We start from the raw sequence: 45,671 nt of genomic DNA on the forward strand, positions 1-45,671 counted from the left end.
GGTACGGCGTGCCGCAGTCGCGCACACCGTGGACACCGGATGAGCCGCCCGGGCCCGATCCGCCCGGCCCCGAGCTGCTGCAGCGGGAACGAAGCGGTGCTGAACACGTGCCCCTCGGCACAACGGACGACGGTGCGCTCCATCGAACCCATCAAGTCCCTTCCCCGACAAGTGGTGGACGAGACAGCCACATTAGGGGATCCCCACCCCCGCTCCGCGGAGGGCACTCCGGAGGCCGGCGCAGAGAAGGGCGCTTCGCCTGACATGCGGAATGGGGTACAGTGTGCAACGATGCGGCACTGATCATCAGGGCGGCATGTTCGCGGATGTAGTTTAATGGTAGAACATGAGCTTCCCAAGCTTATAGCGCGGGTTCGATTCCCGTCATCCGCTCCACGACAAAGCCCCAGGTCAGCGACCTGGGGCTTGTTTGTTGGTTACCGAGTCTCGCTACCCGCACGCCCTTCGGCCCGGCGAGATGGGGCACGCGGAGGGCACGAACCCCGCATCGTCTCGTCGGAGGTCCCGCACGAGCCCTCTGCCCTGCATCTACGCCGCCATTACTGCCGCTGCAGCCCGGGGGGGCTGTCGGGTGATTCCGGTACAGGGACCCCCGGCTCAGAGCCTGTCCCGGTTCGACCTCGATCAGCCCCGATTGCGGATGAGCTGTTACCGGATCGTCCTGGCCGAGGGACAGCACGACGACCTGGTCCAGTACCTGCACCGGGAGGGTCAACCGGCTCACCAAGGACCTCGACGTCGCCACCGAGACCCGGAGCCGAGGAAGCGGCGCGTCCCGAGGCACTCGGCGTGCGCGAGCCGGATGCGCCGGATACGTGGCGTGCGCCGAGCGATTCTCCTCCGCCCCGTGTCGTGTCCGCACGTGACGCCATGAACCGCCGCATTCGCGTGGGCGCGCCTCGCTGCTGCCGACCGCACTGCTGGGCGTGAGTGGCTGCGAGGGCGGCGAGTCGACGCCCGTGCGCAACGCCACCACGACATGCTCTCGTACAGCCTCGGCCGCTGCGACCCGCTGGTGATTCCCCCCGAGACCCAACCCGCCTCCGCCGCACGCCTGATGGCCGCCGCGTGCGCCCCGGGCAATCTCCACACCACGGACACCCTCATGTCCGACGAGGACGCCACCGGTCGCCGCCTGCGGGAGGCCCGAGCCGGTGAGGACGTCTGGGAGACGGACGGCGGAGCCTCCTCGCGGCCCCGGCCCCATCCCCGCCCCGTCGTCGGGGCGCGCATGATCTACCTGCCGCGGAACATGCGGAGGTGACGGCTGCCGTCCTCGCGACGCTGCTGGTGCCCTGTCTCGGGAAGTTCCCCGACTGCCGCACCCCGCCCTCGGGTCAGCGACCCGGGTTTCTGTCGTCCTCCAGACCTCTCCACGCCGCGAACGAGTATCTGTGCCGGCGGGACGAGAATGCGATGGGTGACGCAGCCAGGCTTTTTGACATCCAGAAATAGTGGCGCCATTGAACCGGGAAAGACCGAGTCCGCATGCTAGTCTCGATTTCAGTTGCAGTTGTGGTTCCCGAAACTTCAAGTACCACCAGTCAAGCCCATCGGCCACTGGCATGCTTTTCGTATCCGGTCTCTCCGGCGGGGTAATCATCACGGCGACACGGCTTCCGCGCAGTGCGGCTGCCGATGAGCCCCCCAGAAAGAGATATGACATGAGCAGTGGCACCGTGAAGTGGTTCAACGCAGAAAAGGGCTTCGGCTTCATCGCACAGGACGGCGGTGGCCCCGACGTGTTCGCCCACTACTCGAACATCGCCGCCCAGGGCTTCCGCGAGCTGCAGGAAGGCCAGAAGGTCACCTTCGACATCGCGCAGGGCCAGAAGGGCCCGACGGCCGAGAACATCGTTCCCGCCTGACGCTGACGCGCACGACGTGGCTGGGGCCCGCATCCCTCGGGGTGCGGGCCCCAGCCGCATTCTTCTCCCCGCCCACTCGGCTTTCATACCCGTTCGAAGCCGTCTTGGAATTCTCCGTGTCATTCGATCGTCGGGGAATTCATGGATGCGCACCGCGTCGAGGGGCCCGCATGAAACAGCACGGCACGACGTACCGTTTCCCCGGACATCCGCGACGACAACGGCGGACCGAGGCCGGGTGGATTCACGCCGGTCCCGTCGATCCCCCCACGCTCCCCGCCGTGACGACTTTCGCCGGTCGCGACATGCCGTGACGTTCGCCCGCCGCGCTCGGCGCCGACGGCGGGGGCCCGGCGCGGGACTTCCGCCCCCGTCATGCACTCCGGATCCCAGCCCCAGCGGCCAGAGCCCTCGTACCCGGGGCCGGCACTCCTCTCTCCCACCCAGGAGCCGCATGTGACATCGACTCAGGCACAGCTCCACCCCGCGCACACCGCCGCCGGCAGCCCGCCCGCGCACCAGACCGACGAGGCAGATCCGCATGTCTGGGCCGACATGACCGTCGAGGTGGCTCTGGCGGTCATGAGCGGCGCACGCACCGGACGCCTCATCGTCCGGGACGACGACGGCCGGCCCACCGGCCTCGTCACCCGGGCCCAGCTCAACGGCTTCCGCGCCACCTCTGCCTACACCGACCGGGTGCAACTGCGTGACCTGCGCCCCGCGGGCTCTCCGTCCCGTCCTTGACGACGCGGGCCGAGGCCGAGCACAGCCACCCGCCCCCCCGCCGTACCGGTCGATCCCGTCCCCCCTTTCTTCTGCGAGGTCCTATGCGCTGCGTCATCGCCCGCTTCCCGTTCGAGCTGACGAAGAACGGTGTCCTGGAGACGATGAAGGACATCAGGCCCGAACCCGTCACCGGCGAGTTCGTGATCATCGGGCGCCGTGAGTACCCCGCCATGCAGGTCGGCGCCGTCATCACCCGCCAGGACCGCCGCGACTTCAGCGCCCGCGAGGTCGTCCGTGCCATGACCCGGCTCGGCTTCACCTGCCGTACCCGCTCCGCGGCCGCGGACGGCCCGGTCCAACAGGCGTCCGCCCTGCTCGGCCCGTCCACGGCGTTCTGACCCTGCGGCGGGCGCACATCCCGCACGAGACGCGGGAACCGACTGCGTTCCCGTCAGCCGTGATGCGGGCACGCCCGCATCACGGCTCGGCTCCGTGGTACCGGCGGTCCGGATGGGGGCATTCCCCTCGGTGAAGGCGTCGGGTCCCCGACGCACACCGGAAGGCCGGGCGGAGAGCATCCGTGCCCGAGCGGACGCGGCACCGCGAGGAGTGTGCCTGCGTGTGGCTCAGCGTGCGGACCACCACCGGATCACGGTGTCTCCGCGGGCCTCCGGCGTCCGGACTCCTGCTCCCGGCACCACCGACGACGTCTGGGATATCGGCGCAGCCCAGCTCGTCACTCCTTCCGGTATCAGAGGCCGCCCCTCCGTCACCTCCCCTCCACCAACCCCGTTACGCCGGGGCACGCATTGAGCCAGGCCCACGATCGACGGGCCTCAGCAGACAGGTGACGGAAATGCGAACCGAAGCCGCCCAGCGGGTCGAGCTGGTCTTCTCCCTCTTCGACGCCAATGGCAACGGAGTCATCGACTCCAACGACTTCGACCTCATGACCAACCGGGTTCTGAAGGCGGCGGCGGACTCGGACGACGCCGCCAAGGACGCCGTCCGGGCCGCTTTCCGCCGGTACTGGACGACGCTGGCCACCGAACTGGACGCCGACGGCGACGGTGTGATCACGGTCGACGAGTTCCGTCCGTTCGTGGTCGACTCCACCCGCTTCGGTCCCACCGTCACCGAGTTCGCCGAGGCTCTCGCCGCGCTCGGCGACCCCGACGGGGACGGGCTGATCGAGCGCCCGCTGTTCGTGTCGCTGATGACGGCAATCGGCTTCGAGGAGAAGAACATCCACGCGCTCTTCGACGCCTTCGGGCCGGACGCCGAGGACCGCGTTCCGGTGGCGACCTGGGCCACCGGCATCAAGGACTACTACGCGCCGGACATGGCCGGAATCCCGGGCGACCGGCTCGTGTCCGCCACGGCCGTCTGAGACGGCCCGCCCACAACGGTCCCGGGGCGGTGCAGCCCGCCCCGGGACGCCATTGCACACCGCAGGAGGGGAACAGGGTGAAGCCGGTCATCGGACTCGCCGTCGGCCGAGGCACGGGGGCAGAGCTCGCCGACGTCTTCGAGCAGGCTCTGAACAAGATCGTGAGCCTGTACGGGACCGGGGTCGAGGTCGTACGGTCCCCGCGCACGTACCACTCGTACGTCTCGCTCAAGGCCGAGGAGGGGGACGTCGGGAAGATCGCCCGGCTCACCGACGAGGACGCCGTCCACTACGAGCGGTTCTGCCGCGAGCAGGCGCGACTCGGCACCGCCGCCGTCTTCCGTACGGCGATCAACGCCCAGTCGCTCTACCTCGTGCGGCAGCGCCTGCAGGCGGTCAAGGTCGAGAGGATCGCCGCCGGGGACGCCTCCGTGCTGCTGGTTCGGGACCAGGCACAGGGTTTCTACACCGGAGAGAACCGGCACGAGCCCGGGGCGGTCACCCGCACCATGACCTTCAGCCGGGAGATCACCGAGAAGATCCTCCGGTTCGCGGTCGACCGCGCCCGGGAGGAGTGGCCCGGGGACGGGCCCGAGCAGGTGGTGATGGCGTACAAGTTCCATCTCCTGGACGGGTCCCTCGACGACTGGGTGGCGGCGTTCCGGGACCGGCACGGTGTCGACGCGCGGCTGTTCCAGCCCGACACCGTGAACCGCAACATGATCACGCACGGCCTCGCGGACCGTACCGTCATCGTCGCGGGCAACGAGTGGGCCGACATCATGCACGTCGTGCTGCTCGACCGGTTCGTGTCCGAGCGCCAGGAGAACCGCTGCACCGAGAACGTCTACCTGCACCCGGAACTGAACGGCCTGGTCGAGTACCAGACGGTCCACGGCTCCGCCGACGACCTGGAAGGCGCCGACACCGTCAACCCCACCGCGACCGTACGGGCCGCCGCGCTGATCGCGGAGCGGCACGGCGGCTGCCAGGGCGCGGTCGCCGCCGTGGAGTCGGCTCTGGCCACCGTGCTCGACCGGGGCATCCGAACGCCGGACCTCGGTGGCCGGCACTCCACCGGGGACACGGTCACCGCCCTGCTGGACGCGCTCGAATCGCGGCTCCGCCCGTGACCGCCACGAGTGCGAGCGGTACGGCACTGATCGTCGTCGACCTGCAGAACGACTTCTGCGCCGGCCCGGTCGCCACTGCCCGCTTCCCCGGCGACCCCGCCCGCCTGGAGCGGGTGGCGGCCCACACCGAGCAGGCCGTCGCAGCCGCCCGGACGCACGGTGTCGAGGTCGTGTTCGTCCGCTTCCTCGGCGACGTCCACCTGCAACGGGCGAGCTGGCGGCACCGCGACGCCGCCCAGGGCAAGCACCCGAAGTGCCTCGACGGCAGTTGGGGCGCGGAATTCCACCGGGTGGCGCCGGCCCCGGGCGAGGCGGTGTTCACCAAGCACGCCTGCTTCGACGCGTTCCTTGCCGACGGGTTCGAGAGGCACCTTGTCCAGGGCGGGGCCGGGCACCTCGTCTTCACCGGGCTCTTCGCCGACGTCTGTGTGGACTCCACTGCCCGCACCGCCTTCCAGAAGGGCTATCACGTCACCGTGTTGCGGGACTGCACCACGGCGCTCCACCTGACCGACGAGGCGGCCCTGGGGTTCATGAGCCGGTTCTACGGAGCCCGCGTCACCACCCACGACCGGGTCGCCGAGTGGACCCGCGGTCCGGGAGAGGAGGACGACGCGTGGGCACGGGAGTCGAGTCCGGCGTCGGTCTGACCGCGCTGATGGTCGCGGCGGCCCGGGCGATCGAATCCCACCGCCCCGACGCCCTGGCCACGGACCGGTACGCCGAACACTTCGTACGCGCGGCCCGTGCCTCCACGCACTGGCCGGTCCACCCCCGGCAGGTCCAGGGCGGGGAGGCCGACCCCCTCTGGGGGCGGCTCGGCCGCTACTTCGGTCTGCGCACCCGGGTCCTGGACGATCACCTCCTCGCCTCTGCCCGGGCCGGTGCCCGCCAGGTCGTCCTGCTCGGGGCCGGCCTGGACAGCCGGGCGTTCCGACTGGACTGGCCGCCCGGGTGCACCGTCTTCGAACTCGACCGGCCCGACGTCCTCACCTTCAAGCAGGACGTCCTCGACCGGCGGGGCGCCACACCGGCGACCCGCCGGGTCCCCGTGGCGGTCGACCTGCGCGAGGACTGGGCCGCGGCCCTGCTCGCGGCGGGTCTCCGCCCGGCGGAACCCACGGCCTGGCTGGCCGAGGGCCTGCTCCTCTACCTGCCGTCCACCGCCGAGCGGTCCCTCGTCGACACCGTCGACCGGCTCAGCGCCGACGGGAGCACGCTGGCCTACGAGGCCAAACTCGGCCTGGAGCCGGACGCCGTCCGCTCCAACCCCGTCTACACGGCCGCCCGCGTCCGCATCGGCGTCGACCTGCTCGCCCTGTTCGACGCCGAGCCCCGGCCGGACACCCCCGCCGATCTCGCCGGGCGCGGCTGGACCAGCACGATCCACACCCCGTTCGACTTCACCCGCCGCCACGGCCGCGGCCCGCTCCCCGAGCCGAACGACGCCCTCGCCGCCAACCGCTGGGTCATCGCCCGAAAGCCCTGCGGTGAGGTGTGGCCCGGCCCCGGTGTGCCTCAGCCGTGCCCTTCTGGGCGCTGAACGGCAAGACCGTGCGGCTCGCCTCGCCCGGAACGGCGATCACGTCACGCCGAAAGGCCGTATTCAGGACGAGGCAATATTTACCATCGCCGATGGAGATTCTCGCCGACGTCACAGAAAGAGTTTCTTCCGGCGTCGAGTGGGGGTGAATTCGGAGCGCGCACAGGCAGCAGCGGCATGCTACCGTCGAATCAGTTGCAGTTTTGGTACCCGATACTTCGAACGCTCCGCCAGCCGCATGCCGCACGGAAGCGTTTTGGATTCCGGTCATATTCCGGGCAGGGAATCATCGCGGCGACACGGTGTCCGTAAGGTGCGGACTCCGCTGCACTGCCCGAAGGAGATATGACATGGCTGCTGGCACCGTGAAGTGGTTCAACGCGGAAAAGGGATTCGGCTTCATCGAGCAGGACGGTGGCGGCCCCGACGTGTTCGCCCACTACTCGAACATCGCCACCCAGGGCTTCCGCGAACTCCAGGAGGGGCAGAAGGTCTCCTTCGACATCGCGCAGGGCCAGAAGGGCCCGACGGCCGAGAACATCGTTCCCGCCTGACGCTGACGCGCAATGCGTAGCCGGGGCCCGCATCCTTCGGGATGCGGGCCCCGGCCGCATGTATGCGCAGTCGCCTGATTCCTTCACCCATTCGGCCGTTCCAGCGATTTCCGGCACCGTTCATCACTGCCGGAATTCCCGCTGCGCACCGCATCGGGGAAGTCCCTGAAAGACCCCCCGAGAGGGCCGACCGGCGGATGCCGGTCGGCCCTCTCACGCGTCGACGGACGCTGTTCCGCGCGCCAGTTCAGTGATCGGAGTACGTGACGTCGCCCATCGTCCAGGCGCTGATGTCCGCGATCGAGACGCGGTACATCCCGCCCGTCTCGGGGATCCCCACCGTGCCCTGCAGGATCCGGGCCATGTGAAAGTGCAGGTGGGTGGGCGGCTCGTGGCCGCCCGCGGCGGCGAAGACCGCGGAGAACTCGGCCAGGCGGTCGGAGTCCGCCAGGACCTCCGAGACCCTCTGCCGCCACACCGCCTCGGGAGCCAGCCGGCCCGTGATGACAGCGCCCCCGGTGACGACGGTCAGGGACATCTGGTTGCTCTGCCCGGACTCGACCAGCCTGGCAACGTCAACAAGCAACTCGTCAATCTTCGACATGCGAGCGATCCTACGAGTCACCTCCACCTGTCCGCCGGTCGTCCTCCTGAGTGATGAACGGTCGGGCGCGCCGGCGCAGGGGGCCACCGCGCCCAGGGGACCGCTGGGCGCTCCTGCCCGACCCCGATTGTCTCCTCGCCACGAACCCGAAAATCTACTGCGGCCGCGATAGACATCAGCGTGTAGGTGGGCTATGTTTTTTCTCGTAACCCAGGGAGACAAGAGGGCCTGGCAGACACGAACTGCCGGCAGCAGTACAGGTAGTCGCAGTGAGCAGGACAGTGCGGCGGCGGAGTTTCGAAGCCAGGGCTTTGCAGGACGGCGACGGGACTGGCGGCCGGACTGGGCGGCCCGCAGTGATCAGGGGCCTCCGAGAGCGGGATCGCGGTCATGGCTGAAGCGATACCCGTGAGAGCAGTAGGCGGTACCCCGGGTGAAGGCGTCGGGCTGCGGGCGCGCGCACCAGGGCATGGCAACAGCGGCGTTCCCTCGGGTCGCCGAGCAGTACGCATCACCAGCGGTACGCAGGAGCAGTATCCGTGCATCCGCAGGACAAGAAGTCGATGATCAAAGGGAATGGAGGAACACGGCGCCATCAGGATCGCCCGGGCGGCAGGAGTCTCGCGTCCGGGTACCGCAGGACATCGATAGCGAGGTGGTCTTCGGTCAGGCAACCGCGATCCCCGCACCCCCGGCAGCGACCAGGCCGGGTGGGCGGACACAGAAGGCCGGCGCTTCATCAGGGCCGGCAGGTGGTGTAGTAGTTCCTTCAGGGCCCTGGTGCCAGTACTGGCACCAGGGCCCCTCTATGCGTTTCACGGAGAGGTGCAAATGACAGCAGATGACTCGTACGACCGTCTCGACGACGACGACTACCCTGCCTACACCATGGGCAGAGCTGCCGAGATGATCGGCGCCACCCAGGGCTTTCTCCGCGCCATCGGGGAAGCCCGCCTGATCACACCGCTGCGCTCCGAGGGCGGCCACCGTCGCTACTCCCGCTACCAGCTCCGCATCGCCGCCCGCGCCCGCGAACTCGTCGACCAGGGCACTCCGATCGAGGCCGCCTGCCGCATCATCATCCTCGAGGACCAGCTCGAAGAAGCGCGCCGCATCAACGCCGAGTACCGCCGTGCCGCCGAATCCGGCACGCCCCCCGAGAAGGCCTGAAGCACGTGCGACCGAGCCGGCACCGGTCGGCTCCGTACCGGCGCCGTCCGCGTCGGAGGTCCGGAGGGTGACGCGGTAGCTGCCACCTCGCGTACCGGACCCGGCCGTTGCCGGTGCTTCGCTCGGTGCGGCCTTCGCGCTCTTCTCGTCCGCCGCCGCTGCCGGGACGGCTTCCTCCCATCCGGACACGAGTCCGCCGACCGACAGGCCGGGCGGATCGGCAGGGGGGCGATGGGGTCCAATGGCCCCCTGTTCTGCCCTTCCGGTCTCTGGCGGCGCCGGGGCGCCGCGCCGAGGATCAGAGGTAAGGCAATCGCCTGACAGGCGCGGAGATCCGGAGGCGAGGAGGCGAGAACGATGGACGAGCTCGGGCGAGTGGAGTGGTTCGCCATCGGCGTCACAGGCATGGCGCTGGCCGCGGTCGCCCATGCGGCGGCCGGTGCGGCACACATCGCCAGAGAGACGCTGCGGGCCCCGACCGGCGGCAATCCCGGATCGGACGGTTCGGACTTCCAGGCGGACAGCGGCCCCGGCGGCTGGATCCTGCTCAGCGCCCTGATCCTGGCGAGCGGAGCCGTCTACCACTTCGTGTCCGGTGTCAGGACGGTCGTCAAGGAGGTCGTGCACGTGGCGGCTCGTTGACCGGGTGAGGACGAAGGCCCAGACCGTTTCGACCTGGGCCTTCGTCGTCGTCCCGGCCCCTCGTCCAGCCCCTGCCGCTGCGCCAGGTGGCCCGGCCCTCCCGGCCTGGACCCCTCGCGCTCAGTTCAGGTGGTGCGTGTCGTTGAGGGACTGCAGCGTCGCGGTGCCGTCCTCCGTGTACGTCACCGTCGACAGAGAGGCCGCCGCGACCTCCATGCGGAACAGGGTGTGCGGTGGCGCCTGGAGGGCGAGGCGGATCAGGGTTCTGACCGGGACGACGTGGGAGACGACGAGGACCGTGGCACCGGCGTACCGGGCCAGGAGACCGTCCCGTACGGCGGCGACCCGGCGGGTGACCTGCTGCATGGTCTCGCCTGCGCCCGAGGGGGGAGCCTCGGGCGAGGCGAACCACGCGCTCAGGTCGTCCGGGTAGCGTTCGCGGACCTCGGCGAAGGTGAGGCCCTCCCAGGCGCCGAAGTCCGCCTCCCGCAGGTCCGGGTCGACCTGGACGCGCAGGCCGAGGCGCGCGGCCACGGGCTGCGCGGTCTCCTGGCAGCGCCGCATCGGTGACGTGACGACCGCCTCGACGCCGCCGCGGTGGGCGAGGGCGTCGGCCACCGCGTCGGCCTGGCGGCGTCCGGCGGGTGAGAGTCCCGGATTGGACCCTCCGCTGCCGGAGAGCCGCCGCTGCGGGGTGAGCAGGGTCTCGCCGTGCCGCAGCAGTACGAGTGTCGTCACGTCGCTCACTTCGCGGTCTGCGCGAAGTGATCCCGTACGCAGTCGGTCTGCTTCTCCATGATGTCGATGATGCCCTCGACCACCTTCAGGTCGGCGTCCTCGGCGATCTCCAGGATCCGCGACCAGTCGAAGAAGCAGCGCGCCGGGTCGTTCGTGATGGGGAACACCCGGATGGTGGCCTCGTAGCTGGCGACTCCGCTGGTCGGGGCGACGGCGCGGTAGGACTGGGTCTTGTTGATCTCGTCGCGGGCGGCGATCTCCTGCTGGACGACCTTGCCGCTGAGCGTGAGCCTGAAGTCGTAGCGGGCCGGCACGGTCTCGACCGAGCCGCCCTCCACCCAGCTGACGTCCCGGTGGACGTCCAGGTCGCCCGGGGACACGATCTCCAGGATCTGCATGGCGTCGCGGATGGTCGCCCACACGGTGTCCGGGTCGGCGTCGATGATGGTGGAGTGGTACATGGTGTGCTTGCGCTGGATCTTGGTCGGCATGGCGCGTTCCTTCTCGGGCTCGGTCTAGGACTCGTTCTTGGCGATGAGGTGGTTTCCGAGGACCAGGTAGTCGATCTCGGTGCCCATGAAGCAGTTCAGGGCGTCGACGGGGCTGCAGACGATGGGTTCGCCGGCGACGTTGAACGAGGTGTTGATCAGGCACGGGGTGCCGGTGAGTTCGATGAACCTGCGCAGCAGCGCCGTGAGCCGCGGCGTTCCCTCGTCCGTCAGGGTCTGGATGCGGGAGGTGCCGTCCACGTGTACGGCGCCGGGGATGCGGTCCTTGTACGCGTCGCGCACCGGGAAGACGAACGTCATGTGCGGGGAGCTGGTCTTGCGCCCCATGTCGAAGATCTCCGGCGCCTGCTCCTCCAGGACGAGCGGGGCGAACGGACGGAACGGCTCGCGGTGCTTGACCCGGGTGTTGATGATGTCCTTGATGTCGTCGAAGCCCGGGTTGGCGAGGATGCTGCGGTGTCCGAGGGCGCGCGGCCCGTGCTCGACGCGGCCTTCGAACCAGCCGATGACGACCTTCTCCGTCAGGAGCTTCGCCACCTGCTCGACGACCTCGTCGTCGTCCAGGCGTGAGACGGTGACACGGCCGGCGAAGCCCTCCAGGGCCTCCTCGATCGCGGCCTCGTCGTAGGCCGGACCCAGGTAGGGGGTGACGGGCGCGGAGGCGGCGAGGATGTCCGACGGGGTCGTGCCGGGGTCGTCGAGCCAGGCGTGGGCCGCGGCGCCGATGGTGATGCCGGTGTCGGAGGCACCGAAGCTGACCTGCATGTCCTCGAAGCGGGAGCCCTCGAACAGCGGGGTGTTGTTGAGGCAGTTGAGGGCGACGCCGCCCTCGAACAGCAGCCGGTCGAGGTCCGTCCTCTTCTCCAGGTGCCGGACCTGGTGCGCGGTGGCCACGTTCAGCATCTGCTGCGCCGCCGCGGCGACGCGAGAGGTGTACTCCAGGGTGTCCTCGAAGGGCCCGAAGTACTCCTCGAACAGGGCGTCGTGACTGTGCAGGTCGTCGGTCCGGAGCGGCTTGGTGAAGGAGTAGCGGCCGTCGTCGTGCAGCGTCAGCAGGTCGTCGAGGAACGGGTTCGGAGTCGGCGGCTCGGCGTATCCGGCCAGGCCCATCACCTTGTACTCGTCGTTGTTCGGGACGAAGCCGAGGAAGCGGGTGATGCAGGAGAACAGGGTGCCCATGGAGTACTGGGCGCCGGTGACGCTGTCGTCGAAGACGGTGACCCTGCCGTCGCGGATCTCGCCCGTCAGGGTCGAGAAGCGCTCGGCGCGGCCGTCGCTGACGAGGAACGCGGCGTCCTTCATGCCGGCGAGGTAGTAGCCGGTCGTGGCGTGCGCCAGGTGGTGCGGGACGAAGCGGACCTTGGCCGGGTCGGGGCGGTGTCCCGTACGGGCCTCGAAGTCCGCCAGCATCGCCTCGTGGCTGACGACCTGGTCGAACAGGTCGGCCATGTCGCCCATGAGACGCGTCTTCGCGTCCTCCGCCAGCGGCGAGGTGCGGATGCCGTCCCGGATCTCGTCCAACACCTGGGGAGTCCAGTTCCAGGGGAACGCGAAGAGGTCGACGTCGTCGAACGTGATCCCGGCCTCCTTGAGGCACCAGTCGATCGCGTTCGCGGGGAAGTCGGTGGTCTTCTTCTCCCGGTTGAGGCGTTCCTCCTCGACGGCGGCGACCAGGCGGCCGTCGATCAGGACCGCGGCGGCGGCGTCGTGGCCCAAGAGGTAATGCTTGTTGATGCCGGTCGCGCCGAGGCGTTCGGAGAAGAACTCCGACACCCGGCTGAAACCATTACATCCAAGAACAATCACGTCATTCTTTCCTGTTCTGGGGCTACCGGAGCTACCGGAGCTACCGGAGCTACTTGACGGTCAGCAGGTCGCGGAGCCGCTGCCCGGCCGCCGGGGCCTGGCACAGGCCCGCGCCCGTGAATCCGGCCGCGTACAGGAAGCGGCGGGTGGGACGGGTGGGGTCCTCGCCGATGAGGGCGGTGTTGTCGGGGCTGGCGTCGAAGTCACCGGACCACGCGCGGTGCAGGCCGATGCCGTCCAGGGCGGGGAACACGGTGCCGAGATGGCCGGCGATGCGGCCGAGCCAGTCCTCCCGCGCCTCGCCGTCCTTGGGCGCTCCCATGGCGAGCAGGATGCGGTCCTTCCACGAGCGGATCCGCAGACCGGACGCGGCGTGCATCGTCATGGGGAGCTCGGGGTGCGGAGCGGGCGGGACGTCGGTGAAGAGCATCTCCATCACGCGGGGCGCCAGCGGCAGGTCGACCGACGCCATGGCCGCCACCTCGCCGGACCAGGGCCCGGCCGTGCACACGATGCTGTCCGCCTTGATGCTGCCCCGCGGGGTGTGGACGGTGTTGTCGTCGCCGATGCCGGTGACGGGCGTGTGGGTGAACAGCCGGGCACCGTGGTTACGGGCCCCGGCCGCGTAACCACGGACGATGTCGAGGCCGTCCACGTGGTACGCCTCGGGATTCCAGGCGGCGGCGAGCACGGCGCGCTCGCTGATCAGCGGGTTGAGCTCGGCCGCCTCGCGGGCGCCGATCAGGTCGACCCGGACGCCGGCGGCCCGCTGGGCCGGCTGCTCGGCCTCGAACGCGGCGATCTGCTGTTCGTCGGTGAACAGCGCCATGAACCCCAGCCGCCTCAGGCCGAGCGACGCCCCGGTGTGGCGGGCGAAGTCGTGATAGGCCTCCAGGCTGCGCACGGCGCGCTGCCCCGTGGCGGGATTGCCGGGGAAGTACGTGCGGACCATGCCGGCGGTGTGCGCGGACGCTCCGCCGCCGAGTCCGCCCCGTTCCAACAGGACGGTGTCCAGGCCGGCTTCGGCGAGGTGGTAGGCGGCGGAGGTTCCGATCACTCCCCCGCCGATGACGACGGCGTCGGCCCGGTCGGGCAGAACGCTCGGGGTGCTCGGGGTGTTCGGGGTGTCCAGCGTGCTCGGGGTGCTCGGGGTGCTCGGGGTGCTCACCGGGCGACGCTCTGCTGGCGCAGGTGGTCACCGGTCTCCCACGGGTACAGCTGGAGGTTCCAGCCGCCGAGGCAGTTGATGTAGAGGGCCATCTGGCTGGTGACGGCGTAGAAGTCGTCACGGTCGAGGTCGTCCAGGACGGCGAGGAAGCGCTGGGTGAACGCCCACAGCTTCTCCAGGCCGCAGTAGCCCAGGAACTCGGCGGGGACACCGACCAGGAGCCGGGTCATGTGGACGAGCGACTCCATGGACATGCCCTGGACGGCGGCCCGGACGAGCCCGCCGTACGCGGCGTAACCCAGCGGCCGCGTCTCGCCGTTGACGAACAGCAGGGTGGGCAGGACGGTCCCGAAGTTGCCCGCCCGGGAGGGGATGATGCCCTGGTGGAGCTCGTCCAGCTCGACCGGCGGCGCGAGCCAGATCTTCTCGGTCTCGGTGTGGATGTCCGCGATCAGGCGGTCGGCCTCCACGTGGGTCGCGTGGAGCATCGGAATGCGGTGGCCGCCCGGCTCGCCCGCGCGGCGGACCTCGGCGGTGATCTGCTTCTTCGTCGAGTAGACGGCGTCCCAGATCGCGGCTCCGGCCTCAAGGAGGGCGGGCATGTCCGCCGCACGGATCCGGCCGACCGGGGTGGCGGGCATCGGCTCGGTCAGCGTGCCGTACTTGATGCCCAGGTGCTGCAGACCGGAGAGGAACACGGTGCCGTCGGGGGCCTCGCGCCGGTCCGGGATACGGGTGTCATGGGGCGTGTGCAGCAGAGCCGGGATCGGCGACACGTGGTAGAGGTGCTCGCCCGCGATGAGCGCGTGCCCCTGGAGGCTCCGGTAGGGCAGCGACTCCCAGAGCGCGTCGGCGAGCGCCGGATTGCGGCCGTCAAGGTCGGCGGTGACCGTGATGCCCAGGTCCGGCCAGGAGATCTCTATCTGACGGCCAGGCAGCTTCTCGGACAAGGCTTTCCCCGTTCGTTGGTTCGGCTTGTCCGTGGAGTACATCGCCAACTGGCTTGTTTCAGTCAGGCGTTGAAAACATGAAACTCCGAGCCGCCTGAGGTGCGTGGTTCGTGTGTTTCTACGGAACCGCAGCTCAGGCGCGCGAACGACGGGTGAACGGCGACGACTGAAGGGCAGCCGGACTCAGACGAAGAGGAACGCGGTTGCGGTGGCCGCGCCCAGCGAAGCGCCGGCGATCGTCTGCGCCACCGTGTGATAGGTCAGCGCGACCCGGGACCAGCACACGGCGACCGTGAGCACGTAGGCGAGCAGCCACCACGGCGAGTGCACCGCGGCGAGCAGCGCCACCACCGCCGAGGCGACGGCGGAGTCCACCGAGATCTTCCAGACGGTGTTCACCGCGAGCAGCCCGACGGTCATCACCCACAGGGCGAGCATCGCGACGAGGATGGCCGTGGGGGCCCCGCCGAGGAGCATGACCAGCGACCCGGTGCCGATGGAGCCGAGGATGACGAAGAAGATCGGTGCCCGCTGGGTGCGGTCGACCACATGGCGGTCGCCCCAGGTGCCCCGCTTGCGCTCCCATTCGATGTAGCCGGCCGGGATCAGCCCGGCGCACAGGGCGCCGAGCAGACCCCACAGCAGGCCGGTCCAGTGCCCGGCCGCGGCCAGGCCGATGCCGAGCATGCCCACGAGCAGGACGTTGCGGGGCTGCAGGACGTCGGTGACGACACGGGCCACGGTGGTGGTGGTGCTGGTGGCGCTGGTGCTGGCGCCGGTGCTGGTTCGCCGGGCACTGCCGGCGCTCTCGGTGCGGTTCACGCGCTGTACTCCGGGCAGGACCGCAGGACGACGCGGGCCCGCTGTTCGGGGACGGACTTGTACGCGGCGGCCACCCGTACCAGCCAGGCGACCTCGCCGTCCTGGTCGGTGGCGTGCTTGGCCTCGAAGGCGGCGGCCTTCCCGGCGGTGGCGCCCTCGGCCTTGGCGAGCAGGGCCGCCTTGATCCAGTACGCGTCGGCGAGCGACTCCCGCCCCGCGGCGGCGTCCTTGGCGGCGGTCAGCAGGCTGTCGGGCACGTAGTGACGCAGCTTCTCGACGGCGTCCGCGATGTCGGCCGCCCAGCGGTCGACGCGCAGGTCCGCGGGGGTGTCGAACCGGGTCAGCTCCCGGGCGAGCGAGGCCGGCGGGGCAAAGGGCTGGTCGGGGAAGGCCGTCATCAGCTCGCGCCACAGCGGATGCAGGTTCATCTGGGCCCGCCACAGCCGGGCCCGCCGCCAGCCCTTGCTGAAGGCGGGGATGGAGGCGCCGAGCGCGAAGAAGGCGAAGAGCACCAGCTGGGCGGCCTCGGTGGCCTCGTCGAAGGCCAGCGCGAAGCCCGGGCTTGGCCGGTCCACCACGCTGATCCAGAGGAACAGGGTCCGGCTGAGGGTGTAGCCGACGCCGATGAACATCGCGAAGGTCATCATGCCGAGGCCCACCCGGAGGTGGAGCAGCTTGGCGTCGGCCGTGGCCAGCGCCCACTGGTAGGCGCAGACGGCGGACGCGGCCCCCAAGTACAGGTAGAAGACGCTCATGTAGAGCGTGGCGCCCCACTGCCCGGCGTGTTCGGCCACGAACCGGTCCGCGGGGTGCGAGCGGTCCACCACCGTGAAGAAGAGCACGGTGAGCAGGACGAGGGTGACCACGGAGGCCTTGGTGGCCACCTGCTGGACGAGCCGTGCGAACCGGACGTGGCGGGGGATCGCCCCGCCCTCCGGGAAGTGACCGTAGATGGCGACGATGTAGCTGAGGATCGCCAGGATGGCGATGGTGGCCGTGTAGTGCTTGATCAGCACCGCGAGGTCCACGACGGGGCTGTTGTTGAGGCCTATTCGGACCACGCGGGTCTTGGTCCACAGGGCGACGGCGAAGCCCGCGTAGCAGCCCCACAGGGCGCGGCGGCGCTTGTCCTCCTCGTCGCCCCAGAGTGCGGCCGGCATGCGCCACAGGGCGACGGCGGTCATCAGGCCGGCGATGAGGTAGCCGGCGAGGTCGAGGGCGGTCACGTGAGTTCCTCGGGGGGTCTTCTGCGGGCAGGGGTGGGGGGATCGGCTGCGGCACCGGGCGCGCTGCGTGCGGCGCAGCGAGCGGCGCTACGGACGGCGTTACGAGCGGCGGAAGAACATGTCGCGGAAGAACGTGTCGCGGAAGAACGAGCGGCGCCGGTGGGCCACGGGCCGGGAGAGCGAGTTGGCCAGCCGTCCGACCATGTCGTCGCTGGTCACGTCTCTCGCCATGCGCGGGATGAGGGAGGCTCCGAACTCGGCGATCCGCTCGTCGTGCGTGTCGTACTGGGCGCGGGCCTGGACCGTGTCGGAGGAGAGCACCCGCGTGATGAGCGAGGTGTCGAACACCGGCAGCAGCTTCCGCAGCTGGTCCGCGTCCAGGCTGGTGCCGTGGTCGAACCACTCGTGGCACAGCTCGTGCAGGATCACGTGCTGGGTCTGGTACGGGGTGGGGCGCCGCCGGTAGAGCACGTAGCTGGTGGTGCCGGACTTCAGGCGCAGGCCGCAGGCCGCGTTGACGCGCGCCAGCCGTTCGGGGAGTTCCTGGAGGACGATGGTCCGGCCGCGGGCCGCCTCCATGTTCGCCACCAGGCCCTCGATGGTGAACGGGGCCGGTATGGGAAGGTCAGCCAGCCCGGCTTCACACTCTTTACGCAGTTCGCGCAGGGACATGGGGGCCTCTTGATCGTCGGCACGCGTGCGTGACATGCGCTCGGCGAGTCTAGCCAACGCCGAACGCGCGCACGGAGCCACGTACCGACCCACGTACCGACCCACGTACCGACCCACGTACCGACCCGCGCACGGACCCGCGCACGGACCCGCGCACGGACCCACGTACCGACCCGCGCACGGACCCGCGTACGCCACGGCCTACCTCCCGGCTCCCCCGGCTCCCCCAGCCCCGTCCGTCCCGTCCTCGGGCTGCTGCTTGGCCTTGGTGTCCGCCAGCAGCGAGAGCGCGAACTCCAGCAGCTCCGCCGGCAGCCCGTCGTCGTCGACGCCCCGGCCCGCCACGCCGCTGATCTCGCCGGTGCGCCGCTTGGCGAGGAACTGGAGCCCGGCGACCACGTCGCCGACGACCTCCGACTCCTCCTTGAAGAACCGCCAGTCCACGCCGAAGCCCAGCCCGAGCGCCTTGAGGATCTCCTCGGAGGGCTGGGTGACCTTCCCGGCCAGGATGTTCGAGAAGTAGCTGTGGGAGAGGGAGCCGCCGCGCTCCTTGACCAGCTCGGAGAAGGTCCGCCCGGACACCTTCTGGCCCGGGAAGGTCTTCTCCAGCATGTACTCGACCTTCTGCTGCAACGACTGCAGCTCAGGTACGTGCTCTTCGCCGATGTCCATCCCGTTACCCACGTTCGCATCATGCACCGGCGCAAGTGCCGGGCTTGCGTAAACACTCTACGTCACTGTTAACTGCAAAAAACACGGTCCGGGGACCACAGGGGAGTCCCCGGGCCGTGTTCCACACCCGTGCGTGTCGGCCGTGCGTGCCGACTTAAGGGTGTAGCCCTTCGCGACGGGGGATGCGCGAAGGGCTACCCGTGCAGTATGCCAGCCACCCACCTGCCCCTCCATGGCAGACGGCCTGGAGTTTGTCACCTTCCCCCTTGCTAAAGTGAACGGCCGTATGCAGGAACACGCGTACGAACGGCGCGACGAGAGCGGGGGCTCAGCATGCGGGACGCCGACCACGCCGGCGGCGCGGACAACGCCGGCAACGCCGATCTGAAGTACACGGAGGACGGCCTCACCAAGCTGGCCGACGACCTCCACGCGATGCAGGGCTACCTGGAGAAGCAGACCCGTCGCATGGACGAGGTCGTCGACACGATCGCCGCGGGCTGGCAGGGCCCCACCGCCACCGCGTACCGCTCGCTGCACCGCGGAGTGGCCGAGGACGCCGTACGAATCCGTCAGGTACTGGCCCTCCTCGAAGCCGCGATGCGCGCCTCGCGCGACGGCTTCACCGAGCAGGAGCTCGACGTCCTGGCGCGGATGCGGCAGGTGCAGCAGGGCGAGGACGTGGCCGCCGCCGCCCGCGAGCTCACCGTGCCCGACCCGGCACCGGCAGCCGCGCCCAGAAGCCGCCTCGCGGACCTCTGAGCCGTACATACGACACCGCCGACACCGCCGACACCGCCGACACCGCCGACACCGACAGTTGCACCACGGGGGGATCAGCACCATGCCCGAAGACGATCGGATCACCGTCAACTTCGCCACCCTGCAACGCCTTTCGGGGGACCTGGAGGACATCCTCCGTACCCTCAACGAGAAGCTGGACACGCTGTACGGGCGGGTCGCCAAGGTCGTCGTGACCTGGGAGGGCGAGGCCCGCGAGACGTTCATCGACGAGCTGGACAAGTGGAGCCACCAGGCGGACGACCTGAAGGCCGCGCAGGCCTGGCTCCACGAGGTCGTGACCAAGGGGCACCTCAACTACGCCGCCGCCAACCGCTCCGTGCTCGAAGGCTGGGGAGGCGGCGCCTGATGGGCACTCCCACCCCGGCCCCCTCGGCGGGCGGCGCCTCCGGCACCATCGACGTCAAGCCGAGCGACCTCTGGAGGGTCTCCGGACGGGTCGCCGAGCAGCAGGACTTCCTGATGCGCGGCGCCCACAAGCTCCTGGAGGAGCTGGGCAAGTACCCGGACGCCGGCGGCGCCGGCACCGAGGCCGAGAAGTTCGCGCAGGCGTACAAGAAGATCGGCGACCGCTGGCTGGAGGTCTGGGGCCGCTCCGTGCTCAGCGTCGGCGGCGTCGCCGTCGGCTTCACCGAGACGGCCAACGCGTACACCAAGGCCGACGCGGCGTCCCACCCGCAGCCGGGGAAGACGCCCGAGCAGCGCCCGCGGCCCGCCGTCGTCGACAAGGACCCGAAGTTCGGCGCCGTACCGGACATCAAGTGGGGCGACGACGACGGCGGTGACGACTTCCTGCGCGGTCTGCTCGAACAGCTCCCGGAGATCGTCCGGGACGTCCTCCACCCGCTGTGCAAGCACGTGTTCCGGGTCGGGAAGGTGGCGGACGTCTACCCCTTCCCGCAGCAGCACTACCTCAACTCCCTGTGCCACAGCTGGATGAACGTCTCCATCGTGGGGACGATGGTCGCCGACCAGCTCACCCAGGCCGTCGGCACCATCACCAACCACCAGCAGGCCGACTGGGAAGCCGCCATGCGGACCTTCTGCAGCGCGCTGTGGGGCGCCACGGCCTGGGGCCAGCAGCGGGTCGGCTACCAGTGGGGGCAGACCGCCAACTCCGGCCCGGGCACGCCCCGCCTGCCCACCGGCAGCGAGCCCGTCCTGGCCGTCCTCAAGGACACCGCCGACAAGATCGCGACCATCCTGCGCGAGTACGCGGAAGCCGCCGTCGACCTCAACCGCGACGTCTACGACGAGCTCGAACGCGCCATGCTGAAGGCCGCCAAGGACATCCTGGAGGACCTGGAGAAGCCCAAGGACGTCAAGAGCATCATCGGCACCGTCACCTCCGTGGTCAGCAAGGGCGCCAGTCTGCTCCTCTCGTTCGACGTCAAGACCGTCTTCAACCTCGACACGGCCAAGCTGAACCGGATCGTCGACACGTACACCGGCAAGCTGAGCGGCCTGACCACCCGCATGGAGGCGCTGAAGGAGCCGCTGGACGAGGCGTTCCTGAGCGCGCCCAAGTTCGAGGCCGGCGAGGCCCGTGCCTACGGCTTCGGCGCGCGGGCCCTGGAGGAGTTCAAGGACTCGAAGGTCTGGCTGAAGGTCGACTCGAACGGCAACTACGATCTGAACCTGGCCGCCAACGAGTACATGGGCGACGGCCACACCCTCGACAAGCACGTCGGCAAGACGGACGAGCAGCTCGCGCAGCGACTGCGCGACCAGCAGTCGAACGGCCCGACGCAGGCGTGGCCGTACGGCAAGCCGAAGCCCAGCGCCTCTTCGGCCTTCCCGAACTACCAGCGCGCGGAGGAGCTGACCGAGCACAACCTCAACAGCAACAAGGCCGCCATCGACGCGTGGATCAAGGGCCCTCCGCCGCCGGGGGACGGAGAGGTCAGAGACTTCCATTCGACCGCGCCGAACGGCGAGACCAGCGGCCGCAGCGTGAGCAAGCAACCGGTGGACCCGAACGACCCGCTGTCGGGATACAAGCAGGGCGGCATGAAAGCCAAGGCGTACGACGTGACCGGCATCGACACACGGCTCCGGTACGACAGCAGTCGCAACCCGCCGTTCACCGTCATGACGTCGATGCCCTCCAAGTCCTAGCGCTCCGCCGAGAAAGGCCAGCACCACATGTCCGTCGACCAGAAGTCCTGGGAAGCCGCGGTACGTCACCTGTTCGAGGACGCGTACCCGTACGACGCCACGGGCCCGCGCCGCCACGAGAACTGGGTCCTCGACGTCCTCGCGTTGATGGCCCGGGTCCCGGACCCCCGGGGGTGGACGGGCCTCGATGACCCGGCGCACAGCCGGGAGCACGACGGGTCCCCCACGTACCCCTTCGCCGACCACCCCCCGGAGTACGTTGCGGAGCGTCTCAAGGAGATCGACCGGGACAGCGCCGAGAACCTGCTCCTGGCCCTCACGGACGACTGCTGCACCCTGTCCAACCTGCGCCGCTTCACGGAGAGCGAGGAGGAGCTGCGCGTGATGGCGCGGACGATCCTCGCACGGTACGGAGACAAGGCCACCTATCACACCAACGTCAGCAGGCCCGGGCCCGTGCCCGGCACGCTCGACTTCACGACGTCGCACTGGGGCTACAGCCCGCTCAGCGTCTACTCCGAGGACTGCGGCCTCGTCGTCGTCTCGGACACCGAGGTCGGCATGTTCTGGAACTTCTCCGACTACTGATCCGACTACTGGCAGGATGCCCCCGTGCTGACCCGCTCCGCCTCCTACCCCGACCGGGAGACCGCCCACTGGGCCACCCAGCAGGTGGTGACCGCCAACGAGCAGGCCATCCACCGCTGGCTCGCCCAGGGCACCCGGGCCCGCCTCACCATCGAGGCCGCCTGGCCGTCCCGCGAGGAGCCCGTGGGCCGCGTCCAGCTGGCCGGCGACCTGCTGGCCGGGCTCGGGCCCGTCGACGTCCGCGCGGCGCGCGTGGTGCTGCGACGCGAACCGTCGAGCCCGCACGGCTTCGTCGTCAAGACCACCGTTCCGTTCTACCTGTAGGGGCCGTACGCAGATGTCCATGAAGCCCCTCGAACACGACCGCCGCTACGGCGAGCTGGACCAGGTGATGCGCGCGTACCTGGGCCAGCCGGCCGACGACACCCCGGAGCGGCGCAGCCGCGCCCTCGACGCGTACCTCCGCCACACCTGGCACACCCGCCCCTCGGCCGTCGCGGAGGCGGAGCGCCAGCTGCGCGCGTACAGCCAGAACCCGCCGGGCCGCCTGCGGCAGAGCCTGGGCGAGTTCTACGCGATCCCGGACACCGGCATGCCCCAGGCGGCGATCGGCGACTGGCTGACCGTCCTCGCCGACCATCTGAAGCGCAGCATCGAGGAGGGCGACGTCCCGGAGCCGGCGACGCCGCAGACGCACTGGGAGTGGCACGTGCGCTTCCCGGAGACCGCGCAGCTGCTGGGCGGCTGGTTCTCGCAGGACATCGTCGACGAGTTCCCCGACCACGACGCCGCCGTCGCCGACTACGCCGCCACCACCCACCCCCAGCTGGTCGCCCGTCTCGTGGGCGAGCTCCACGAGTTGCTCGCGCTGCCCCTGAACGAGGCGGACTACGCGCTGGCGGCCGCCGAACTCGGCATGGAGGTCGACCCGCCGGAGCCGTTCTCGCACGGCGCGTGGTTCCTGGCGGTGGCGACGACCCTGTCGGGGGGCTGACACGAAGGCGGCCCGCCCGCAGGCCCCACCAGGGCGATACGATGCGCCATCGCGACCGGCCCGTTCGGCCGGGACGCGGTCCCCGCGGCGGCAAGCCGGTGCTCCGGACGAAGCCCGCGCCGTCCGCAACCGCATCTACCGGAAGCAGGGAGAAGGACTGCCGTGGTGCTGCGCTGCGCGATCCTCGACGACTACCAGGGCGTCGCCCTCACCTCCGCCGACTGGCGCCCCCTCGACGGCCGCGTCGAGGTCCGCGTCCTGCGCGAGCACCTCACCGACCCCGACGCGCTCGTCGCCGCCGTCGAGGACTGCGAGATCCTCGTCGTCATGCGCGAGCGCACCCCGCTCGGCGCCGGACTCCTCGCCCGGCTGCCCAGGCTCCGGCTGATCGTCACCTCCGGGATGCGCAACGCCTCCATCGACGTGGCCGCCGCCCGCGCCCGGGGCATCACCGTGTGCGGCACCGCCAGCGCGTCCGAGCCGCCCACCGAGCTGACCTGGGCGCTCATCCTGGGGCTCGCCCGGCAGCTGCCCACCGAGAGCCGGGCCGTCCGGGAGGGCGGACCCTGGCAGTCGACGGTCGGGACCGACCTGGCGGGCCGGACGCTCGGCCTCGTCGGGCTCGGCAAGATCGGCGGCCGGGTGGCCCGCGTCGGGCTCGCGTTCGGCATGGACGTGGTCGCCTGGAGCCCGAACCTGACCGACGAGCGGGCCGCCGAACACGGCGTACGCCGCGCCGCCGACCTGCGCGAACTGCTCGGCGCCGCCGACTTCGTCTCGCTCCACCTGGTGCTCTCCGACCGCACCCGCGGCCTGGTCGGGGAGCCCGAACTGCGCGCGATGCGCCCGGGCGCGTACCTCGTCAACACCTCCCGCGCGGGGCTCGTCGACGGCCCGGCCCTGCTCCGCGCGCTGCGCGAGGGCTGGATCGCGGGCGCGGGCCTCGACGTGTACGAGACGGAGCCGCTGCCCGCCGACGACCCGCTGCGCACCCTGCCGAACGTGCTCGCGCTGCCGCACCTCGGGTACGTGACGGAGGGCAACTACGGCCGCTACTTCGGCCAGGCGGTCGAGGACATCGAGGCGTTCCTGGCGGGCGCGCCGGTGCGCGAGCTGGCGTGACGAGGCCTGAAGCCGAGGCATGAAGCCGAGGCATGAAACCGAGGCATGAAACCGAGGCATGAAACCGAGGGCTGAAGCCGAGGCCTGAGGCCGAGGCCTGAGCGAGACCTGAAACGACGTCTAAGCGAGGTCTGAAGCGAGGTCTGAAGCGAGGTCCGAAGCAAGGCCGACGCGAGGTCTGGACGCCTGCGGGCGCGCCGCATCACGCCCCGGGCGTGCGTCAGCCCCGTACGCCTGTCGGTGTACGGGGCTGACGCGCGATGCTCAGGCGGCCGCGGTCGCGGCCTGCGCCGGAGCCTCCTTCGGTGCGAGCAGTCGCTCGGCGAGCCATCCGAAGGCGAGCCCGAAGGCCGCCCACAGCGCCAGCTGGATGCCCAGGGTCGCCATCCGGAACTCCCACAGCACGGCCGCCGGGAACTCGGCCTGCACCGAGTCTCCGTTGCCGGGCAGGAAGGCGCAGGCGATCACGACCGCGGCGACGTAGCCCGCGGCCGCGAGGACGGTCGCGTTCCAGTTGCCGAGGCGCGGGGCGAGGCGGCGGCCGGCGATGACCGCGGCGATGCCGAGCAGCACGCTCAGCAGGATCATCAGGAAGAACAGCGTGGTGCGCTGCCCGATGGTGTCCGGGTTGCCGACGGCCGGCGGGGTCGCCGGGTACTTCAGGAACGGCACCAGATAGACCGTCGTGAAGGCCGCGGACGCGACGAGAGCCGCGGTGGCCTTCGCGCTGAAGCGGCCGATCCGGCCGATCACGAAGCAGAACGCGAGGGACGCGATGCCGCCGAGCGCGACGCCGTAGACGAGGACGCCGGTGGCGAGGCCGGCCGTGGACTGGAGGTCCCGGCTGACGATCTCCTCCTCGGAGTCGGCCTGGGTGGCCGCCCCGTTCGCGCCGTTCCCGCCGTGGTCGTGGGAGTGGGCGGAGTGGTCCGCGTGCTCGGCGTGCTCGGCGTGCTCCGCCTTGGCGGCCGCGGCCTCTTCGACGGCGATCGAGGCGTTGACGGACGGCTCGCCCGCGACGTACGCGACGGCGAAGGCGAACAGCCCGGCGATCAGGCCCGCGAGCAGCCCGCGGACCAGAAGCTTGCCCACGAGCGAGCCGGAGGGCGCGCTCGTGGGGGTGGTGGGTGATGACATGCGCCCGGTGTTCCCTTGCCTCAGTGGCAGGGGAAGCCGAGCAGGTGACGCCCGTCGTGCACCCACTCGTGCACGTCGCTGCCCGCGAACACGGACAGGGCGCCCTGCTCGGCACCGACGAAGTAGAGCGCGACGAGCATCAGGATGCCCGCGAACGCCGCCCACGGCAGCACCGCGCGGACCGGCAGCGAGACCGGAGCGGTGATGGCGGGGGTGGTGGGAACGGCGGGCGACGCGATGGCCTCGGCCATGGTGGAACCTCCTCGGGAACTCGCGTCCCATACGGTGGTGCGCGACGACGGTCGTCGGGTCTGACTCACCGCACCCACGGCTTGGGGCAGCTCACAGTGGCGCGACCGTGCCGGACTTGCACCGGACTTCCGTCTCGCCGTCGTCGTTCTGTGGAAATGTCGACTGACCGTACCGCGCCGGACACTCCGCGCCAAGAGCGCCTGGTTCCAGGGCTGGTGAAATGAGGGATGAATCACCCATGGCCGCACCGACGACCGTACGGCTCGCGCTGGTCGCCCCCGCCGTGACCGCGGCGCTGCGCGAGGCCCGGTTCGACGACGCCGGGCCCGTGGAGGCGGTGACGGCGGGGCCGCCGGCGCTGAAGGACGGAGCACGGGTCACGGGTTCGCCGTCCGGGCGGTGCCGGGCGACGGCCGAGGCGCTCGGCATCCGTACGGAGGCGTACGAGGTGGAGCAGGCGCTCGCGGGGTGCGCGATGGGCCGGTGGCGGGGCCGCCGCCTGGACGAACTCACCGTGGAGGAGCCGGAGTCGGTGGCCGCCTGGCTGTCGGACCCGGACGCCGCCCCGCACGGCGGCGAGTCGCTGCGGCAGCTGCGCGCCCGCGTCGCGGCCTGGATGGACGCCCTGGAGCCGGGAACCGTATGGGCCGTCGCCGAACCGGACGTGATCCGCGCGGCCGTCGCCCACGCGCTCGGCGCCCCGGAGGCGGCCTTCTGGCGGCTCGACGTACGGCCGCTGGAGCGGGTCGAACTCTCAGGGCGGTCGGGACGCTGGAACGTACGCCTGGGCGCGCCCGTCGGCTGAGGCTCGTACGGGTTCACGAGCCGGGACGTACGCGTGGGCTCTCGCGCGGGCCGCGAGCCGCGAGCCGGGACGACGCCCTGGCGGTCGTACGGGGCCCCGGGTCCCTGCCGCCGGGACGTACGCCCGCGCGGTCGTACGGGCCCCGGGTCCCTGTCGCCGGGACGTGCGCCCGGGCGCGCCCGTTCAGCCCAGGCTCGTGCGGGCCAGGTCCAGGAACTCCTCGTCGCTGAGGCCGAGTTGCCGGGCCTCCGCGGCGAGGGCGCGGAGCGCTCCGGCGAGGTGGGCGCGGCCGGGGGCCTCGGCGCCCGGCAGGATGACGGCGCCCCGGCCGCGGCGCAGCTCGATCAGGCCCTCCTCACGCAGCCGCTGGTAACCGCGCAGCACGGTGTGGACGTTGACGCCGAGGGAGTCGGCGAGTTCACGGGCGGCGGGCAGACGTTCGCCGGGCGCGGCGGTGCCGTCGGCGAGGGCGCCGCGGACGCAGGCGGCGATCTGGTCGCCGAGCGGGACGGCGGAGGCGGGGTCGACCCGGAAGAGCACGGTCAGATCCTCTCAGGTCAGGCCGATCGCCTGGCCAGCGCGTTGAGGAGTGCGGCCGCGGTCGCGGCGTCCGGGACGGTCACCGCGAACTCGAAGCCGGAGCGGCGCCGTACGACGAGGGCCTCGCCGGCGCGCAGCACGAGAGCGGACCGGTGGGGGCGACCGCGCAGGCCCCAGCCGCCGAAGTCGGCCAGGGGGTCCACCGTGCCGGTCTCCGCCGCGGCGACCTCGTCGAGCGGGATCCGGATGCGGGGGCGGGGCAGCGCGGTCGGGCTCACGGTCAGGCCGTGCCGGTCGACGGTCACCCGGACCCGGGAGAACGCGAGCCCGGGCAGGCCGACGACCAGGCCCACCAGGCCGAGGAGGAGGTACGGCCAGGGGCCGAGGACCGGGGCCAGGGCGAGCCCGCCGGCGCCGGCGAGGAGGAAGCCGACGGACAGCGCGGTCAGCGGGCGGGAGCCGGTGGCGCGGGACCAGCCGGCGACCTCGCCGGCGGCGAGCTCGATCCGGGGCGCGCCGTCGGCCGGGGCGGTGGGCGGGGCGGGCTCCGGTTCTGCCGGTACGAGACGGGTGAGGCCGAGTCCGGCCGCCGCGCCGAGGGCGGCGAGCCCGGCGGCGAGGGTGACGACGGCGAGCGGATAGCGCGCCTCGGGCGCCGCCGCGTCGAGGTTGCTCCGCAGCAGCAGGACCATGAGCCCGCCGGTGAACCCGGCCGTGGCCCACGCCCCCCACAGCGCCCGGCGCCGTACGAGCAGGGTCCAGCCGGCGCCGAGGGTCAGGAGGAGACCCGTACTGACGGCGAGGAAGGCGCCGCGGCCGGTGAAGCCGTCGGGCCGGCCGTCGACGCCGGAGAAGTGGGTGGCGAGCGGGTCCGGCAGGCGGTCGTGCCAGAGGGCCGCCAGCAGCAGCTGGGCGGCGAGCGCGAGGACGAACGGCGCGGCGGTGAGTGCGCGCAGGTGGAGACGGTTCACGAAACCCCCCTCGGTTCTAGTTGTTCGCACTCTAGTAGAACAAATATACCGCGCCGCGGGACGGTGTGGCTCGGGGCGGGCTGAGTCAGTCCTGCGGAATGCCGAGTTCGCGGGTGAGTTCCCGGACAAGGTGGTAGCCGCCTGCCAGGTCGATGTCCGTGTGTTTCCGCAGCCGTTTGATGGCGGCGGTGCTCTGGCCCTGCTGCAGCATGGTCGTCATTTCGGCGACGACGTCCGCGGCGGCGGACCGCAGGTTCACCAGGCCCTCCGCGTAGGTCGAAGGCAGACGGCGACCCTGGGCCAAGAGCTCCGCGGCCCTGACGGCCGGTACGAGGCCGAGACCGGAGTGCCTGCGCAGGCGCCTGAGCGCCTTGTTCCTGTGTCCGGCCTTGAGCAGTTCCGCGGCTTCCCGCTGCACGCCGTCGGCCACCGGCGTGATCAGTGCTGCCATGTCGGCTTCATCAGCTGTCATCGTGCCGGCCTCCGCCCCTTCAGGAGCACTGCTTCTGGATCTGGTCGATGCCGAGGACGGCGCCGGCGAGACCGCCGAGCGTGGCACCCAGCTCGCTGAGCTTCTCCTCGCCCTTGGCGACGCGGATCAGGAGGTACGCGGCGTTCTTCACGCCGCGTACCTCCTTCGCGATGAAGGCCTTGAGCTTGAGTATCTTCGCCGCCGGTATGGCGCCGCTGGCGAGCACACCCACGATGGCGGTCCCGCATTTGACGCCCTGCCACAGGCCACGGGTTTCCGGCTGGAGAAGCAACCGCTCGCTGTCGTACGCCCGCACGGCGGCGTCACCCTCGGCGATGACGGCATCGGGCATCGCTCTGAGACCTGCTGAACCGCCCGCGATTCCAAGGCAGGTGGCAGGAGGCAGTTACGGGACGCGAGCGAGTGGGGCTGCGCCTGCCGGCGCCGGCCCCACTCGCTGACTTGCCTTCGAAGGCCGCTTCTGAAGCGTCAGCTGAAGATGACGGAGCGGACCTTGACCCTCTCGCCCAGAACCTTGCCCGGGCTCATGACGACGGAGACGTCGCCCGTGCAGTCGAAGTCGAGGAACACCGTCGCGGTTGAGTCGGTGAGATTCTTCGGCGCGTACGCGGGGTCACTCGCAGTCGCGCCGAACAGGTTGATGCACACGCCGCTCGTGGGGTCAGTGAGGCCATGGGGCACACCCGGATACGGGCCTGTCTGGTACTCGAATTCGCCGACGGCCGCATTCGACGAAGCGGGCAGGGCGATCACCAGTGCGAGGGCACCGAGGGCAGCAGCGACGGAATGGCGAAGACGCACGAGGCAGTCCCTTCACTCGGGGCGGGGCTGGCCCCACGGCCAGCCTCTCGGCAGCAAACATGCCCCACCGGCGCAGGCCTCGGGATGTTTCGTTCCGTCGCAAAAGAGTGATCACACAGCGCACAGAAGGCGCCTCGGCGCATACCACGCCCCTTCACGCGCTCCGCCAGCCGAGTGCTGAGCTGCACCGACTCGCCCAGGCCGCTGTGCGCCACAGGTTGCGCCCAAGAGAACCCGCTCAGTGCACCGTGTCCGGCGTGAACACCGGCTGGGGCGGCGGGGTGACGGTGACGGCCATGACCGGCTTCGGCGGGCCCGTGTAGACCGGGACCTCCGGCGTCGGCGACGGACGGTCCGGAGCCGGCGGCGGGTTGGGGCCCGCGTACGGGTTCTGCGGCTCCAGCGTCTTCGTCTTCCAGGTGCCGGACGTCACCGAGCGGTACGGCTTGGGCGAGCCGCCGTCGACGCCGGGCGTGATGTGGACCCTGGGCGGGGTCGAGGTCGCGCCCGGGGTCGGCGACGCCGGGGCCTTCGACGCGGACGGCGTCGCGGACGGGGTGGCGGACGCCGTCGCCGCGGGGGTGGCGCTCCGGCTCGGAGCCGTACCGCCACCGGCTCCGCCGCCTTCGCCCGAGCAGGCCCCGAGGGCCAGCCCCAGGCCCAGCACCACGGCCGCCGTCACCGTTCCACGGGCACGCATGCCCACCACCCCACCCCTGATCACGATCCCGATCTCGACCGCACACCTGTGCGGCCGGATCGTAACCCGCTCGTCAGTCCTCGCCGCCCGCGGAATCCTCCAGATCACCCTCGGTCTCCAGGAAGACCTGACGCAGCGCCGCGAGCGTCTCCGCGTCCGGCTTCTCCCACATGCCGCGGGACTCGGCCTCCAGGAGCCGCTCGGCGATGCCGTGCAGCGCCCAGGGGTTGGCCTCCTTGAGGAAGGCCTGGTTCTCCGGGTCGAGGACGTACTCCTGCGTCAGCTTGTCGTACATCCAGTCGGCGACCACGCCGGTCGTGGCGTCGTAGCCGAAGAGGTAGTCGACCGTCGCGGCCAGCTCGAAGGCGCCCTTGTAGCCGTGGCGGCGCATCGCCTCGATCCAGCGCGGGTTGACCACGCGGGCGCGGAAGACGCGGGAGGTCTCCTCGACGAGGGTGCGGGTGCGGACGGTCTCCGGGCGGGTGGAGTCGCCGATGTACGCCTCGGGGGCCGTGCCGCGCAGCGCGCGCACGGTGGCGACCATGCCGCCGTGGTACTGGAAGTAGTCGTCGGAGTCGGCGATGTCGTGCTCGCGCGTGTCCGTGTTCTTCGCGGCGACGGCGATCCGCTTGTACGCGGTCTCCATCTCGGCGCGCGCCGGGCGCCCTTCGAGCCCGCGGCCGTACGCGTAGCCGCCCCACACCGTGTAGACCTCGGCCAGGTCGGCGTCCGTGCGCCAGTCGCGCGAGTCGATCAGCTGGAGCAGACCGGCGCCGTACGTGCCGGGCCGGGAGCCGAAGATACGGGTGGTGGCGCGGCGTTCGTCGCCGTGCTCGGCCAGGTCGGCCTGGGCGTGGGCGCGGACGAAGTTGTCCTCGGCGGACTCGTCCGCGAGGCCCGCGACCAGCCGCACGGCGTCGTCGAGGAGCCCGATGACGTGCGGGAACGCGTCGCGGAAGAAGCCGGAGATGCGCAGCGTGACGTCGATCCGCGGGCGGCCCAGCTCGGCGAGCGGGATGGCCTCCAGGCCCTTCACGCGGCGCGAGGCGTCGTCCCACACCGGGCGGACGCCGAGCAGCGCGAGGGCCTCGGCGACGTCGTCGCCGGCGGTGCGCATCGCGCTCGTCCCCCACAGGGAAAGGCCCACGGAGCTCGGCCATTCGCCGTTGTCGGTGCGGTAGCGCTCAAGGAGCGAGTCGGCGAGCGCCTGGCCGGTCTCCCAGGCGAGCCGGGAGGGCACGGCCTTGGGGTCGACGGAGTAGAAGTTGCGGCCGGTCGGCAGCACGTTGACCAGACCGCGCAGCGGCGAGCCGGACGGGCCGGCCGGCACGAAGCCGCCGTTCAGGGCGTGGACGGCGTGCGCGAGTTCGTCGGTGGTGGCGGCGAGGCGCGGCACGACCTGCTCGCAGGCGAAGCGCAGCACGGCCTCGACGTCCGGGCCGTACGGTCCGGCGACCGCCGGGACGGCGGCCACGTCCCACTCCGCCGCCTCCATCGCCTCGACCAGCTCACGGGCCTTCGCCTCGGCCTCGTCGGCCGTGGTCCGGGTGGCGGCCGACTCGTCCAGGCCGAGGGCCTCGCGCAGCCCGGGCAGCGCCTGCGTGCCGCCCCAGATCTGGCGCGCGCGGAGGATCGACAGGACCAGGTTGACCCGCGCCTCGCCGACCGGCGCGCCGCCGAGGACGTGCAGACCGTCGCGGATCTGGGCGTCCTTGACCTCGCACAGCCAGCCGTCGACGTGCAGCAGGAAGTCGTCGAAGCCGTCGTCGTCCGGCCGGTCGGCCATGCCGAGGTCGTGGTCCAGCTTGGCGGCCTGGATCAGCGTCCAGATCTGCGCCCGGATGGCCGGCAGCTTCGCCGGGTCCATGCTGCTGATCTGCGCGTACTCGTCGAGCAGCTGCTCCAGGCGGGCGATGTCGCCGTAGCTGTCGGCGCGCGCCATCGGCGGCACGAGGTGGTCGACGAGCGTGGCGTGCACCCGGCGCTTGGCCTGGGTGCCCTCGCCCGGGTCGTTGACCAGGAACGGGTAGACGAGCGGCAGGTCGCCGAGCGCCGCGTCCGGGCCGCAGGCGGCGGACAGGCCGGCGTTCTTGCCGGGCAGCCACTCCAGGTTGCCGTGCTTGCCCAGGTGCACCATGGCGTCGGCGCCGAAGCCGCCGTCCTCCGCGCGGGCCGCGATCCAGCGGTAGGCCGCCAGGTAGTGGTGCGAGGGCGGCAGGTCCGGGTCGTGGTAGATCGCGATCGGGTTCTCGCCGAAGCCGCGCGGCGGCTGGATGAGGACGAGCAGGTTCCCGCGGCGCAGGGCGGCGAGCACGATGTCGCCCTCCGGGTTCCGCGAGCGGTCCAGGAACATCTCGCCGGGCGCCGGGCCCCAGTGCTCCTCGACCTGCTCGCGCAGCTCGGCCGGCAGCCGGGCGTACCAGCGCTTGTAGTCGGCGGCCGGGATGCGGACCGGGTTGCGGGCCAGCTGCTCCTCCGTCAGCCAGTCCTGGTCGTGGCCGCCGGCCTCGATGAGGGCGTAGATCAGCTCGTCGCCGTCGCCGGAGACCAGGCCCGGGATGTCCTCGACCGGCCCGAAGTCGTACCCCTCGGCGATGAGCCGCTTGAGGAGGGACACGGCGGAGGCGGGGGTGTCCAGGCCGACGGCGTTGCCGATCCGGGAGTGCTTCGTCGGGTACGCGGAGAGGACGAGCGCCAGCTTCTTCTCGGCGTTCGGGATGTGCCGCAGCCGGGCGTGCCGGACGGCGATGCCGGCGACCCGGGCGGCGCGCTCGGCGTCCGCCACGTACGCCGGCAGGCCGTCCTCGTCGATCTCCTTGAAGGAGAACGGGACGGTGATCAGCCGGCCGTCGAACTCCGGCACGGCGACCTGGCTGGCCGCGTCCAGCGGCGACAGGCCCTCGTCGTTCTCCTCCCACGCGGCCCGCGAGCCGGTCAGGCACAGCGCCTGCAGGATCGGCACGTCGAGCGCGGCCAGCGCACCCGCGTCCCACGCCTCCTCGTCACCGCCCGCCTGCGCCTCGGCCGGCTTGGTGCCACCGGCGGCGAGGACGGTGGTGACGATCGCGTCGGCGGAGCGGAGCGTGTCGAGCAGCTCCGCCTCGGGGGCGCGCAGCGACGCCACGTACAGCGGGAGGGCCTTGGCCCCGGCGTCCTCGATGGCGTCGCAGAGGGCGCCGACGAAGGCGGTGTTCCCGCTCATGTGGTGGGCGCGGTAGTAGAGCACCGCGACGGTCGGGCCGCTGACGTCCCTGGCCGGGCGGTCGAGCGGGCCCCAGGTGGGCGCGGCGGCCGGCGGCTCGAAGCCGTGGCCGGTGAGCAGGACCGTGTCGGAGAGGAAGCGGGCGAGCTGGCCGAGGTTCGCCGGGCCGCCGTGCGCCAGATAGGCGTGCGCCTCGGTGGCCACGCCGACCGGCACCGTGGAGGAGCCCATGAGCTGTGCGTCCGGCGCCTGTTCGCCGCTCAGCACGACCACCGGCTTCCCGGCGGCGAGCACCGCGTCCAGGCCCTCCTCCCAGGAACGCACACCGCCGAGCAGGCGTACGACGACGAGCTCGGCGCCGTCGAGCAGCGCCGCGAGGTCGTCGAGCGGGAGGCGGGCGGGGTTGGCGTAACGCCACTCCACGCCTTCGTCGCCGGTGGCGGCGGTGTTCGCCGCACGGGCGCTGAGCAGGTCGGTGTCGGAGTGCGACAGCAGCAGGAGCATGGCGAGGCTCAGGCCCTTCCTCGGGGTTGTCCGCGCCCCGGGTGGTCGTATGGACGGCAGGAGTTCCTGACTCACCGGCCCACGGGATCGCCCGGGACCGGCTCACAGTGGCGGGACCGCGCCGGATTCTCACCGGGCTTCCTCCCCGGGGCCCTGGGACCCCATGCCGATCTGCATCCTAGATCGTGCGACCCGCGCCCCGGAGGCGACGGCGGGGTCGGCCGGATCACATCGGGGGAGCGGGCCGGATCGCGCTCGCGGAGTCGACCGGATCACACTCGGTGGCCGTGCGGTTCCCCGTGGGTATGCTCGCCGCCATGCCGCCCACCCCACCCCCGGCGCCCGAACGGGGCGAACCCGTCATACGGGACCGTGGCGACGCGTGCCCGGGCGCGCTCCGCCTGCATGCCGCCGCCGACGGGTTCCTGGCCCGACTCCGGCTGCCCGCCGGGCGGTTGACGCAGGCACAGGTCGTGGTCCTGGCCGACGCCGCCGAGTCGCTGGGGGACGGCAGCGTCACCGTCACCTCGCGCGGCAACCTCGAACTGCGCGGCCTCCCGGACGGCTGCGGCGCCGACCTCGCCGCCCTACTCGACCGGGCCGGTCTCCTCCCCTCCCCCACCCACGAGCGCGTCCGCAACATCCTCGCCTCGCCCGCTGCCGGCCTCGACGGACTCGGCCACGCCGACGTGCAGTTGTGGGCCCGCGAGCTGGACGCGCTGCTGTGCGCGGAGCCGCGGGCGGCGTCCCTTTCGGGCCGGTTCCTGTTCGTCCTGGACGACGGGCGGGGCGATGTGGCCGGGCTCGGCGGCGATGTGACCTTGATCGCAGGAGCGGGCGACGCGCTGCTGTGGCTGGGGTCGCGGGTGTTCCGGGTGACGGAGGGCCGGGTCGGCGCGGAGATCGACGCGGAGTCCCAGGCCGGTGCAGGCCCTGGTGTCAGCGCCACGACGGCCGCCCGGGCCGCCCACACCGACACGACGTGCCAGGCCGCCGCAGGCCCTCGCGTCAGCGCCACGACGGCCGCGCGGGCCGCCCTGGCCGCCGCCCTCGCCTTCCTCGACGCCGCCGACGCGGCCGGCAACGGCGCCTGGCGGCTGCGCGAGCTGCCCGACGGTCACGCCCCGGACTGGGCGGCCGCCCTGGCCCGCGCCGGGATCGCGGCGGAGCCCGTACTCGTACCCGTACCCGTACCGCCGATGCCGCACGCGCCGCCGCCCGCGCCCGGCCCGCTCGGGGAGCGTGCGGCACACGTCCTTGCCCCCCTGGGCCGGCTGACCGCCGCTCAGCTCCGCGCGCTGCTGCCCGCGGCCGAGGTACGGCTGACCCCGTGGCGCGGGGCGGTCGTGGTGCCGGCGGCAGAGCAACCGGACACGGCCCCCGACCCCGCCGCGTCCCGGCTTCCCGACCTCGCCGCGGCCGGTCTCATCACCTCGCCCGACGCTCCCGGCGCCGGGGTCACCGCCTGTACCGGGCGGCCCGGTTGCGCGAAGTCACTCGCCGATGTGCGGGCGGACGCCGGGCGGGCGCCCGCGGGGGCGTTGCCCGTGCACTACGCCGGATGCGAGCGGCGCTGCGGGCACCCGCACGGCGCGTGGATCGACGTGGTCGCGGTCGGGGACGACGCGTACCTGGTCGACGGCGTGCCCACTCCCCGTACGTCCCTGTCCGAAGCGGTCGAATCGGCCCGCACGACGACGACGATCACGACGCCCACGACGACCACCACGAGATGAGCGAGAGCAAGAGGATGTTCGAGTACGAGAAGGACGGCGCGGAGATCTACCGCCGCTCCTTTGCCACGATCCGCGCCGAGGCGGATCTCGCGGCGCTGCCCGCCGACGTCGCCACGGTCGCGGTGCGGATGATCCACGCCTGCGGCATGACCGACCTCGTCCAGGACGTCGCCTACTCGCCCGGTGTCGTCACCGCCGCCCGCGCCGCCCTGCGCGCGGGCGCGCCGATCCTGTGCGACGCGCAGATGGTCGCGAGCGGCGTGACCCGCAAGCGGCTGCCCGCCGACAACGACGTGGTGTGCACGCTCTCCGACCCGGCCGTGCCCGGGCTCGCCGCCGAGCTCGGCACCACGCGCTCGGCCGCGGCGATGGAGCTGTGGCGGGACCGCCTGGAGGGCTCGGTCGTGGCCATCGGCAACGCGCCGACCGCGCTGTTCCACCTCCTGGAGATGATCGCGAAGGGCGCCGGGAAGCCGGCGGCCGTGCTCGGCATCCCGGTCGGCTTCATAGGCGCCGCCGAGTCCAAGGACGCGCTCGCCGCGAACGAACTGGGCCTGGAGTACCTGGTGGTACGGGGCCGGCGCGGCGGCAGCGCGATGACGGCGGCGGCGCTGAACGCGCTCGCGCACGAAGCGGAGATCCAGGCATGAGCGTCGTGAAGGGCAAGCTGTACGGGGTCGGGCTCGGCCCCGGCGACCCGAACCTGATGACGGTGGCGGCCGTGAAGGCCATCGCCGAGGCGGACGTCGTCGCCTACCACTCGGCCCGCCACGGCCGTTCCATCGCCCGCTCCATCGCCGCCGAGCACATCCGCGAGGACCACGTCGAGGAGCGGCTGATGTACCCGCTCACCGTGGAGACCACGGACCACCCCGGCGGCTACCGGGGCGCGCTCGACGACTTCTACGAGGAGGCCGCGGCCCGGCTCGCCGCGCACCTCGACGCGGGCCGCACGGTCGCCGTCCTCGCCGAGGGCGACCCGCTGTTCTACGGCTCGTACCAGCACATGCACAAGCGGCTCGCGGACCGCTACGACACCACCGTCATCCCCGGCGTGACCTCGGTGAGCGCGGCCGCGGCGCGGCTCGGCGAGCCGCTGTGCGAGGCGGAGGAGGTCCTGACGATCATCCCCGGCACGCTGCCGGAGGACGAGCTGACGGCCCGGCTCGCGGGCACCGACTCGGCGGTCGTGATGAAGCTCGGCCGCACCTTCCCGACCGTGCACCGCGCGCTCGAACGGGCGGGGCGGATCGAGGACGCGCGGTACGTGGAGCGGGCGTTCATGGCGGGCGAGCGCACCGGTCGCCTCACGGACGTGGACCCGGAGTCGGTCCCGTACTTCTCGGTGGCCGTGCTGCCGTCCCGTATCGACGCGCAGCCGCCCGTACGCGAACAGGGCGAGGTCGTCGTCGTCGGCACCGGCCCGGCCGGCGCGCCCTGGCTGACCCCCGAGTCGCGCGGCGCCCTCGTCAACGCCGACGACCTGGTCGGCTACACCACCTACCTCGACCGCGTCCCGGTCCTGCGGGCGAGCCAGCGCCGCCACGGCTCCGACAACAAGGTCGAGTCGGAGCGCGCCGAGTTCGCCCTCGACCTGGCCAGGCGCGGGCGCCGCGTCGCCGTCGTCTCGGGCGGCGACCCGGGCGTCTTCGCGATGGCGACGGCCGTCCTGGAGGTCGCCTCCGAACCGGCGTACGCCGACATCCCGGTACGGGTCCTCCCGGGCGTCACCGCCGCCAACGCCGCGGCCGCCGCCGCGGGCGCCCCGCTCGGCCACGACTACGCCACCATCTCGCTCTCCGACCGCCTCAAGCCCTGGGAGGTCATCGCGGGCCGCGTGCGTGCCGCGGCCGAGGCCGACCTCGTCCTCGCGATCTACAACCCGGGCTCCAAGTCCCGCACCCACCAGGTCGCCGCGGCCCGCGACCTCCTCCTGGAGGTCCGCTCGCCGGACACCCCGGTGGTGGTCGCGCGTGACGTGGGCGGCCCGGAGCAGTCGGTCCGCGTGCTGACCCTCAAGACCCTGGACCCGTCCGAGGTCGACATGCGCACGCTGCTCCTGATCGGCTCGTCGCAGACCCGGGTGACGGAACGGGCGGACGGCCGCACGATCGCGTGGACGCCGCGACGCTACCCGGAGGACACGGAGACCCCGCAGGGGTGATCGACGTGGGCTCGCCCGGGTCGTCGTCATCGGCCCGGGCCCGGGCCCGGCCGTTGACGAAGCGTCGCGGCCCGCTCAGCGCGACACGGCGCCGCCGCCCGTCATCGCCCACGCCGCGGCCTCCTCGGGGGTCGCGGCGACCGGGACCCCCTCGGGCACCGGCGGGCGGCGGACGATCACGACCGGGATGCCGGCCTCGCGGGCGGCGGTGAGCTTGGGGGCGGTCGCCGTGGCGCCGCTGTCCTTCGTGACGAGGACGTCGATGCGGTGGCGGGCGAGGAGCGCGCGTTCGCCGGCGAGGGTGAAGGGGCCGCGGTCCAGGAGGAGTTCGGTGCGGGCGGGCATCGGGGGCTCGGGGGCGTCGACCGAGCGGACCAGGAACCACTGGGGGCAGTCGGCGAAGGCGGCGAGGCCCATGCGGCCGGTGGTGAGGAAGACCCGGTCGCCGAGGCCGTCGAGGGCGGTCGCGGCCTCGTCCAGGGACGTCACCTCGCGCCAGTCGTCACCCTCCACCGGGACCCAGCCGGGACGGCGCAGCGCGAGCAGGGGAACATGGGCGGTGGCGGCCGCCTCGGCCGCGTTGAAACTGATCCGCTCGGCGAAGGGATGGGTGGCGTCGATGACCGCGTCCACGGCGTGCTCCCGTATCCACGCGGCGAGCCCCGCCGGCCCGCCGAACCCGCCGATCCGCACCTCACCGGCCGGCAGCCGGGGCGCGGCGACCCGCCCCGCGAGCGAGCTGGTCACCTTCGTCGACGGGGCGAGCAGTCCGGCCAGGACGCGGGCCTCGGTCGTCCCGCCGAGGATGAGTACGTGCAGGGGAAGCATCGGAATCCTGGGGGTCCGTTCATGAGTTCCGGCGGGCGTGCGGCCCAACTCAAGCACACGGGTCTGCGCCCCGGCTGGACGACCGGCGCCTGCGCGACGGCGGCGACGACCGCCGCGTACACGGCGCTGCTCACCGGGGAGTTCCCGGACCCGGTGACGATCACCCTGCCGAAGGGCCAGACGCCGTCCTTCGCCCTGGCCGTCGAGTCCCTGACGGCGGACACCGCCATGGCGGGCGTCGTGAAGGACGCCGGCGACGATCCCGACGTCACGCACGGGGCGCTGGTCCGCTCGACCGTACGGCTCCTGCCGCCCGGCTCGGGTGTCGTCTTCCGCGCGGGTCCCGGGGTCGGCACGGTCACCCTGCCCGGGCTGCCCCTGGAGGTCGGCGAGCCCGCGATCAATCCGGTGCCGCGCCAGATGATGCGCGACCACATCGCCGAGGCGGCGGGCGCACACGGCGGCACCGGCGACGTCGAGGTCACGATCTCCGTGGACGACGGCGCCGAGATCGCCCGCTCCACCTGGAACCCGCGCATCGGCATCCTCGGCGGCCTGTCCATCCTCGGCACCACCGGCGTCGTCGTCCCCTACTCCTGCTCCGCCTGGATCGACTCGATCCGCCGCGGCGTCGACGTGGCCCGGGCCGGCGGCCTGACGCACGTCGCGGGCTGCACCGGCTCCACCTCCGAGCGCACGGTCACCGAGCTGTACGAGCTGCCGGAGATCGCCCTCCTCGACATGGGCGACTTCGCGGGCGCCGTCCTCAAGTACATCCGCCGCCACCCGGTCGACCGGCTCACCCTGTGCGGCGGCTTCGCCAAGCTCTCCAAGCTCGCCGCCGGCCACCTCGACCTCCACTCCGCCCGCTCCCAGGTCGACAAGGGCTTCCTCGCCGACCTGGCCCGCGCGGGCGGCGCCTCCGACGCCCTCGCCGCCGACATCGCCGGCGCCAACACCGGTCTCGCCGCCCTCCGCCTCGCCGAGGCCGCCGCCGTCCCCCTGGGCGACCTCGTCGCCGCCCGCGCCCGCGACGAGGCCCTGGCGGTACTGCGCGGCGCGCCGGTCGCGGTGGACGTGGTCTGCATCGACCGGGCGGGCGTGGTCGTGGGGCGGTCGGCGGTGGCGGGACCGGGAAGGCCGTAAAACCGCGGCGACCCGGCCCCCGGCGCGCGCACAATGCCCGGATGACGACTGACTCGACCGACTTCTCGTTCAAGCCCACCCTGCGCGGCGAACTCGTCACCCTCCGCCCGGTCACCGAGGACGACGTCCCCGCGCTCCTCCCGATGCTGAACGACCCCGAGATCGGCCGGCTCACCGGCTCGCACGCCGACTTCACCGAGGCCGCGCTGCGGCAGTGGTACGCGACCCGGGGCGTCCAGACCAACCGGCTCGACCTGGCCGTGGTGGAGCGGGCGACCGGGCGGGTCGTCGGCGAGGCGGTGCTGAACGAGTGGGACGCGCCGAACGAGAGCTGCGGCTTCCGCATCTGCCTGTCGCCGGACACCCTGGGCCGCGGCCTCGGCACGGAGGCGACCCGGCTGATCGTCGGCCACGCCTTCGAGGGGCTCGGCCTGTACCGGGTGTGGCTGGAGGTGTACGCGTTCAACCCGCGCGCCCGCCGCGCCTACGAGAAGGCGGGCTTCCGGGCGGAGGGCGTGCTGCGGGGGGCGCTGCTGTGGGAGGGGGAGCGGGTGGACGCGACGCTGATGTCGGTCATCGCCCCGGAGTGGGGAGCGCGCACCGGTCAGGACGCGGGGTAGCCGATCTCCCGTATGTCCTCGGCGGCCCCGCACGTCGACAGCCGACGTGCGGGCCCCCGCTCCCGAACCTAGGCTGGCCACGGCAGCGTCCCCTACCGAGATAGCGAGAGGGAGTCCCCATGGCGAAGCGCGGCAACAAGAAGCGGGCCCGCAAGAAGAAGAAGGCCAACCACGGCAAGCGGCCCAACGCCTGACGCAGGACTCAGCGGCCCGGGATCCGTCTCAGCAGACGTGGCGGTCCCGGGCCGGGTCGTACAGGTGGCTGTCGCGGAACTCGGCGGCCGCGAGGGTGCGGCCCACGAGGATGACCGCGGTCTTGGTGATGCCGGCCGCCTTCACCTGCTCCGCGATGTCCTCCAGCGTGCCGCGCAGCACCAGCTCGTCCGGGCGGCTGGCCATCGCGACGACCGCCGCCGGGCAGTCCGTGCCGTAGTGCGGGACCAGTTCGGAGACGATGCGGTCGACGTACCGCGCGCCCAGGTGCAGGACGAGCAGCGCGCCGCTCCTGCCCAGCGTCGCCAGGTCCTCGCCGTCGGGCATGGGGGTGGCCTGCTGGGCGATGCGGGTGAGGATGACGGTCTGGCCGACGGTCGGCACGGTCAGTTCCCGCTTGAGCGCGGCCGCGGCGGCCGCGAAGGCCGGGACGCCGGGCACGACCTCGTACGGGATGCCGGCCGCGTCGAGCCGCCGCATCTGCTCGGCCATGGCGCTGAAGACGGACGGGTCGCCGGAGTGCAGCCGGGCGACGTCCTGGCCGGCCTCGTGGGCGGCGGCGATCTCGGCGACGATCTGGTCGAGGTCCAGCTTCGCGGTGTCGACGAGCTTCGCGTCCGGCGGGCACTCGGCGAGCAGCTCGCGCGGCACGAGCGAGCCCGCGTAGAGGCAGACCCCGCACTTGGCGAGGGTCCGCGCGCCGCGCACGGTGATCAGGTCGGCCGCGCCGGGGCCCGCGCCGATGAAGTAGACGGTCATCTCTTGGTTCAACCCTTCGTTACGGACCACTGGGTGACGGGCATCGCCTGGCGCCAGCCGGTGAAGCCGCCCACCGGCACGGCGGTGGCGACCGCGAGCCGGACCAGCTCGCCGCCGTGCCGCCGGTAACGCTCGGCGAGCAGCGCCTCGGACTCGAGCGTCACGGTGTTGGCGACGAGCCGGCCGCCCGCCGGGAGCGCGTCCCAGCAGGCGTCGAGCAGGCCGGGGGCGGTCAGGCCGCCGCCGATGAAGATCGCGTCGGGGGCCGGGAGACCCGCGAGCGCGGCGGGCGCGGGGCCCGTCACGACCTTGAGGCCCGGTACGCCGAGGGCGGCCGCGTTGCGGGTGATCCGCTCCGCCCGCTCCGCCGACTTCTCCACCGCGACCGCGCGGCAGCCGCGGTGCGCCCGCATCCACTCGATGCCGATGGAACCGGAGCCGCCGCCGACGTCCCAGAGCAGTTCGCCCGGGGCGGGCGCGAGCGCGGCGAGCGTGGCGGCGCGCACGTACCGCTTGGTGAGCTGCCCGTCGTGCTCGTACGCCTCGTCCGGCAGGCCGGGCGTCGTGCCGAGCCGCGGCGTGCCCGGGTCGCGTACGCAGTCGAGGGCGATGACGTTGAGGGGGTCCACGTCCTCGGCCCGGTGCGGCCAGCCGTCGGCCGTGCCGTCGAGGATCCGCTCGGCCGGGCCGCCGCCGAGCTGTTCCAGGACCCGGATCCGCGTACCGCCCCAGCCCCGCTCCCGCAGCAGCGCGGCGACCCGCGCCGGGGTGCCGGCGCCCTCGCTGAGCAGCAGCAGCCGGCGGCCGTCGTGCAGGGCCGCGGCGACGGTGTCGAGGGGGCGGGCGACGAGCGAGACCGTCTCGGTGGCGTCCAGCGGCCAGCCGAGCCGGGCGCAGGCGTACGAGACGGAGGACGGGTGCGGCTGGACGTGCAGCCGGTCGGGGCCGACGAGCTCGGCGAGGGTGCGGCCGATCCCGTAGAACATGGGGTCGCCGCTCGCGAGCACGGCCACCCGGCGGCCCTCGTGGGCGGCGAGCAGGCCGGGCACGGCGGGGCGCAGCGGGCTCGGCCAGGCGACGCGGGTGCCGGGGCAGTCGGCGGCGGGCAGCAGGTCGAGCTGGCGGGGTCCGCCGATCAGCACCTCGGCGGCGCGCAGGGTGCGGCGGGATGCCTCGGGGAGCCCGTCCCAGCCGTCCGCGCCGATTCCGACGACCGATATCGCAGCGTTCACGTCGGCGACTCTACGTGAGCCCGGCGAGCCCCTGCGGAGGGGCTACCGCATGGTCACTTCGGGGCGTGCTCGCCGACGTAGAAGAGCAGCCAGATGAACCCTGCGAGGGCGTGGGTGACGAAGACGTACACGAAGACGCGGAGCATCACGCCCCGCTCCTTCCAGCGCTCGAGGTCGTCGGTCTTGTCGGTCATGTCCTTCAGAGTACGGGCCGGGAATAGAGGGGCGGGGTGCGCCGTTGAGCCGGACGGTTGTGATGGTTTAAAGTTCAACCAACATCGAAAGGCGAGAGGTGAGCACGATGCAGTTCGGGATCTTCACCGTCGGCGACGTGACGGCCGACCCCACGACCGGCCGCACCCCCACCGAGCACGAGCGGATCAAGAACACCGTCGCCATCGCGCTCAAGGCCGAGGAGGTCGGCCTGGACGTCTTCGCGACGGGCGAGCACCACAACCCGCCGTTCGTGCCGTCCTCCCCGACCACCCTCCTCGGGCACATCGCCGCCCGCACCGAGAACCTGATCCTGTCCACGTCCACGACCCTGATCACCACCAACGACCCGGTGAAGATCGCCGAGGACTACGCGACCCTCCAGCACCTCGCCGACGGCCGCGTCGACCTGATGATGGGCCGCGGCAACACCGGCCCGGTCTACCCGTGGTTCGGACAGGACATCCGCCAGGGCATCCCGCTCGCCATCGAGAACTACGCGCTCCTCCACAGGCTGTGGAGGGAGGACGTGGTCGACTGGGAGGGCCGGTTCCGCTCCGCGCTCCAGGGCTTCACGGCCACCCCGCGCCCGCTCGACGGCGTGCCGCCGTTCGTCTGGCACGGCTCGATCCGCTCCCCGGAGATCGCCGAGCAGGCGGCCTACTACGGCGACGGCTTCTTCGCCAACCACATCTTCTGGCCCAAGCAGCACACCGAGAAGATGGTCCGCCTCTACCGCCAGCGGTACGCGCACTACGGCCACGGCACCCCCGAGCAGGCGATCGTCGGCCTCGGCGGCCAGGTCTTCATGCGGAAGAACTCGCAGGACGCGGTACGGGAGTTCCGCCCGTACTTCGACAACGCGCCGGTCTACGGCCACGGTCCGTCCCTGGAGGAGTTCAGCCGCGAGACCCCGCTGACCGTCGGCTCGCCGCAGGAGGTCATCGAACGCACCCTGTCCTTCCGGGAGTACGTCGGCGACTACCAGCGCCAGCTCTTCCTGATCGACCACGCGGGCCTGCCGCTCAAGACGGTCCTGGAGCAGCTCGACATCCTCGGCGAGGAGGTCGTCCCGGTACTCCGCAAGGAGTTCGCGAACCTGCGCCCGGCCGACGTCCCGGCGACCGCCCCGCTCCACCCCGCCGTACTGAAGAACCAGGAGGTCTGACGCCGTGCGCACGCTCAAGCTGGTCGCCGTGTCGGCCGGACTCAGCAGCCCCTCCTCCACCCGGCTGCTCGCCGACCGGCTCCTGCAGGCCGCCCGATACCGGCTGGCCGAGCAGGAGTACGCCGTCGACGTCGAGGTCGTCGAACTGCGCGACCTGGCCGTCGACATCGCGAAGAACCTCGTCACCGGCTTCCCCTCGGGCAAGCTCCAGGAGGCGATCGACACGGTGACCGGCGCGGACGGGCTGATCGCGGTCACCCCGGTCTTCACCGCCTCCTACAGCGGTCTGTTCAAGTCCTTCTTCGACCTGATCGACCCGGCCGCGCTCACCGGCGTCCCGGTCCTCCTCGGCGCCACCGGCGGCACCGCCCGCCACTCCCTCGTCCTCGACCACGCCCTGCGCCCCCTCTTCGCCTACCTCCGCGCCTCCGTCTCCCCCACCGCCGTCTACGCGGCCTCGGAGGACTGGGGCTCGGCCGGCGACGACTACACCGAGGGCCTCCCGGCCCGCATCACCCGCGCGGGCGTCGAGTTCGCCACCCTGGTGGCAGCCCGGCCGGCCCGCGAGGCGGCCGAGGACGAGGTCGTGCCGTTCGAACGGCAACTGGCGGGCCTGGCGGACCTGCGCCTGGACTAGCCGCAACCAGCAGCGCTCAGCCGCGACCAGCCGCGCCCAGCCGCGACCAGCCCCCAGCCGCAACTAGTCGCGCGCGGGCACCACGTCCGCGACCACGCACGCCACGTTGTCCGGGCCGCCCAGCCCGCGCGCGAGGGTGACGAGGGCCCGGGCGGCGGTCTCCGGAGTGCCGCCCTCGGCGAGCGCGAGCCGGATCTCCTCCCGCGGCACGAGCGCCGACACCCCGTCCGTGCACAGCAGCAGCCGGTCACCCGCCCGCACCTCACCCACCCCGAGCTCGGCCTCCGGCGGCACGTCCCGGCCGTCGAGGGCCTTGAGGAGCAGGGCGCGGTCGGGGCGGTCGGCGGCCTCCGCGGGATCGAGTTCGCCCGCGTCGACGAGCGCCTGGACCACGGTGTGGTCGCGGGTGAGCCGTACGAGTTCGCCGTCGGCGGCCCGCAACAGATAGGCCCGCGAGTCGCCGACGTGCCCGAGGGCGAGGCGGCTGCCGACGAGCACGGCGGCGGTCAGCGTCGTTCCCGAGTCCGGGGCGTCGAGGCCGGCCACGGCCTGGTTCGCCGCCCGCACCCCGTCCTCCAGGGAGTTGAGGACGTCCCCGGCACGGGAGGTCTGCCGCGGTACGGAGTCCAGCGCGGCGACCGCCGCGCGGGCGGCCCGCTCGCCCTCGGGGCCGTAGCCGTCGGCGACGGCCAGCAGCCGCGGCCCCGCGTGGGCCGCGTCCTGCTGGGTGGGGCGGACCAGGCCGCGGTCGAGCAGCACGGCGGCGTCCAGTACGTACGTGGAAGTGGTCATCCCAGTGGGTCCTCTCATCCGGTCCACCAGGGAGGCCGCCAGATCCCGCCGCGCCGCCGTCTCCGACTCGACCCCCGCCCAGTACGCACGGATCGCCCGGGCCGCGCCCGCCGCGTCCGTCTCGTACAACGCGCAGACCCGCCCCGCCTCGGCCAGCGGCATCCCGATCCGCCGCAGCCAGCGGACCAGGCGCGCCCGGTCCACCTGCGCCTGCGCGTAGTAGCGGTAGCCGGTGTGCGGGTCCACGCGTGCGGGCGGCAGCAGGCCGAGCTCGTCGTAGCGGCGCAGCGACTTGGCCGAGAGCCCGGTCGCGCGGGCGAAGTCCCCGATCGTCAGCAGCACCATGCCCCAAGCCTCCCCGAACCGGGCCCGTTGCCCGGCCCCGCCGATGCTGGTCCTTCCCGGCGGGGGAAGGTCAACGGGCGGCGCGGGGCCGTCCGGCGGATGATGCCCGCATGGACATCAGACTGGAGCTGATCGGGGTGCCGGTCAGTGATGTGGACCGGGCCAAGTCGTTCTACGAGCGGGTCGGGTTCCGCGCCGACCACGACGTGACGGTCAGCGACGCGATCCGCTTCGTGCAGATGACGCCGCCAGGGTCGGCCTGTTCGATCGCGTTCGGCAGGGGCATCACCGAGATGGTCCCGGGCTCGCTGGACAACATGCAGGTCGTCGTCGCCGACATCGAGGAGGCGCACGCCGAGCTGACCGCGCGGGGCGTCGAGGTGACACCGATCGACGACCAGCCGTGGGGCTCGTTCGTGTACTTCGCGGACCCGGACGGCAACCGGTGGGCGGTGCAGCAGACCACGCCCCGGAACTCCTGAGGAACGGCCGGGGGAGTCCGCCCCGTCTCCGCCCCCTCTCCGCCCCCTCTCCGCCCCCTCTCCGCCCCAGAGGCCCGACCCTCTCCGCCGC

General features: G+C 72.0%; 52 protein-coding genes, 1 tRNA gene, 1 pseudogene and 1 riboswitch. Of the genes and pseudogenes, 30 read left to right on the plus strand and 24 right to left on the minus strand.

Annotation, left to right across the window (positions count from 1 at the left end; translation table 11 throughout):
* Positions 1-322 precede the first annotated feature (322 nt).
* From ACWEJX_RS09910 to ACWEJX_RS09960, 11 genes and pseudogenes are all read left to right on the plus strand, one after another.
* Positions 323-396: transfer RNA gene (locus tag ACWEJX_RS09910), tRNA-Gly, on the plus strand.
* Positions 397-625: 229 nt separating this feature from the next.
* A pseudogene (locus tag ACWEJX_RS09915) lies at positions 626-730 on the plus strand (transcriptional regulator); the annotation flags it as partial.
* A gap of 270 nt (positions 731-1,000) precedes the next feature.
* Positions 1,001-1,285, plus strand: a complete 285-nt coding sequence (locus ACWEJX_RS09920; protein WP_451607011.1) for a hypothetical protein — start codon at positions 1,001-1,003, stop codon at positions 1,283-1,285.
* Between the two features lie 400 nt (positions 1,286-1,685).
* Positions 1,686-1,889, plus strand: a complete 204-nt coding sequence (locus tag ACWEJX_RS09925) for a cold-shock protein (RefSeq protein ID WP_362526763.1) — start codon at positions 1,686-1,688, stop codon at positions 1,887-1,889.
* Positions 1,890-2,345: 456 nt separating this feature from the next.
* Complete coding sequence (locus tag ACWEJX_RS09930; protein ID WP_451607012.1) at positions 2,346-2,636, plus strand: CBS domain-containing protein; 291 nt, start codon at positions 2,346-2,348, stop codon at positions 2,634-2,636.
* 83 nt (positions 2,637-2,719) lie between these two features.
* Positions 2,720-3,016, plus strand: coding sequence for an SCO5918 family protein (locus tag ACWEJX_RS09935; RefSeq protein ID WP_451607013.1), 297 nt, complete (start codon positions 2,720-2,722; stop codon positions 3,014-3,016).
* 458 nt (positions 3,017-3,474) lie between these two features.
* A complete protein-coding gene (locus ACWEJX_RS09940; RefSeq protein ID WP_451607014.1) occupies positions 3,475-4,008 on the plus strand; it encodes an EF-hand domain-containing protein in 534 nt (177 codons plus the stop codon).
* Between the two features lie 77 nt (positions 4,009-4,085).
* Positions 4,086-5,141, plus strand: coding sequence for an isocitrate/isopropylmalate family dehydrogenase (locus ACWEJX_RS09945; protein WP_451607015.1), 1,056 nt, complete (start codon positions 4,086-4,088; stop codon positions 5,139-5,141).
* Entirely contained in the window at positions 5,138-5,791 is a 654-nt protein-coding gene (locus tag ACWEJX_RS09950; RefSeq protein ID WP_451607016.1) for a cysteine hydrolase family protein, read from the plus strand. Before ACWEJX_RS09945 ends, ACWEJX_RS09950 begins: the two co-directional genes overlap by 4 nt.
* A gap of 8 nt (positions 5,792-5,799) precedes the next feature.
* Positions 5,800-6,684 carry an SAM-dependent methyltransferase gene (locus ACWEJX_RS09955; protein WP_451607053.1) on the plus strand — a complete coding sequence of 295 codons (885 nt, stop codon included), beginning with the start codon at positions 5,800-5,802 and terminating at the stop codon, positions 6,682-6,684.
* 350 nt (positions 6,685-7,034) lie between these two features.
* Positions 7,035-7,238, plus strand: coding sequence for a cold-shock protein (locus ACWEJX_RS09960; RefSeq protein ID WP_190223980.1), 204 nt, complete (start codon positions 7,035-7,037; stop codon positions 7,236-7,238).
* A 247-nt stretch (positions 7,239-7,485) separates the two neighbouring features.
* Here ACWEJX_RS09960 and ACWEJX_RS09965 read toward each other — a convergent pair whose 3' ends face one another.
* Positions 7,486-7,842 (minus strand): hypothetical protein, encoded by a 357-nt coding sequence (locus ACWEJX_RS09965; RefSeq protein ID WP_451607017.1) that lies wholly within the window; start codon positions 7,840-7,842, stop codon positions 7,486-7,488.
* A gap of 831 nt (positions 7,843-8,673) precedes the next feature.
* On the opposite strand from ACWEJX_RS09965, the gene ACWEJX_RS09970 reads away from it, so the two are divergent.
* Together ACWEJX_RS09970 and ACWEJX_RS09975 are read left to right on the plus strand one after the other, a co-directional pair.
* Positions 8,674-9,012 carry a MerR family transcriptional regulator gene (locus ACWEJX_RS09970; protein WP_451607018.1) on the plus strand — a complete coding sequence of 113 codons (339 nt, stop codon included), beginning with the start codon at positions 8,674-8,676 and terminating at the stop codon, positions 9,010-9,012.
* A 357-nt stretch (positions 9,013-9,369) separates the two neighbouring features.
* Positions 9,370-9,654, plus strand: a complete 285-nt coding sequence (locus tag ACWEJX_RS09975) for a hypothetical protein (protein ID WP_451607019.1) — start codon at positions 9,370-9,372, stop codon at positions 9,652-9,654.
* A gap of 120 nt (positions 9,655-9,774) precedes the next feature.
* On the opposite strand, the gene ACWEJX_RS09980 is transcribed toward ACWEJX_RS09975, so the two are convergent.
* The 9 genes from ACWEJX_RS09980 to ACWEJX_RS10020 all read right to left on the minus strand — a co-directional run bounded on the left by ACWEJX_RS09980 (position 9,775) and on the right by ACWEJX_RS10020 (position 18,217).
* Positions 9,775-10,392 (minus strand): histidine phosphatase family protein, encoded by a 618-nt coding sequence (locus ACWEJX_RS09980; RefSeq protein ID WP_451607020.1) that lies wholly within the window; start codon positions 10,390-10,392, stop codon positions 9,775-9,777.
* A gap of 5 nt (positions 10,393-10,397) precedes the next feature.
* Entirely contained in the window at positions 10,398-10,883 is a 486-nt protein-coding gene (locus ACWEJX_RS09985) for an SRPBCC family protein (RefSeq protein ID WP_451607021.1), read from the minus strand.
* A gap of 24 nt (positions 10,884-10,907) precedes the next feature.
* Positions 10,908-12,674 (minus strand): carbamoyltransferase family protein, encoded by a 1,767-nt coding sequence (locus ACWEJX_RS09990; protein WP_451607022.1) that lies wholly within the window; start codon positions 12,672-12,674, stop codon positions 10,908-10,910.
* 82 nt (positions 12,675-12,756) lie between these two features.
* Positions 12,757-13,875, minus strand: a complete 1,119-nt coding sequence (locus ACWEJX_RS09995) for an NAD(P)/FAD-dependent oxidoreductase (RefSeq protein WP_451607023.1) — start codon at positions 13,873-13,875, stop codon at positions 12,757-12,759.
* Positions 13,872-14,825 carry a cucumopine synthase-related protein gene (locus ACWEJX_RS10000; RefSeq protein WP_451607024.1) on the minus strand — a complete coding sequence of 318 codons (954 nt, stop codon included), beginning with the start codon at positions 14,823-14,825 and terminating at the stop codon, positions 13,872-13,874. The genes ACWEJX_RS09995 and ACWEJX_RS10000 overlap by 4 nt, the downstream gene beginning before the upstream one ends.
* Positions 14,826-15,008: 183 nt before the next feature.
* Complete coding sequence (locus ACWEJX_RS10005) at positions 15,009-15,566, minus strand: hypothetical protein (RefSeq protein WP_451607054.1); 558 nt, start codon at positions 15,564-15,566, stop codon at positions 15,009-15,011.
* A 77-nt stretch (positions 15,567-15,643) separates the two neighbouring features.
* Positions 15,644-16,873 carry an MAB_1171c family putative transporter gene (locus ACWEJX_RS10010; RefSeq protein ID WP_451607025.1) on the minus strand — a complete coding sequence of 410 codons (1,230 nt, stop codon included), beginning with the start codon at positions 16,871-16,873 and terminating at the stop codon, positions 15,644-15,646.
* Between the two features lie 99 nt (positions 16,874-16,972).
* Positions 16,973-17,545: a toxin gene (locus ACWEJX_RS10015; protein WP_451607055.1), complete on the minus strand. Its 573-nt coding sequence runs from the start codon at positions 17,543-17,545 to the stop codon at positions 16,973-16,975.
* 201 nt (positions 17,546-17,746) lie between these two features.
* Positions 17,747-18,217 (minus strand): hypothetical protein, encoded by a 471-nt coding sequence (locus ACWEJX_RS10020; RefSeq protein ID WP_451607056.1) that lies wholly within the window; start codon positions 18,215-18,217, stop codon positions 17,747-17,749.
* A 333-nt stretch (positions 18,218-18,550) separates the two neighbouring features.
* Between ACWEJX_RS10020 and ACWEJX_RS10025 the strand changes: the two genes are divergently transcribed.
* The 7 genes from ACWEJX_RS10025 to ACWEJX_RS10055 all read left to right on the plus strand — a co-directional run bounded on the left by ACWEJX_RS10025 (position 18,551) and on the right by ACWEJX_RS10055 (position 23,840).
* The gene (locus ACWEJX_RS10025; protein WP_451607026.1) at positions 18,551-18,979 is read left to right on the plus strand and encodes a WXG100 family type VII secretion target; all 429 of its coding nucleotides are present in this window, start codon (positions 18,551-18,553) and stop codon (positions 18,977-18,979) included.
* Positions 18,980-19,061: 82 nt separating this feature from the next.
* Positions 19,062-19,367: a WXG100 family type VII secretion target gene (locus tag ACWEJX_RS10030; RefSeq protein WP_403794055.1), complete on the plus strand. Its 306-nt coding sequence runs from the start codon at positions 19,062-19,064 to the stop codon at positions 19,365-19,367.
* The gene (locus ACWEJX_RS10035) at positions 19,367-21,136 is read left to right on the plus strand and encodes an RNase A-like domain-containing protein (protein WP_451607027.1); all 1,770 of its coding nucleotides are present in this window, start codon (positions 19,367-19,369) and stop codon (positions 21,134-21,136) included. Before ACWEJX_RS10030 ends, ACWEJX_RS10035 begins: the two co-directional genes overlap by 1 nt.
* 27 nt (positions 21,137-21,163) lie before the next feature.
* A complete protein-coding gene (locus ACWEJX_RS10040; protein WP_451607028.1) occupies positions 21,164-21,724 on the plus strand; it encodes a hypothetical protein in 561 nt (186 codons plus the stop codon).
* A 24-nt stretch (positions 21,725-21,748) separates the two neighbouring features.
* Positions 21,749-22,048: an RNase A-like domain-containing protein gene (locus tag ACWEJX_RS10045; protein ID WP_403794060.1), complete on the plus strand. Its 300-nt coding sequence runs from the start codon at positions 21,749-21,751 to the stop codon at positions 22,046-22,048.
* Between the two features lie 13 nt (positions 22,049-22,061).
* Positions 22,062-22,718 (plus strand): contact-dependent growth inhibition system immunity protein, encoded by a 657-nt coding sequence (locus ACWEJX_RS10050; RefSeq protein WP_451607029.1) that lies wholly within the window; start codon positions 22,062-22,064, stop codon positions 22,716-22,718.
* 162 nt (positions 22,719-22,880) lie between these two features.
* On the plus strand, positions 22,881-23,840 hold the full coding sequence (locus ACWEJX_RS10055; protein WP_451607030.1) for a D-2-hydroxyacid dehydrogenase family protein: 960 nt from the start codon (positions 22,881-22,883) through the stop codon (positions 23,838-23,840).
* Between the two features lie 264 nt (positions 23,841-24,104).
* Here the strand turns inward: ACWEJX_RS10055 and ACWEJX_RS10060 are convergent, their stop codons facing one another.
* Together ACWEJX_RS10060 and ACWEJX_RS10065 are read right to left on the minus strand one after the other, a co-directional pair.
* Positions 24,105-24,977: a CbtA family protein gene (locus ACWEJX_RS10060; protein ID WP_451607031.1), complete on the minus strand. Its 873-nt coding sequence runs from the start codon at positions 24,975-24,977 to the stop codon at positions 24,105-24,107.
* 20 nt (positions 24,978-24,997) lie between these two features.
* Positions 24,998-25,228 (minus strand): CbtB domain-containing protein, encoded by a 231-nt coding sequence (locus ACWEJX_RS10065; protein ID WP_403794071.1) that lies wholly within the window; start codon positions 25,226-25,228, stop codon positions 24,998-25,000.
* A gap of 239 nt (positions 25,229-25,467) precedes the next feature.
* On the opposite strand from ACWEJX_RS10065, the gene ACWEJX_RS10070 reads away from it, so the two are divergent.
* Positions 25,468-26,034 (plus strand): histidine phosphatase family protein, encoded by a 567-nt coding sequence (locus ACWEJX_RS10070; protein WP_451607032.1) that lies wholly within the window; start codon positions 25,468-25,470, stop codon positions 26,032-26,034.
* 183 nt (positions 26,035-26,217) lie between these two features.
* Here ACWEJX_RS10070 and ACWEJX_RS10075 read toward each other — a convergent pair whose 3' ends face one another.
* From ACWEJX_RS10075 to cobN, 7 genes are all read right to left on the minus strand, one after another.
* Positions 26,218-26,574: a GntR family transcriptional regulator gene (locus ACWEJX_RS10075; protein ID WP_451607033.1), complete on the minus strand. Its 357-nt coding sequence runs from the start codon at positions 26,572-26,574 to the stop codon at positions 26,218-26,220.
* A gap of 17 nt (positions 26,575-26,591) precedes the next feature.
* Positions 26,592-27,545, minus strand: coding sequence for a hypothetical protein (locus tag ACWEJX_RS10080; RefSeq protein ID WP_451607034.1), 954 nt, complete (start codon positions 27,543-27,545; stop codon positions 26,592-26,594).
* Between the two features lie 85 nt (positions 27,546-27,630).
* Complete coding sequence (locus tag ACWEJX_RS10085) at positions 27,631-27,996, minus strand: hypothetical protein (protein ID WP_451607035.1); 366 nt, start codon at positions 27,994-27,996, stop codon at positions 27,631-27,633.
* Positions 27,997-28,036: 40 nt separating this feature from the next.
* Positions 28,037-28,369 carry a hypothetical protein gene (locus tag ACWEJX_RS10090; RefSeq protein WP_451607036.1) on the minus strand — a complete coding sequence of 111 codons (333 nt, stop codon included), beginning with the start codon at positions 28,367-28,369 and terminating at the stop codon, positions 28,037-28,039.
* A gap of 137 nt (positions 28,370-28,506) precedes the next feature.
* On the minus strand, positions 28,507-28,791 hold the full coding sequence (locus ACWEJX_RS10095; RefSeq protein ID WP_451607037.1) for a hypothetical protein: 285 nt from the start codon (positions 28,789-28,791) through the stop codon (positions 28,507-28,509).
* Positions 28,792-29,077: 286 nt separating this feature from the next.
* Complete coding sequence (locus tag ACWEJX_RS10100; protein WP_451607038.1) at positions 29,078-29,539, minus strand: hypothetical protein; 462 nt, start codon at positions 29,537-29,539, stop codon at positions 29,078-29,080.
* Positions 29,540-29,612: 73 nt separating this feature from the next.
* Positions 29,613-33,245 carry a cobaltochelatase subunit CobN gene (cobN, locus tag ACWEJX_RS10105; RefSeq protein WP_451607057.1) on the minus strand — a complete coding sequence of 1,211 codons (3,633 nt, stop codon included), beginning with the start codon at positions 33,243-33,245 and terminating at the stop codon, positions 29,613-29,615.
* Positions 33,246-33,286: 41 nt separating this feature from the next.
* Positions 33,287-33,428, minus strand: a riboswitch (cobalamin riboswitch).
* A 122-nt stretch (positions 33,429-33,550) separates the two neighbouring features.
* Here cobN and ACWEJX_RS10110 point away from each other — a divergent pair.
* From ACWEJX_RS10110 to cobJ, 3 genes are read left to right on the plus strand one after another with little or no spacing between them, the layout of a single operon-like run.
* Entirely contained in the window at positions 33,551-34,981 is a 1,431-nt protein-coding gene (locus ACWEJX_RS10110; protein WP_451607058.1) for a cobalamin biosynthesis protein CobG, read from the plus strand.
* The gene (locus ACWEJX_RS10115) at positions 34,978-35,631 is read left to right on the plus strand and encodes a precorrin-8X methylmutase (RefSeq protein ID WP_403794082.1); all 654 of its coding nucleotides are present in this window, start codon (positions 34,978-34,980) and stop codon (positions 35,629-35,631) included. Before ACWEJX_RS10110 ends, ACWEJX_RS10115 begins: the two co-directional genes overlap by 4 nt.
* The gene (gene cobJ, locus ACWEJX_RS10120; protein ID WP_451607039.1) at positions 35,628-37,145 is read left to right on the plus strand and encodes a precorrin-3B C(17)-methyltransferase; all 1,518 of its coding nucleotides are present in this window, start codon (positions 35,628-35,630) and stop codon (positions 37,143-37,145) included. Before ACWEJX_RS10115 ends, cobJ begins: the two co-directional genes overlap by 4 nt.
* Positions 37,146-37,220: 75 nt before the next feature.
* On the opposite strand, the gene ACWEJX_RS10125 is transcribed toward cobJ, so the two are convergent.
* Positions 37,221-37,973, minus strand: a complete 753-nt coding sequence (locus tag ACWEJX_RS10125; RefSeq protein ID WP_451607040.1) for a cobalt-precorrin-6A reductase — start codon at positions 37,971-37,973, stop codon at positions 37,221-37,223.
* A gap of 21 nt (positions 37,974-37,994) precedes the next feature.
* On the opposite strand from ACWEJX_RS10125, the gene ACWEJX_RS10130 reads away from it, so the two are divergent.
* The 3 genes from ACWEJX_RS10130 to ACWEJX_RS10140 all read left to right on the plus strand — a co-directional run bounded on the left by ACWEJX_RS10130 (position 37,995) and on the right by ACWEJX_RS10140 (position 39,933).
* A complete protein-coding gene (locus ACWEJX_RS10130; protein WP_451607041.1) occupies positions 37,995-39,119 on the plus strand; it encodes a cobalt-precorrin-5B (C(1))-methyltransferase in 1,125 nt (374 codons plus the stop codon).
* A gap of 41 nt (positions 39,120-39,160) precedes the next feature.
* The gene (locus ACWEJX_RS10135) at positions 39,161-39,739 is read left to right on the plus strand and encodes a GNAT family N-acetyltransferase (protein ID WP_451607042.1); all 579 of its coding nucleotides are present in this window, start codon (positions 39,161-39,163) and stop codon (positions 39,737-39,739) included.
* 119 nt (positions 39,740-39,858) lie between these two features.
* Positions 39,859-39,933, plus strand: coding sequence for a 50S ribosomal protein bL37 (locus tag ACWEJX_RS10140; RefSeq protein WP_099895366.1), 75 nt, complete (start codon positions 39,859-39,861; stop codon positions 39,931-39,933).
* A 28-nt stretch (positions 39,934-39,961) separates the two neighbouring features.
* Here ACWEJX_RS10140 and cobM read toward each other — a convergent pair whose 3' ends face one another.
* From cobM to ACWEJX_RS10155, 3 genes are read right to left on the minus strand one after another with little or no spacing between them, the layout of a single operon-like run.
* A complete protein-coding gene (cobM, locus tag ACWEJX_RS10145) occupies positions 39,962-40,711 on the minus strand; it encodes a precorrin-4 C(11)-methyltransferase (protein WP_451607043.1) in 750 nt (249 codons plus the stop codon).
* Positions 40,712-40,719: 8 nt separating this feature from the next.
* Complete coding sequence (gene cbiE / locus ACWEJX_RS10150) at positions 40,720-41,943, minus strand: precorrin-6y C5,15-methyltransferase (decarboxylating) subunit CbiE (protein ID WP_451607044.1); 1,224 nt, start codon at positions 41,941-41,943, stop codon at positions 40,720-40,722.
* Positions 41,944-41,996: 53 nt separating this feature from the next.
* On the minus strand, positions 41,997-42,137 hold the full coding sequence (locus ACWEJX_RS10155; protein ID WP_403794095.1) for a DUF6126 family protein: 141 nt from the start codon (positions 42,135-42,137) through the stop codon (positions 41,997-41,999).
* A 107-nt stretch (positions 42,138-42,244) separates the two neighbouring features.
* On the opposite strand from ACWEJX_RS10155, the gene ACWEJX_RS10160 reads away from it, so the two are divergent.
* Positions 42,245-43,324 carry an LLM class flavin-dependent oxidoreductase gene (locus tag ACWEJX_RS10160; RefSeq protein ID WP_451607045.1) on the plus strand — a complete coding sequence of 360 codons (1,080 nt, stop codon included), beginning with the start codon at positions 42,245-42,247 and terminating at the stop codon, positions 43,322-43,324.
* A 4-nt stretch (positions 43,325-43,328) separates the two neighbouring features.
* Positions 43,329-43,961, plus strand: a complete 633-nt coding sequence (locus tag ACWEJX_RS10165; RefSeq protein WP_451607046.1) for an FMN reductase — start codon at positions 43,329-43,331, stop codon at positions 43,959-43,961.
* Positions 43,962-44,024: 63 nt separating this feature from the next.
* On the opposite strand, the gene ACWEJX_RS10170 is transcribed toward ACWEJX_RS10165, so the two are convergent.
* Complete coding sequence (locus ACWEJX_RS10170) at positions 44,025-45,098, minus strand: MerR family transcriptional regulator (protein WP_451607047.1); 1,074 nt, start codon at positions 45,096-45,098, stop codon at positions 44,025-44,027.
* 110 nt (positions 45,099-45,208) lie between these two features.
* On the opposite strand from ACWEJX_RS10170, the gene ACWEJX_RS10175 reads away from it, so the two are divergent.
* The gene (locus tag ACWEJX_RS10175; protein WP_451607048.1) at positions 45,209-45,580 is read left to right on the plus strand and encodes a VOC family protein; all 372 of its coding nucleotides are present in this window, start codon (positions 45,209-45,211) and stop codon (positions 45,578-45,580) included.
* Positions 45,581-45,671 lie beyond the last annotated feature (91 nt).

It is taken from the genome of Streptomyces sp. NPDC004788 (assembly GCF_053601115.1).

Bases quoted from the DNA above. Each gene is read 5' to 3' on its own strand.
- ACWEJX_RS10065 (WP_403794071.1), bottom strand. From the start codon at position 25,228: ATGGCCGAGGCCATCGCGTCGCCCGCCGTTCCCACCACCCCCGCCATC.
- ACWEJX_RS10035 (WP_451607027.1), top strand. From the start codon at position 19,367: ATGGGCACTCCCACCCCGGCCCCCTCGGCGGGCGGCGCCTCCGGCACC.
- ACWEJX_RS10130 (WP_451607041.1), top strand. From the start codon at position 37,995: ATGAGTTCCGGCGGGCGTGCGGCCCAACTCAAGCACACGGGTCTGCGC.
- ACWEJX_RS10015 (WP_451607055.1), bottom strand. From the start codon at position 17,545: ATGTCCCTGCGCGAACTGCGTAAAGAGTGTGAAGCCGGGCTGGCTGAC.
- ACWEJX_RS10090 (WP_451607036.1), bottom strand. From the start codon at position 28,369: ATGCCCGATGCCGTCATCGCCGAGGGTGACGCCGCCGTGCGGGCGTAC.
- ACWEJX_RS09940 (WP_451607014.1), top strand. From the start codon at position 3,475: ATGCGAACCGAAGCCGCCCAGCGGGTCGAGCTGGTCTTCTCCCTCTTC.
- cobN (WP_451607057.1), bottom strand. From the start codon at position 33,245: ATGCTCCTGCTGCTGTCGCACTCCGACACCGACCTGCTCAGCGCCCGT.
- ACWEJX_RS09975 (WP_451607019.1), top strand. From the start codon at position 9,370: ATGGACGAGCTCGGGCGAGTGGAGTGGTTCGCCATCGGCGTCACAGGC.
- ACWEJX_RS09970 (WP_451607018.1), top strand. From the start codon at position 8,674: ATGACAGCAGATGACTCGTACGACCGTCTCGACGACGACGACTACCCT.
- ACWEJX_RS10020 (WP_451607056.1), bottom strand. From the start codon at position 18,217: ATGGACATCGGCGAAGAGCACGTACCTGAGCTGCAGTCGTTGCAGCAG.
- ACWEJX_RS09960 (WP_190223980.1), top strand. From the start codon at position 7,035: ATGGCTGCTGGCACCGTGAAGTGGTTCAACGCGGAAAAGGGATTCGGC.
- ACWEJX_RS10160 (WP_451607045.1), top strand. From the start codon at position 42,245: ATGCAGTTCGGGATCTTCACCGTCGGCGACGTGACGGCCGACCCCACG.
- ACWEJX_RS10170 (WP_451607047.1), bottom strand. From the start codon at position 45,098: ATGGTGCTGCTGACGATCGGGGACTTCGCCCGCGCGACCGGGCTCTCG.
- ACWEJX_RS09935 (WP_451607013.1), top strand. From the start codon at position 2,720: ATGCGCTGCGTCATCGCCCGCTTCCCGTTCGAGCTGACGAAGAACGGT.
- ACWEJX_RS09955 (WP_451607053.1), top strand. From the start codon at position 5,800: ATGGTCGCGGCGGCCCGGGCGATCGAATCCCACCGCCCCGACGCCCTG.
- ACWEJX_RS10025 (WP_451607026.1), top strand. From the start codon at position 18,551: ATGCGGGACGCCGACCACGCCGGCGGCGCGGACAACGCCGGCAACGCC.
- ACWEJX_RS10110 (WP_451607058.1), top strand. From the start codon at position 33,551: ATGCTCGCCGCCATGCCGCCCACCCCACCCCCGGCGCCCGAACGGGGC.
- ACWEJX_RS09925 (WP_362526763.1), top strand. From the start codon at position 1,686: ATGAGCAGTGGCACCGTGAAGTGGTTCAACGCAGAAAAGGGCTTCGGC.
- ACWEJX_RS10175 (WP_451607048.1), top strand. From the start codon at position 45,209: ATGGACATCAGACTGGAGCTGATCGGGGTGCCGGTCAGTGATGTGGAC.
- ACWEJX_RS10100 (WP_451607038.1), bottom strand. From the start codon at position 29,539: ATGCGTGCCCGTGGAACGGTGACGGCGGCCGTGGTGCTGGGCCTGGGG.
- ACWEJX_RS10050 (WP_451607029.1), top strand. From the start codon at position 22,062: ATGTCCATGAAGCCCCTCGAACACGACCGCCGCTACGGCGAGCTGGAC.
- ACWEJX_RS10115 (WP_403794082.1), top strand. From the start codon at position 34,978: ATGAGCGAGAGCAAGAGGATGTTCGAGTACGAGAAGGACGGCGCGGAG.
- ACWEJX_RS09920 (WP_451607011.1), top strand. From the start codon at position 1,001: ATGCTCTCGTACAGCCTCGGCCGCTGCGACCCGCTGGTGATTCCCCCC.
- ACWEJX_RS10085 (WP_451607035.1), bottom strand. From the start codon at position 27,996: ATGGCAGCACTGATCACGCCGGTGGCCGACGGCGTGCAGCGGGAAGCC.
- ACWEJX_RS10030 (WP_403794055.1), top strand. From the start codon at position 19,062: ATGCCCGAAGACGATCGGATCACCGTCAACTTCGCCACCCTGCAACGC.
- ACWEJX_RS09985 (WP_451607021.1), bottom strand. From the start codon at position 10,883: ATGCCGACCAAGATCCAGCGCAAGCACACCATGTACCACTCCACCATC.
- cobJ (WP_451607039.1), top strand. From the start codon at position 35,628: ATGAGCGTCGTGAAGGGCAAGCTGTACGGGGTCGGGCTCGGCCCCGGC.
- ACWEJX_RS10155 (WP_403794095.1), bottom strand. From the start codon at position 42,137: ATGACCGACAAGACCGACGACCTCGAGCGCTGGAAGGAGCGGGGCGTG.
- ACWEJX_RS09965 (WP_451607017.1), bottom strand. From the start codon at position 7,842: ATGTCGAAGATTGACGAGTTGCTTGTTGACGTTGCCAGGCTGGTCGAG.
- ACWEJX_RS10060 (WP_451607031.1), bottom strand. From the start codon at position 24,977: ATGTCATCACCCACCACCCCCACGAGCGCGCCCTCCGGCTCGCTCGTG.
- ACWEJX_RS10040 (WP_451607028.1), top strand. From the start codon at position 21,164: ATGTCCGTCGACCAGAAGTCCTGGGAAGCCGCGGTACGTCACCTGTTC.
- ACWEJX_RS10135 (WP_451607042.1), top strand. From the start codon at position 39,161: ATGACGACTGACTCGACCGACTTCTCGTTCAAGCCCACCCTGCGCGGC.
- cobM (WP_451607043.1), bottom strand. From the start codon at position 40,711: ATGACCGTCTACTTCATCGGCGCGGGCCCCGGCGCGGCCGACCTGATC.
- ACWEJX_RS10070 (WP_451607032.1), top strand. From the start codon at position 25,468: ATGGCCGCACCGACGACCGTACGGCTCGCGCTGGTCGCCCCCGCCGTG.
- ACWEJX_RS10125 (WP_451607040.1), bottom strand. From the start codon at position 37,973: ATGCTTCCCCTGCACGTACTCATCCTCGGCGGGACGACCGAGGCCCGC.